The sequence below is a fragment of the uncultured Sphingomonas sp. genome (assembly GCF_913062585.1).
Classification (GTDB): Bacteria; Pseudomonadota; Alphaproteobacteria; order Sphingomonadales; family Sphingomonadaceae; genus Sphingomonas.
Window position 1 is genome coordinate 1 of record NZ_CAJXWX010000018.1, and the last position, 55,712, is coordinate 55,712.

Consider the following 55,712-nt stretch of genomic DNA (forward strand, 5'->3'; position numbering starts at 1 on the left):
TCGAACGGGTTCATCGACATCTTCACGTTCGCCAGATCGACGCCCGTCCCGTCCGCCTTCACCCGCGGCTTCACATTATAATCCAACACCCGCTTCACGGGCACGACGATCTTCATAACCACTCTCTCAATCAGAAGCTGAAGCGGCCGCCGATCGACGCCACGAATGCACGCGCATTCTGCACCTGGCCGTTGGTCAGGATCGGCGTCTGCACCGCGGTCCCCGCATAGGCGGCGGTGCGGCGGTCGATGCTGGCATTGGCGAAGTCGATATAGCTGCCCGCCGCATCCAGCGTGAAGCGCGGCGTCACCTTGTACGAGCCACCGATCGAGTAGTTCCAGCGATTGGCATCGGGAACACGCGCATCGCGATTGCCGTCCTGCGTCGGCGTGATGCCGCGCTGCACGCCCGCACGCACCGTCAGCCGGTCATTGGCCGCATAGTCGAAACCGCCGGCCAGCGACCAGCTGTTGCGGTAATTTTCGGGGATCGCGGTGTTGATCGGCGCGCCCAGCCGGATCGCGTCGAAATCCGCCCAGGTGAAGCGCACCACCTGCGCGTTCAGCGTCAGCTTGTCGGTGGTGCGGAAACGACCCGCGACGATGATCTGTGCCGGCGTGTAGAATTCCGCCGTCGCCCCGTCGATCGTCCGGTTCTGCCCGGCCAGCGGCCCGACCAGCCCGCCGACCTCCAACGTGCCCTTCAGCTTGTGCTTGATATTCGACTTATAGCTGATGCCGACGGTCGCCCAGTCATTGTGCAGCTGGACACCGGCGGTCCAGCCCAGATCCCAGCCATCGCCCTTCAGCCGCTGATAACCATCGGGCAGCGCCGAGGAGAGATTGGGCAGCGCATTGCCGAGTTCGGCCTTGGTATATTCCACGTTCAGCCCGCCGCCGACACGCAGCCAGTCGAGCACCGCGATACCGACCGAGGGCTGGATGTCGATGGTGCGCAGCTCGGTCTTCAGCGCGCTGTACCGCGCCCAGCTGCTCCCGCCATATTCGGTCGTGAAGCTGTAGGGCGAGGTGACGGCCAGGCCGACCGCGACCCGGTCGCCAAGTGGAATGGCGACCGCACCCGACGGCACGACGCCGCGATTGATCGGGTCGCTCGACACACGGTCCCCGCCGACCGGCTGGAAGGTCGTCTGGCCCGGGCGGCGGATCAGCGTGCCGTTGTCGACGACATCACCCTTCGGAATGATCGCCGAGGCGCCCAGCACCGCTTCGCCCCGCTCCATCCCCGCGATCGACGCCGGGTTCCACCAAAGCGAGGAAGCCCCGGTATCGGCGCCTTCACCCGAAAAGGCGCGGCCCTGACCACGGGTCGACTGTTCCTGAAGATAGAAAGCCTGGCCATAAGCCGCGCCCGCAAAGGCGAAGGAGGACGAGACGATGGCGGTGGCCAGCAGCGGCGCCTTGAAGGACTTTTTCATGAGCATACTCCCCAGGATTTTTTGTAATTGGCAAAAGGATCAGCGGATACGGGTCCAGGTCTGCGTCTTGCAGAGCGGCACGAAGACACAGCCGCGCACCTTCAGCGTGTCCGCCCCTTCGGGGGTCAGCTTGGCGCTATAGGTCTTGCCATCCTCGGCATTATAGATGGTGCCGCCGCTCCATGCCGCGCCATCCTGCGCAAAGCCCTGCAGGATCAGCAGGTTCTTGATCGGGCGGTTGCGCAGCTTGGGATCGCGGTTGTTCCCGTCGGTCAGGTTCGGATTGGCGCGCAACCCCTCGGACGACAGGATGCGGCCACAGACCGACGTGCCGCACTTCTGGATCTCGACCACACCGCCGCGCGTCTGGGTCTGCCAGCGACCGACGACCGAGTCCGCATTCGGACCGGCACCGGCGCCTGCAAGCGCTATCGTCATCAGGGTCAACAACATGCCTCAACTCCTCTCCATGCCCGCTGTCCGGGCCGAGACGCCGGTTGTGCCCGGTCGCCCCTGAATTTCCCTATACGTCCGTCACATGACGCATAGGATAACAATCCATCATGCCTACGATGCCGGTGACACGCAATCAAGCGCAACCGGCATCGCCATATATCAAAACGCTTCCAGCTCCAGCGCCATGGTCGAGCGCTTGCCCGACTTGATCGCCAGGAACGCCGCCGTCGCCTGTGGCAGGATGCGGTCGAAGAAGAACCCGGCGGTGGCGAGCTTGGCCTTGTAGAAGCTCGCCTCGTCGGTGCCCTCGGCCAGACGCTCGGTCGCGATCCGTGCCGACTTCAGGAAGCAATGCCCGATGCCCACCAGGCCCAGCAGGCGGAGGTAATCGGTCGCAGCAGCGCCCGCTTCCTCGGGGTCCTTCATGCCCTTTTGTGCGATCATGCCGGTGCTGAGCTGCAGCGCGCCGAAGGCCTGCTGCATCCCCGCCGCCCAGCCGGTGATGGCCTTATCATCGTGCTTTACCAGCGCCTCGACCTGCTCCGACACCGCGTGGAAGAAGGGGCGCATATAGCGGCCCATATGCGCGGGCATCTTGCGCCCGACGAGATCGAGCGCCTGGACGCCGTTGGTGCCCTCATAGATTTGCGCGATACGGGCGTCGCGGACGAACTGCTCGATGCCGTGATCGCGGATATAGCCGTGCCCACCATGGACTTGCACCGCCATGTTCGCCGCGTCGAAGGCGAGATCGGTGAACAGCGCCTTCACGACCGGGGTCATCAGCGCGACGAAGTCCGACGCGCGCGACTTGTCCGCCGGGTCCACCGCATTCGCTTCCGCATCCAGCCCCCGCGCCGCCCATTGCCCCAGCGCACGACACCCTTCCGCATAGGCGCGCATGGTCATCAGCATCCGACGCACGTCCGGGTGGACGATGACCGGATCGGCGGGCAGGTCGGGACACGCCGCTCCGCCCAGCGCGCGGCCCTGCAAGCGATCCTTCGCATAGGCCACGGCCGACTGGTACGCGACCTCATTGATGCCCAGGCCCTGAATGCCGACCGAGACGCGCTCGGTGTTCATCATGGTGAACATCGCGGCCAGGCCCTTGTTCAGCTCTCCCACGACCCAGCCCTTGGAATCGTTGAACTCCAGCTGGCAGGTGGCCGAGGCCTTCAGGCCCATCTTATGCTCGATCGCCGCCACGCTGACGCCGTTCGCGGGGCCGACCGAACCGTCATCCTTGGGCAGATATTTCGGCACCAGGAACAGGCTGATCCCCTTCACCCCCTTGGGCGCATCGGGCGTGCGCGCGAGAACGAGGTGAATGACATTGTCGGTCAGGTCATGGTCGCCCGCCGAGATGAAGATCTTGCCGCCGGTGAGGAGGTACGAACCATCCTCCTGCGGCTCGGCACGGGTGCGCAGCAGGCCGAGATCGGTACCGCAATGCGCCTCGGTCAGGCACATCGTCCCGGACCATTCGCCCGAAATCATCCTGGGCAGATAGAATTGCTTCAGGTCTTCCGAGCCATGGCCCATCAGCGCGGTGGTCGCGCCGTGGGTCAGGCCGGGATAGAGGCTGAACGACAAATTGGTCGCGCAGATCATCTCCTCGACCAGCTTGTTCACCGCCTCGGGCAGCCCCTGCCCGCCATATTCGACCGGCGAGGCGAGCGCGGCCCAGCCGCCCTCGCAGAACTGGCGATAGGCGTCCTTGAACCCGGCGGGCGTACGGACGACGCCATTCTCCAGCTTGCACCCTTCGATGTCGCCGGTGGCATTGAGCGGCAGCAGGACGTCCTGCGTGACACGTGCGGCCTCTTCGAGGATCGCGTCGTAGAGTTCGGGCCCGAATTCCTCCTGCCCCGCGACGGGGCCGAACTCGTCCTCCTTGAACAGCTCGTGGAGGACGAAACGCATGTCGCGCAGCGGCGCGTTATAGACTTGCATGGGATTATCCTCTCCCGATCAATTGCGCAGCGGCTTGCCGGTTTCGAGCATATGCTCGACCCGCGCCTGGGTCCGCGCATCCTTGACGCTTTCCATGAAGGCGGCGCGTTCCAGCTTCAACAGCTGATCCTCGCTCACCTCGTCGATGATGTCGGCTTCGCCACCGGTGACGATGTTCGCCAGACGGCCCGCGACCACCACGTCGTATGGCGTCGCGACGCCCTTCTTGGCGAAGTCGGCGACCGCGCCGTTGAAGGCGACGCGTCCGGCCGCGCCCGGCAGGCGGAAGACGGGCTTTTCAGGCGCCTGATAACCCTCGACCAGCGACAGCGCCTTCTGCTTGGCATCGGCCAGCAGACGGTCGCGGTTCATGGTGATGCCATCGTCCTTGCGGAGATAGCCCAGGTCCTTGGCCAGAGCCGCCGAACGCGACACCTGCGCGGTCGAGATGGTCTCGAACGCCTTCATCACGGCAGGCATCGGCCCCTTGGGCATCTTGGGCGACTTGGCGAGACGGTCGATCAGCTCGCCATTGCCACCCCAGCCGGGGACCAGACCGACGCCGGTCTCGACCAGCCCGATATAGCTCTCCGCATGGGCCTGGATCGCATCGGCGTGGAGCAGGATCTCGCACCCGCCGCCTAGCGCCATGCCGGCCGGAGCCGCGACCACCGGGAAAGGTGCGTATTTCAGCGCCTTGTACGCCTGCTGCCCCGCGACGACCAGCTTGTCGACCTCACCCCAGGCCGCGATATTCACCGCGAACATGGCGAGGCCGAGATTGGCCCCAGCCGAGAAGTTGCTGCCCTCATTATAGATGACCAGCGCCTTATACTGGCTCTTCACCAGCGCGATGGTCTTTTGCAGGAGTGACAGCACCTGCTCGTCGAGCGCGTTCATCTTGCCGGTGAACTCGAACGCGACGACGCCGTCGCCGACATCCCAGGCCGCCGCCGAGCCGTTCTTGAGAAGCGGCTCAGAGCGCAGCTTGATGTCCTCGAGCAGCAGCACGCCCTCGGCGCGGACGACATCTTCATAGTCGCCGCCCAGCGTCAGATATTGCCGCTTGCCATCGACCACACGGTAGAAGGGACGGTCGCCCGCCGTCTCCAGCAGCGCCGGGACCGGCTTGCCCTCGGCGCGCAGCCGCTCGGCCAGCTTGCCCGGGCCCATGCGGTCGATCAGCTCGAACGGGCCGAACTTCCAGTTATAGCCCAGCTTCATCGCGTCATCGATCGCGACCACGTCGTCCGCCGCTTCGCCGACCAGCCCGGCGGCATAGGACAGGACCGGTCCCAGGATCGCCCAGGCATAATCGCCGACCTTGCCTGGCGTCGCGACCAGCGCGGCCAGATCCTTTTCGGCCCGGCCCGGCAGACGTTCCGGCTTCTTCTCCGCGCGATACTCGCCGGTCTTCAGGTCGATCGCCTGCTTGGCCTTGCTGCCGTCGGGCTTGCGGTCGAGGCGGTAGAAGCCGCCCTTGCCCTTGCGGCCAGTAAAGCCCTCCGCAATCATCTTGTCGACCAGCGGCAGCGGACGGATGGTGTCGAAATAGGCGTCGCCTTCCGGCAGGGTCGAGGACAGCGACTTGGCGAGCAGCGGCATCAGGTCGATGCCGACCAAGTCGAGCAGCCCGAAAATGCCGGTCTTGGGCACGCCCATCGGACGACCGCCGATCTGGTCCGCTTCCTCGACGGTCAGCCCCTGGTCGAGCGCGGCGTTGAGCGCGATCGCCAGCCAATAGGTGCCGATGCGGTTGGCGATGAAGCCCGGCGTATCCTTGGCGCGGACGATCCGCTTGCCCATGCGGTGATCGACGAACTGCTCGACCTTGGCCGCGACACCGGCATCGGTGTGCTCGGAGGTGACGATCTCGATCAGCCGCATATAGCGCGGCGGATTGAAGAAATGGGTGATGAGGAAGTCGCGCCTGAACTGCTCCGACCGCCCCTCGACCAGATGACCGAGCGGGATGGTCGAGGTGTTGGACGACACCGCCGTGCCGGGGCGCTTCATCGTCTCCAGCTTGGCATAGAGCGATTGCTTGATGTCCAGCCGCTCGACCACCGCCTCCACGATCCAGTCGCACTCGGCGACCTTGTCGAGATGATCCTCGATATTGCCCGTTTCCACCAGCTTGGCGGCGGCAGGCGACATGAAGGGTGCGGGCTCGGTCTTGAGCATCTTTGCAACCGCGCCCTTGGCGACGGCGTCACGGTCGCTGCCATCCCTGGGCACGATGTCGAGCAGCAGGACGGGCACACCGGCATTGGCGACCTGCGCCGCGATGCCCGCGCCCATCACGCCTGCGCCAATCACGCAAACCTTATTGATCGTGTCAGCCATCATGCACGCTCCAGAACAGTCGCGATGCCCTGCCCGCCGCCGATGCACTGGGTGGCGAGCGCGTACTGGCCGCCGTCGCGCGCCAGCAGCGCCGCCGCCTTGCCGACGATACGCGCCCCGGTCGCGCCCAGCGGATGGCCGATCGCGATCGCGCCGCCGTCCTTGTTGATCGTGTCTTCCTTCAGGCCCAGATCGCGGATGCAGGCGATCGCCTGGCTGGCAAAGGCTTCGTTGATCTCGACCACGTCGAGGTCGCTCGACGCGATACCCGCCCGCGACAGTGCCTTCTTGGACGAGGCGATCGGACCCAGGCCCATCGTCTCGGGCTCGCAGCCCGAAATGGCGACCGACTTGATACGGGCGAGGATGGTCAGGCCATGCTTCTTGGCGAACTCTTCCGACGTGACCAGCACGGCGGCGGCGCCATCGGTCAGCGGCGAGGCGGTGCCCGCCGTCACCGTGCCGTCCTTGTCGAAGGCAGGCTTCAGGCCGGACAGCACCTCTTCGGTCGTGTCGGGACGGATCAGGCCGTCCTCGGTCACATCGCCCGCCTTGGTGTGGATCGGCACGATCTCATCGGCCAGACGCCCGGCCGAACGCGCCTCGGCAGCCTTTTTCTGGCTGACGACCGCGAACTTCTCCTGCTCGGCGCGGGTGATCTGGTACTTCTGCGCGACATTCTCGGCAGTCTGGCCCATGCCCATATAGGCGCCCGGTCGGGCGGCGGCGAGTTCGGGATTGGGGAGAGGATTGTAGCCCCCCATCGGCACGCGGCTCATCGACTCGATACCGGCGCAGATGAACGCCTCGCCCGCGCCGATCTGGATCTGGCCCATGGCGATGTGGATGGCCGACATGGACGACCCGCAAAAACGGTTCACCGTCATGCCGCCGACAGACAGCGGCAGGTCCGCCAGCAGCCCGATCAGCCGCGCGACGTTCATGCCCTGCTCGCCCTCGGGGAAGGCGCAGCCCAGGATGATGTCCTCGATCTCCGAGGCATCGACGCCGGTCCGTTCGATCAGGCCGCGAATCACCTGCGCGGTCAGGTCATCGGGACGAACCCGTGCGAGCGCGCCCTTGCCAGCCTGGGTGAAGGGAGAGCGGGCATAGCCTGCGATCACGATGTTGGTCATCCAATCCTCTCTTTATGGGCTTGCGGCCTAACGTTAAGGTGCGTTACCTACCCTATACGTCAACACAATAAGCAACTCGACCGCAATCGACAACCGGGTATGGTCGAAAAAAGATACAGGAGAGTGACGCGATGACGGCAGAAGCCATCGGAGGAGCCACTATAGCCGGGGTACCGGGCCAGGCGACGGGACGCCCGCTGGTCTTCGAGCCGCGATTGCTGACCGACATGTTCGAGACCACGGTACGGCGCCATGGTGCCCGCCCCGCCATCGACTTCATGGGCCGAATCACGCGCTATGACGATCTGGGCGCCATGGTCGACAAGGCCGCCGCCGGACTACAGGCATTGGGGGTGAAGCCCGGCACCCGCGTCGCGCTCTGCCTGCCCAACATCATCTATTACCCGGTCCTGTTCTTCGCCACGCTCAAGGCCGGGGGCATCGTCGTCAACGTCAACCCGCTCTATGTCGATCGCGAACTGTGCCACCTGCTGGAGGATTCGGGCGCGGAGATCATCGCGACCTGCGACATCCCCGACATCTATGCGCGCGTCAGCAAGGCCGCCGAAAAGCTGTCAGTGCGCCACGTCATTTCCTGCCCCGTTGCCGATGCGCTGCCCGTCGTGAAGAGCTTTGCCTATCGCCTGTTCAAGCGCGCGATGATCGCCGCGCCCGGCCCCTCGCCCCGGCACCTGACCTTCGCCCAGCTGACGAAGCGCGGGGGCACGCCGACCCCGGTATCGGCCAAGCCCGATGATGTGGCCGTGCTGCAATATACCGGCGGCACCACCGGGAGCCCCAAGGCGGCGATGCTCTCCCATGCCAATCTGATCGCCAATGCCGATGCGATGGTCATCCATACCGGCGGCGAGGCGATGGTCGGCGAGGAGCGCATACTGGGCGTCCTGCCCCTCTTCCACGTCTTTGCGCTGACGACCGTGCTCAGCTTCGCGATCCGGGTCGGGGCCGAGATGATCCTGCTCCCCCGGTTCGAGCTGGACCAGGTGCTCAAGACCATCGCGCGCAGCCAGCCGACCTATTTCCCCGCCGTCCCGACCATCTACAACGCGATCGCGGGCGTGGCCGAGGCGCGCAAGGTCGACCTGTCGGCGATCAAGGCGTGCATCTCCGGCGGCGCGCCCTTGCCCGCCGAAGTGCGCGTGGCGTTCGAAAACACGACCGGCGGCAAGCTGGTCGAGGGCTATGGCCTGTCGGAAGCATCGCCGATCATCACCTGCAATCCGATCATCGGCGAGAATAAGGGCGGGTCCGCAGGCCTGCCCTTCCCAGGCACGATCATCGAGATCCGCGACCGCGACAACCCCGACCGGCTGATGCCGCCGGGCGAGGTCGGCGAAATCTGCGCACGCGGGCCCCAGGTTATGTCCGGCTATTGGAATAAGCCGACCGAAACCGAACAGGTCTTCATCCATGGCGCGCTACGCACCGGCGATGTCGGCTATCTGGACGAGGACGGCTATCTGTTCATCGTCGACCGGATCAAGGACGTCATCCTGTGCGGCGGCTACAATGTCTATCCGCGCATGATCGAAGAGGCGCTGTACGAGCATCCGGCGGTCGCCGAGGCGGTCGTGATCGGCATTCCCGACGCCTATCGCGGCCAGTCGCCCAAGGCCTTCGTCAAGCTCGCGCCCGACCATCAGGCGACGCCGGAGGAACTCCGTGCCTTTTTACAGGACAAGGTCAGCAAGATCGAGCTTCCCCGCGAAGTCGAAATCCGCGAAAGCCTGCCCAAGACCTTGATCGGCAAATTGTCGAAAAAGGAGCTTGTCGAGGAAGAATTGGCGAAGGCGGCGGCGATGGCCTCGCCCGTGGGGGAATAGACGGTGGGCGAAAATGAGGAACTTCGCGGCATCCAGGATGTCGCGAACAGCCTGGGCGTGACGACGCGCACGCTGCGCTTCTATGAGGATCGCGGGCTGATCGAGCCGCGCCGGGTGGGCACCGCCCGCGTTTATTCCAAGCGGGAGACGGGGCGGATGCAGCTGATCCTGCGCGGCAAGCGGCTGGGCTTTTCGCTGCGCGAGATCGAGGAGTTCCTTCGGCTGTACGACGCGGATCCGCAACATGTCGAACAAATGCGCGTCCTGGCCGAACGCTGCCGCGAGCGGGTGGACGAACTCCGCCAGCAGATGACCGCGCTGGTCCAGACGGTCGAGGAGCTGGAGACGATCGAACGCGAAGCGCGCGAGCGGATCGCGAAGGCGGGCGTTTAACGCCTATTCCTCCCCAAGCTGTGCTTGGGGAGGGGGACCGCGCCCGCAGGGCGTGGTGGAGGGGCTTGGCCGGTTCGTCAAAAACCCCTCCACCATCGCTGGCGCGATGGTCCCCCTCCCCGAGCAAAGCTCAGGGAGGATTTAGGAAGAAGGGCGCCAGCCCAGGCCGAGCGCCTTTTGCAGCGCCACATAGTCATTGGTCAGCCCGGCGACCGCCTGCGACAGCGACTGTTCCGCGGCCACCCGCTGGCGCTCCGCATCCAGCGTGTCGATCAGGGTCGCCGCGCCTGCGCGATACCGCTGCTGCATCAACACCGCCGAGCGGTCCGCCGACGCCTTTGCCCTGGCCAGCGTTGCCACCGTATTGCGCCGCGCCCGGAAGCGCGACAGCGCATCCTCGGCATCGCGCAGCGCCGAGAGGACCGCGCCGCGATACCGCGCCTCCGCCTCGTCGCGCGCGCCCTCGGCCTGGCCGACGCGCGCATTGGCGCGGCCGAAGTTCAGCACATTCCACTGCAGCATCGGCGCGCCCAGCGTCACCAGATTGTCGAGATCGGTCAGCGCGTCGAGCGAGGTCCCGCCGATGCCGATGATCCCCATCAGGTTGAGCCGAGGGAACTTCGCCGCCTCCGCCACACCGATCTTCGCGGTCTGTGCCGCCAGGTTGCGCTCGGCGGCGCGGATGTCGGGGCGGCGCTGGAGCAGCGCGGTCGGATCGCCGACCGCCACCTGCGCCGGGGGCAGCGGCACCGGCGCCGCCGGGGTCAGCCGCTGGTCGAGCGTTCCGGGTGCCTCGCCGATCAGGATGGCCAGCGCATTGAGATAGGTCTCGACCGACGACGATAGCGGCAGGATCTGCGCATCGGTGCTCTCCACCTGGTTGCGCAACCGCTCGACCTCCAGCTGCGACGCGGTGCCGTTATTAAACCGCTGGAGCGTCAGGTTCAGCGTGTCCCGCTGCATCTTCGACGCCTGGCGCGCCAGGATCAGCCGCTGCTGCGCATCGCGAAGCCCGATATAGGCCTGGGCGACGTCGGCGCTGAGCGAGACCTGCGCATCGGCGACATTGGCCTCCGCCGCCTCGGCGCTGGCGCGGGCGGCCTCGACCGTGCGGCGGCGACCGCCGAACAGGTCGATCTCCCAGCTGGCGTCGAAGCCCAGGTTAAAGAAGTCGACATTCGTCCCTGCGCCCGACCCGCCGGATCCGCCACCATTGGCGCCGCCCTGTTCTTCGCCGCCGCCCAGGTTCAGCGCGGGCAGATCGGCATGGAGATAGGTCGCGCTGGCATTGGCGTTGGGCGCCTGGTTGGCGCGCTCCAGCCGCAGCGACGCGCGCGCCTGCTTCAACCGGGCCTGTGCCACCGCGACGTTGGGATTGGACGCCAGCGCCTGCTCTTCCAGCCAGCTCAGCATGGGATCGTTGAGCGTCGTCCACCAGTCGGCGACCGCAGGCGCGGTCGTCGCCAGCGTGGTGTCGGCGCGCACGAACCCGGCGGGCGGGGTCGCGGCCGAGCCGATGGCCTTGGGCGGTCCGGCATAGTTGGGGCCGACGGTGCAGGCCCCCAGCAGGAGGAGCGGGATGAGGGAAAGCTGCTTGCGCATCATGGTTCTCAATGCATCGCCACCGGGCCGCCCTTGGGCAGCGGGCGGAGGAACAGGACAAGCGGCATCACCATGATGATGCCGACGCACAGGATGAAGAACAGGTCGTTATAGGTCATGACCAGCGCCTGCTGCCGGATCGTGTTGCCGATCATGCGCAGCGCGGCGTCACTGTTGCCGAATTGCTGGGTCAGCGCGTCGATCCAGCCCTGGGTCGAACCCGAATTGGCCGACAGCGATTCCTCCAGACGACGTTCGTGCAGGAAGCTGCGCTGATCCTGCACGGTGGCGATACCCGCCAGCGCGAAGGAGCCGCCCAGGTTGCGCGCTGCGCTGAACAGCCCGGCCGCATCGCCCGCCTGCGACGGCGGCACAGAGGAGATGGCGGCCTGGTTCAGGAACAACATGCCCAAAATCGTGCCGACGCCGCGCAGCAGCTGCGAATCCGTGAACGAACTGCCGGTCGAATCCGCAGTCAGCACCGTGTCGATCCCCGCACTCAGCGCCATGATCCCCAGGCCCAGACCCACCGCGATACGGATGTCGACCCTTTTGATGAGGATCGGCGTGAACGGCATCATGATCAGGCTGGGGATACCGCTGAGCAGCACGACCTTGCCCGACTGGAACGCGTTATAGCCCGCGATCGAGGCCAGGAACTGCGGGATCACATAGGAGGTGCCATAGAGCACCATGCCCAGCACGATCCCCATGATGACCACGCTGCCGAACTGACGATCGAGCAGCAACTTCAGGCGGATGACCGGCTTGGACGCGACGAACTGTCCCGCGAACAACAGGCCGAAGCCGACGATCGACAGGACGGTCAGTTCGATGATCTCCCGCGATTCGAACCATTGCTCGCGCTGCCCCTCTTCCAGCACCACGGTCAGGCCGCCCAGCCCCAGCGCCAGCCCGGCAATGCCCAGCCAGTCGGCCTTGGCCAGCTCCGACAGATGCGCCTTCTGGTGTGGCAGACCGACGAGCAGGAGCGTGACGAGCACCGCGCCGACCGGAATGTTCAGGAAAAAGGCATAGTGCCAGCTGACATTCTCGGTCAGCCAGCCGCCGATCAGCGGCCCCATGACGGGGCCCAGAATGGCGGTGACGCCAAAGAACGCCGTGCCGATCGGCTGCTGCTCGCGCGGCAATCGGGTGGCGATGATGGTCAGCGCGGTCGGGATCAACGCGCCGCCGGTAATGCCCTGGCCTGCGCGCCCGATGATCATCATCGTCAGGTTGGTCGACAGACCGCATACGACCGAAAAGCCGGTGAACAGGATCGAGGCGATCAGCAGGAAGGTACGCAGGCCCAGCAGCCGCTCCAGCCAGGCGGACAGCGGGATGATGATGATCTCGGCGACCAGATAGGAGGTCGCGATCCACGTCCCCTCCGTCCCGCTCGCGCCGATCTCGCCCTGGATGGTCGGCAGCGCGGAATTGACGATCGAGATGTCGAGCGTCGCCATCAGCGCGCCGATGCTGCCCGCCGCGACGGCGAGCCAGGCGGTAAGGTCGGCCCTGGCCGGCGCGCCGCCCGCCGGGGCGGCGGCCGAACCGGCCTTCATGCCCTTGGACGGGGCGGCGGCCGCGCTCACCGGCCCTGCGCCCCCTGCCGCGCGTCGTTATGCTGCTCCTGCTGCTCGGCGATCCGCTTCAGCGCGCCCTTGGCGGACCGGGTGTCGACGATCACCTCGACCGACATGCCCGGCACCATCAGCGCACGGGTCTGCGCATCGGCGTCGACCGCGATACGGACGGGCACGCGCTGCACGATCTTGGTGAAATTGCCGGTCGCATTCTGCGGCGGCAGCAGCGAGAATTGCGCACCGGTGCCCGGCGCCACGCTCTCGACATGGCCATGGATTTCGACGCCCGGCAGTGCATCGACCTCGATCTTCACCGGCTGGCCCGGACGCATCAGGCCCAGCTGCGTCTCCTTGAAGTTCGCGTTTATATAGAGCTGGTTGACCGGCACGATCGACATGGTCCGGGTACCGGCCTGCAGGAACTGGCCGACGCGCACCGTCTTGTTGCCGACTCGGCCCGCGATCGAGGCGCGGATCAGGGTCGAGTTCAGATTGACGTCCGCGGCCTCCAGTTGCGCCTTCGCGGCCTGACCCTGCGAACGCGCCTGCTGGACCTGCGCCTCGAGCGTGCCGATACGGCGACGCGACGCGGACAACGCGGCATTGGCCGCCGCGACCTTGGCATTGGCCTGACGCGCCTGGTTCTGAAGCTGGGACAGGCGCTCGCGGCTCTCCGCCCCCGTCGCGGCGAGCGGGGTGTAGCGGGCGACCTCGGCCTGGGCGAAGACGGCGTCGCTCTGCGCGGCGCGAAGATCGGCCTCGGAGCGGTCGATCGCGGCCTGCTGTTCCTTGATCTGCGCCTGCACGCCCTCGACATTGGCGCGCGCCACACCGATCTGCGCCTGGATCTGCGCGGTCTGCGCACGATAGTCGCGGATGTCGATCTGCAGCAGCGGCTGGCCCGCCTGGACATTCTGGTTTTCGCCGACGAACACCTTGTCGACATAGCCTGACACCTTGGGCGCTACCGTCACTGCATCGGCCTGGATGAAGGCGTCGTTGGTCGACTGCATATATTGACCGACGCTGTTGTAGTTCGCGTACCAGAACACGCCGACGATGATGGCGACGGCGGCGACGACCAGCAGGATGATGCGGATACGCCGCTTCTTGCCGGGCGATACGGGGGTGGTGTTCTCCGACTCGGCCGTCTCGTTCTCGGCCGCGCCCTGCCCCTCATTCACTTGGTTTGCGTCGGCCATCCCGGCCTCCCTGTCGATGGAATCAATAGAACTGGATGGTGCATTTGCTCGCACTTGCACAATAAGGCAAGACCATTTATTGAGCTACCTCATATTATGTCCGATCATGAAACCCTGGCGGTCCGCTACAGCCGTATCTATCTGCGCTTCCACCGGCTGCTCGATCGACAGATGGCGGCGCAGGGCGCGTCGCTGGCGCGCACGAAGATGCTCCACTTCATCGCCAACAACGCGCCGGTCCGCGCCGCCGATGTCGCCGACTGGTTCGACCTCGCCCCCCGCACGGTGACGCAGGCGATCGACACGATGGAGCGTGATGGGCTGGTGGTGCGGGTGCCGGATCCCGTCGACCGGCGGGCCAAACGGCTGGACATCACCGAACATGGCCGACAGGTCCTGCAACAGACCGAACCGCTTCGCCGCGCGTTGATCGGCCAGGCCTTCGGACTGTTGAGTGACGAGGAAATTGCGCAATTCGCGCGCATTCTGGACAAGATGGAACAGGCGATCGACAATACGCCGGAGGCTTGAATGCCCTGTGTGTCGCCGCCAGCGTGCCATGGCTTACCCCTGAGTTTCGGTGCCTATCGCCCTTCGCCGTAAAGCTTCAGGGCGGCGGGTGGATCGCTCGGCAATTCGCCCCGCGCGACACGCAGCGCCGCCCGAACGGCGGCCCCCAGGCTGCCGGCCCGGAACGGCTTGGCGATGCAGCCGATAACCAGCGGATGGCCGCCGCGCTCGGGGCAATTTCCGCTGAGGAAAACACATGGGATGCCACGCTCGGCGAGCAGCTGCGCGGCGGTCAGGCCGCTATCGCCTTCGGCCAGCTTGACGTCGCACAGGGCCAGGTCGGGCCGCTCGGTTTCTGCCAGCGTAATCGCCGCCGCGACCGTGTCCGCGATACCGATCACGCGGTGCCCGTGAAGGGTCAGGGCGTCCTCGACCAGCATGGCGACCAGCGCTTCGTCCTCGATGATCAGCAGGTTCAGCGGATCGTCCGCGCTGAAATCGTCACTGGCGCGGCTGGCGATGCCCGTGTTCGCCACCGTCATGCGGCATGACCAAGATCAGGCACCCATCATCCTCGCTCGCCATGGTCGCACGCAGCTGGTGGCAAAGCCGTGCGACCAGCCGATCTCGTTCGACCAGATCCGCGATCCGCCCCCATCCAGCCGCGTCAAACGAGATACGCAGTATTTCGTTCCCCGCCTCTTCGCCGCCCGACTCTTCGGTAACAGTCAGGGCGATGTCGGGCACGCCTTCGGCCCGCGCCATCATTGCGTCGAGCAGCAGCGCGGCCGCCACAGCCCGTTCGATCGGCAGCGCGATCTGCCGGTCCGCGACGATCCGCGCCTCCGGCCCGTCGGCGCGCAGCTGCGCGATCACGTCGCCGAACAACGCCGACAGGTCGACCAGCCCCGGATCGGCGGTCGCGTAAAGCGGGCGATGGGCGCTGGCGAGCACCTGCAACCGCTCTGTCGCGCGGAGCAACGCCCGGCGCGTGTCGGGGTCGGCCGCCTGCCGTGCTTCGTGCGAAACCAGGCCGATCGCCACCTGAAGCGCGTTGCGGACCCGGTGGTTCAATTCCGCCAGCAATCGCGCTTGGGCCTCCAGCCCGTGGCGCATCGCCTCCTCGATCCGCAAGCGATGCTGGGCCAGCGAGGCATAATGGCAAAGCAGCGAAAGCAGCCGCCGCTCCTCCTCGGCAAAGGGCCGCGCGGCGCGGCGGCCGAACCCCAGCGTGCCGAGCAGGTCGTCACCATGCAGCATCGGCATACACAGATAGACCTCGATGCCCAGCGACCGGACGAAGCCGGTCCGGGCCTCGCCGCTCTGCTGGATACCGGTCAGATGCAGTGCACGCCGCTCGCACATCGCCTGTCCACAGGCCGATCCCTCGATCTTCAGCAGGGCCGCCGCCTGGCGCTCCTCACCGGTCAGGCCGCCCGAAGCCGCCAGTCGTGTCGCATCGCCGTCGCGCCGGAAGTGGAAAAAGACATCGAGGTCCAGTTCGTCGCGGATCAGCGCGAACAGCGATTCGAGCATTACGGCGGGATCGTCCGCCATCATCAACCGCTCGGTCGCCGCCGTGACCAGGGCCAGATGGCGCCAGGGATCGGCGGCGATCATATCGCCGGTCGGCGACCGGACGGGGCTCGGGGACGAAATGGGCGGCACCTTCACCGAATACCCCTACCGATCCGTCCATCCAAGGGGGCCCCGCCCGCGATGCGGCGAACCGCACATGATGCTGGGCGGGAGCCCCCTCACCTCGTCCGGTGGATCAGCGCGCGATCACCGCCGACTGGTCGAGCGGCACCACCGGCAACCATACCCGGCTGGCATTCGCGCCGCCGCGCTCCAGCGTGATCGTCGCCTTCTTGTAATCGCCGGGCTTGGCGGTGAAGATATTGGGGACGAAGGTCTGCGGGTTGCGGTCGTACAGCGGGAACAGGCTCGATTGGACCTGGACCATGATCCGGTGCCCCGGCTGGAACACATGGTTCACGGCGGGCAGGCGGAACTTATACTCCTGCACCTTGCCCGCCGGGATCGCGGTCGGGTTGGAGAAGCTGTTACGATAGCGACCGCGGAAGATGTCGAGGCTGATCGGCAGTTCATAGCCGCCCATCTTCGGATCCACCGCATTTTCAGGCGGCAGCACGTCGATGATCTTCACCACGAAATCGCCATCGGTGCCGGTCGTCCGCGCGAACAGATCGGCAAACGGCACGCCGGACACGCGCACCGCCTTGGTCAGGACCGGCGTCGTATAGGTCACGACGTCGCTGCGACCGTCCACATGGCGCTGATCGCTGACCAGCCAGTCGCCCCAGCGGCCATCGTCGAAACTGACCGGCCGCGACAGATGCGGCACCGGATTGGCGGGGTCGGAGACATAGGCATCCTGTCCCGCCCCCGGCTTGTCGAAGCTCAAACCCTTGCCGTCCGCCAGATAGAGCGGGGTCAGTGGCGTCGTACAGCCGCTCTGGCAAGCGAGCGGCCACTGGGTCAGCTTGTCCCAGTGATTCTCACCCGTGTTGTAGATGGCGGCGCTGGGCAGGTTGGCGGCGGGGCCGTCCTTCAGATACTGGTTGAACAGCGGCAGGACCATGTCTTCGCGGAACTGCTTGGCGGTGTCGCCATTCCACTGGAACGGGCCCAGGCTGGTGCCGGTCCGGTTGATCTGGCTGTGCCGCCACGGGCCCATCACCAGGAAGTTGTTGCCGAGCTTCCCCTTGGCCTTCAGCGCTTCCCAGCTATGGATGGCGCCGTACATGTCCTCCTGGTCCCACAGTCCCTGTTCCCAGAGGGTCGGCACGTTGGAGGGGTTCGCCGCCAGCAGCTTGTCGAGCGCCTGGCCCTGCCAGTAGAAATCATAGGACGGATGCTGGACGATACGCTGCCAGAAAGGCAGCTGGTCGTAACCCGACTTCTTCGCCCAGTCATTGGCCGAGCCGTAGCGGAAATTCTCGTAATCGTCGTATCCGCCGCTCGACGGGGCCTTGCCTTCGCCCTTGTAGCCGGTCTGCGCGCCGATCCAGCCGATATTGGCGAGGCGGAACGCGCCGTAATGGAACCAGTCGTCGCCCATCCAGCCGTCGATCATCGGGCTTTCGGGTGCGGCGACCTTCAGCGCGGGATGCGGGTTGAGCAGCGCCATGACGACCGTAAAGCCCTCATAGGACGAACCGATCATGCCGACCCGGCCGTTCGACTGGGGCAGGTTCGCCTTGTTCACCAGCCAGTCGATCGTGTCATAGGCATCGGTCGTGTGATCGACCTTCGTCGCATTGAGCGGGCCGATCACCGGGCGCGTGACGACATAGTCGCCCTCGGAGCCATATTTGCCGCGAATGTCCTGATAGACGCGGATATAGCCCGCCTTGACGAACTCCTCGTCGGCCAGCGGTAGCGCCTCGATCATCTTGGTGCTGTCCGACCGCTTGGCGCGGCCCGCCGCATTATAGGGGGTGCGGGTCAGCACGATGGGTGCGTTCACCGCATCCTTGGGGATGACGATGACGGTGTAGAGCTTCACCCCGTCGCGCATCGGGATCATCACCTCGCGCTTGATATAGTCGCGCTCGGCGACGTTGGTCGGCGGCGTGAAGTGGGGCGGGATGTCGCTGACCGTGGAGTCGGTGACGATCCGGACCGGCGCGGTCGGCGGGCTGGATTGCTGGGCGGCGGCGGGGCTCAGGATGGCGAGCGTGCTCGCGGCCAACAAAAGGTTACGCAACGTCATGACAGATCCCCCTCATGGATCGGTTGATGCCCCATCGTGCCGCGCCGCGCGGCGCAGGGCAACCGGTGGATGCCACCAATGATACATGGTATCATTCAGCAGGCAAGGCTATGCCCCTTGATCCCGTGCTTTTCTTTCTGCCGGACGGTCCATAGAAAGAAAGGTCTGACAACACGGCCATCTGACAGCATGGACGGGGCAATGCCCCGCCGAACCGGGGAGGAACCATCCGAGTGACGACAGTGAAGCGACGCGGACCCGCACACAGCGCGCTGGCGCGGGATATCGGTGTCGCCATCGTGACCGGCCGGATTCCCACCGGCTCCACCCTGCCCGGCGAGGTCGAGATCGCCGAACAGCGCGGCATGTCGCGCTCGGTCGTGCGCGAGGCGCTGCGCATGTTGTCGGCCAAGGGGCTGGTGGTCAGCAAGCCCAAGGCCGGGACGCGGGTGCGCGAGCGGCTGGAGTGGAACCTGCTCGACCCCGAACTGCTCGCCTGGATGTTCGAGGGCGAGCCGCCCGCCGGTTTCGTCACCAGCCTGTTCCAGCTCCGTCTGATCGTCGAGCCCGCCGCCGCCGAACTGGCCGCCGTGAAGCGCGACACCCGCCAGCTGTCGCGCATGGGCGCCGCGCTGGAGGCGATGGGCGAGCATGGCCTGCACACCGAACAGGGCCGTGCGGCCGACCAGCTGTTCCACAACATCATCCTGGAGGCGACGGGCAACGAGCTGCTGATCAGCCTGTCGGGCAGCATCGGCGCGGCGGTTCGCTGGACGACGCTCTACAAGCATCGCAGCGCCAAGCTGCCCCGCGATTCCATGCCCGAGCATCGCCACCTGTTCGCCGCCATCGCGGATTCGGACGCGGCGGCCGCCCGCGCGGCGACGATCGTGTTGGTCGAGCAGGCCCGCGAGGATACCGAGCGCGCGCTGGCGCGCTGATCGGCTGGCGCTCAGGCATCACTCCTCCGGCCGGGTGCTCATCCTTGCATGCCACGCCATGGCGGCGCGCCCGGCCAGGTTGCGCATGTCCTGCAACGCCGCCAGATCGGCCTCGCGCCGGATCAGCCGGTGCAGCCAGCCGCTCAGATCATGCGCGGCGATCTCCGCCTCGACGCTGGCACGCCCCGCGGCCCGACGCGCGGCCTCGATCGCCGCGATGGGACGATCGCTCTCCACCGCCTCGCCATAACGGCGATGGGCGTCGATCCCGGCCTCGATCCGCCGGGGCAGCGGCGGACCGAAATCGGGGCGAAAGGCAAAGACCGCCAGCAGTGCGGCCACGCTGCCCACCACATTGTCGACAACCCGCGCAGAGGCGATGCCGACGCCGGGATGGAGCATGTCCGTCACCAAGACGAAGAGCATCGTCAGGAACATCACGAAAATGGTGTAGTTGACCGAGCGCAGCGCCATGGTGATCGCGGTCAGCACCACCGCCGCCAGCGCGGGCACGACCGGCCCGCCGCCCAGCAGCGGCAGCGTCATGGCCAGGACACCGCCCAAAAGGCTCCCCAATATCCGCTCCAGGCACCGCGACCATGTCACCCGGACATCGCCCTGCAGCACGACGATCACCGCCATTGCCGCCCAATAGGGATAACCCAGCCCGAAGGTCGCGGCGGCATAATAGACCATGATGAGCCCCCCGGCCTGGCGCAGCCCCTGCCGGACCATCGCCGCCCGCCGGCCGGTTTCGGCCTCCGCCTCGCTTGCCGGCGCGGTCGGATGCGCCTCCGTTTCGGCATCGCCTTCGGTCAGCAGGGCGAACGCGTCTCCGAACGCCGCCGCACAGCCCCGGAACACGGGATCCGTCATGTCGGCCTGTATGCGCCGCATCGTCGTGCGAGCCTCTGCCAACATCGCCTCGGCCCGGTGCCGGCGACGCAGGTCCGCGCACCACAGCGCCACGGCACGGTGGCACGCCTCGGCGAGCGCGACCCGCTCCTCGACACGACCCCAGCGATCTATACAGGCCTGGTCCAGGGCCAGCAGCGCCCCGAATATCGTCTCCGCCGCCGCCAGCTCGCGCCGCGCCAGCGCCGCCGGGCCCGGTTCGCCCTCGAAGCGGACCAGCACATCGCGGAACCGCTCGATCGCCAGCCGCACCGCGCGCCGATGCTCGGCATGGTCGCTGCGCCACTGCGCGTCCCGGTGGGGACGCTCGCGTAGCCCGGCCAGATCATCAGCCATGTCCAGCAATCGCGCCCCCACCGCCCGGGTCGCGCGGCGCAGCGGATCGGCGGCGTCGATCCGCCAGAGCAGGTTGATGAGGACATAGCTCCAGGCCCCCCCGGCGAAGAACGCCGTCGCCAGCCGGGCCGCGGCGGCAAGGTCATGCGGAAAGCCGACCGCGACGACCGCCACCACGCCGCACAGCGTGCCGACCAGGCCGCCGAACGGCAGCCGCGCCGCCGCCATCGTCGCCAGGAAGACGAGGAGCGGGCCGACAATCATCGCCGCATGAGGCGCGATCGACGCCGCCCAGGATCCGGCCAGTGCGACCGCCATACCCCCGACTACGAACAGCCCGAGCAGACGTCGCCGCAACCGGTCCGGCCCCGGCACATCGCACAGACAGGTCCAGAAGGCGGCATAGACCGCCCATCCCCACTCGCTTCGCCCCGTCCCGATCGCCAGGGCCAACGGCAGGGCGACCGCCACCGCCCCGCGATATCCCTCGGCGCGGTTCAGATGCTCCGGCGCCAGGTTGAACGACCGCAGCTCCAGCCGTCGTCCCAGCATTCGCAGGGCACGGGTCACGCCATGTGCCATGCCCCGCCGCCCTTCGCCCCCGGCCCGTGTCGTCACGCGAATCTCCACCGTTCCGCACCGATACGCCGTGTAGCAGCGATGGGGAGAGACTGGCCCATCGGAAGCGCGCCCGGCCTATCGTTCGTCTTCGCCGCTTTTCCGGCCCGGCCCGAACTCGGTGCGCAGACCGAAACCACCGCCCCTTTGAAAGCCGAACGTGACGCCCGGCGCGATCTGTAGGCGAAGCGGGCGCGACAGGAGATTGTCGGCCGGGGGCGGCGCAGGCTCCGGGCCTAGGCGGAAGGACGACTGGTCCTTGCGTCCACAGACCACTACCTCGCCAGTGCCAGTATCGGCGGGACAGGAATGCCGGGTCAGCAGCACCGGACCGACCGGGCCGGCGGACGCCACGGCCCCCGCCGGTCCAGCTGCGGGCGGCGGCGCGGCCGCGACCTGGGCCGCGACGATCATTCGCCCGGTGATGCCACGCGCCGCCATCGCGGCAGGCGCCAGCCGCGCTTGCGGAAAATCCGGCGTAGCAGCAGGAGCAGCGGTACGCCGACGACCAGCCAGGGCAGCCCCGCCACGATCGCCGTCACCAGCGTGGCGATGCTGTGGCTGAGCGTATCCCCCGCCGAACGCAGGCTGGTACCGATCGCCGAGGACGATGCGAGGCCCTCGTCATAGATATAGTCGATCGTCACCGAGGACATGGCGACGCGCTGCGCCAGGCTGGCCCGTTCCTGACGCGCGGCGTCCAGTTCCTCCTGGGTGGTCGCATAGGCGCGCTCGGCCTGGACCAGTTCGCCGACATTGCCCTTGCCCGACCGGATGATGGCCAGCAACCGCTCGGCCAGTGCCTGTTTCGCGCGGACCTTGGCATCGGCGTCGATCACCTGCCGCGTGACGTCCTCGGCGGTCGACTGGCGCTCGGACAATCGTGCGTCGCCCTTGCTCGCCAAGGCGTCCAGCCGCCGGTTCACATCCGGGGCGATCCGCGCATCGACCAGCAGCACCGCATGGTCGGCGGAGAAACGCTCATTCGGACCGGGCGTGTGCAGGCTCGACCGAACCACCATGCACTTCGCACTGCCCAACTGGCGGCATAGCGCCAGTTGCTCGCCCTGGACCTCGGCGACGTTGGGCCGATCAAAGGCGTAGGACACGGTATAGCTATAGGCGATCTGCGGCTTGCTCGCCGAAGGTCCGGGCGATTCCGCCGGTGGCTCGGCTACGTCGAACGTGCTTAGCTTTTCGGCCGTCTTTTGGACCGTCGCCTGCCCGCACCCGGCCAGCAGCAGTGCTGCCAGTCCTATCGTCTTCCTGACCATCGACCCCACTCCCCTTGCGCGACGATGGTCGTCCGCCAAGTGGATGTTCGTCAAGTGTGGAGCGTCTCGGCTTTGACGACCTTCAGGGCTGTGCTTCCTTCCCTCTCCCCTGGACAGGGGAGAGGGTTAGCGGAGCTTGCCAGCTTTGCTGGCTAGCGCAGCTTGGGTGAGGGGTTGAGCGAGCCGGAAGGCTCGCACCCTCGCACCAGCGAGCGCACACCCCTGACCCAGCTCCGACTAAGCCTTTGCTTTCGCAAAGACCAAGTCTGCGCAACCCTCTCCCCTCAAAGAGGGGCGAGGGAAGAAAAGCATCCCTCAACGTCGATGTGGCCGAGCTTCATCCCCGCACCACTCAGTCCGCCACCTCGAAGACGAACGCCGTTCCAACATAATCGCCCTTCAGCGGCGCGCGCAAACCCCGGTTCATCCAATAGGCACCCGACGCCCTCGCCGGCACGCCCGCCGGTCGGGCCGAGCCATCAAGCATCCGCACGGCGTACATCCGCGCCGGGTCCAGCCCCCGCGCATGGATCGCCGCCGGATTGTCGCGCCACATCGACGAATGCAGCATCTGGAACAGCACCGCCTGGCGCTTGTCCTGCCCGACATACATGGTGGCCGAAGTCGCATTGTCGCCGGTCGGCGACTCCAGGCGGTAGAGCGCGCCGCGCTGCACCGTCTCGCGGATGGTCTTGTACGCCGCCACCCATTTGCGCGCGGTGGCGAAGTCCGCCTCCGCCCATTTGTCCAGATTGGCCCCGATGCCCAGCCCGCCCTGCATCGACGACAGGAACCGATAGTCAAGGCTGGTCACGCGCGTATTCGCCCAGTTCGGGCTGTCGGTGACCCAGGCCATCATGACCGCCACCGGATAGGCGCGGGTGAAGCCGTCCTGGATGGTCAGCCGGTCGGCCGGGTCGGTATTGTCCGACGGCCAAACCTCGTCGGTCAGCCCGATGATCCCCAGGTCGACGCGCCCGCCGCCGCCCGAACAGGCCTCGATCTCCAGCTTGGGGTGCCGCCGCCGCAGTTCGGAGAGGATGAAATACAGGTTGCGGACATAATCGACATAGACACGCTGCTGATCGGCCACCGGCTGTTCGGGCCAGCCGGCCTCCGTCCAGTTACGGTTATAATCCCATTTCAGAAACGCGATGTCATTCTCGCTGACCAGCTTGTCGAGCACGGCCAGCAGGTGATCGCGGACGTCGGTGCGCGCCAGGTTGAGGACGAGCTGGTTGCGCCCCTCGGTCCGCGGGCGGCCGGGGAAGTTCAGCACCCAGTCGGGATGCGCGCGGTACAGGTCGCTGTCGACATTGACCATCTCGGGCTCGACCCACAGGCCGAAATCCATGCCTAGCCCCTTCACCCGGTCGATCAGGGGTTTCAGGCCATTGGGGAATTTGGTCGGATTGACCGTCCAGTCGCCCAGCCCCGCCTTGTCGCTGTTGCGCGCGCCGAACCAGCCGTCATCGACCACGAAGCGCTCGACCCCGATCTTCGCCGCCTTCTCAGCCAGCGCCATCTGCCCCGCCTCGGTCACGTCGAAGGCGGTCGCCTCCCAGCTGTTGTAAAGGACCGGACGCAACCGCGCCTTGGTACCGTGCGGAAGGATGTGCGCGACCTCGAATTCATGGAATGTCCGCGACGCGCCGCCCAGCCCCGCGCCCGAATAGCCCGCATAGAAGACCGGCGTGTCCAGCGTCTCGCCCGGCTTCAGCGTCCAGGAAAAGTCGTAAGGGTTGTAACCGCCCGCGATCCGCACCCGGCCCAGATTGTCCGACGCCACGCTGATCCGGAACGATCCCGACCAGGCGAGCGCGCCATACCAGACGGGGCCATGCTCCTCGCTGGTCAGTCCTTCGCGGCCGATGGCAAACCAGGGATTGTTGCCATGGCCGGTCGAGCCGCGACGGCTCTCCAGCACGGTCTCGGCCGCTTCGACCGGCACGACCTTCTGCGTCCATTCGGCTGCGTGACGGCCGGTCAGATAATGGAGGCGGTAATCGTCACCGACCGGCAGCGAATAAACCGCCGCCGCCAGCTGATCGACCCGCACCGGCTTGGCGTCGCCGTTGCGGACCTTCGCCGATCGCGCGACGATGCCGGTCACAGGGTCGATCGTGTAGGTCAGCGTGACGAATAGCGGGCGGCGGATATCGGCCAGCTCGATGGTCAGCGTCTCGCCGCTCGCGCGGTGGCTGCGATATTTCAGGACAAGGTCGCGATTGCCGTCGGCGAACAGCGCCTTGACGCCGGGCTCGCTCACCAGTCCTTCGCCCTGCCCCGGAAACTCCTGAAGCGTGACCGAGCCGGCGGGGTCGAAGCCCGACAATTCGCCCGGCGCCTTCAACACGATCGGGTCGCCCGTCTTGACCGGATCGCCCGAGATCAGCGGATCGCCATCGGCCAGCGCGGCACCCCAGTAGAGCGGCTGGAGATACCCCTTCTCATCCACCCCCATGGCATAGGTCACGCCGCCGCCATCCAGGCGGAACACCTTGGCGTCCGTGGGTGCCGTCACCTTCGCCGCAATCGGAGTGGCGAGCGCGGCCATGGCCACCCCTGCCAGAATCGCATTCCGCCAGCGCATCAAACTCTCCTGCAAACCTTTGCATTAAGTCTGACATAGTGCGCTGGCGGAACGCAAGACCCTGTTTCAAAAGGCGAGGCGCGCCGAAACCCGGACCGTGCGCGGGGCGCCGGGATAGACCCAGACCGGGCTGTACGAACTCATCGCATAATGGACATCGAACAGATTGTCCGCCTCCGCGCGCACGGTCAGCGCGGGCGTCACGCCGATCTCTCCCGCGATCTTGGCCTTGGTATAGGCGGGCAGGCGCAGGCCGCTGCTGTCCACCGCGCCGGCCCGGTCGCCGACATAGGCCGCGCCCGCCGTCACCGACCAGTCGGTGCCCCAGGGGGTCGGATAGCGACCGACCACAAGAAGCGTTCCGGAATGTTTGGCGACGTTCAGCACGTCCGGCGTGGCGAAGGTCCGGTCGTCGGCGCGAGCGTCGATATAGGCGTAATTGGCGACCACTTGCCAATGCCCGGCGAGGTTCAGCGAGGCATCCAGCTCGACGCCCCGGCTCTTCAACGACCCGACCGGTGCCAGGAAATTGGGATCGACCGGATCGTTGGTCAGGATATTGCGCTTTTCGATATCGAAGAAGGTCGCCGCCACGTTGATCCCGCGCCACCGCCCCGCAACACCCAGTTCATAGCCCTTTGCCTCTTCGGGACCGAAAGCGGCGCCTTGCGGATTGGCCGTATCAGGGCGTCCGCTCCCGGAATTGAGCAGATAGGACTCGCCCCAATTGGCATGAACCGCGACCGTGTCCGTCAGGCGATACCGGGCGCCGACCCGGAACTTGACCGGATCGCCCGTCACCTCGGTCGTGAAGCCGGTCAGGTTGCGCCGCAGCTTCTGGCGATACGCATCATAGCGCACGCCACCGGTCAGGGTCAGCCGCGCGCTGACATCCCACATGTCCTGAAGGTAGATGGCCCCGGCGACCCGAGTCTCGCGCTGATCAGTGAAGGGCAGGACCGTCGGTGCCGGCTGGCCATAGACGGGGTCGAACACATTGACGGCATAGGGGTTGGCGGCGTTCGGGCTCCGGCGCCGCAGCAGTTCCAGATAGTCGAGCGTATAGCCTTTGACGCCCAGGCTGGGGTGATGCACGCCCCACGCCTCGAACCGCCCCGCCAGTTCCAGTCGGGCCGACAGGTCGGTGGACTCGTAACCGCGCTCGCGCCGCTGCCGCCACAGGGTCGTGTTGTTCACCAGCCGCGACTGGTCGCTGGATAGGCCGCGCAGCGTGGCATAGCGCCAGACCACGCCGCCGTTCAGCGACCATTCGCCCCCCAGCCCCTGCTCGCCGGTCAGTTGCAGCCGCGTGTTGCGCGCGCGCGTCAGGCCATCCTTCGGCTCGCCGAAATAACGGTTGGCGGGCACCGCCAATGCATCGCCCCGGATAGCAGCCACACCCCGGTCGAAGGCGGAGTCGAAGGTCGTATATTCGGCCAGCGCGGTCAGCTTGGTATCCGCCCCCGGCGCCCAGGTCAGCGACGGGGAGACGACACGGCGCGACGGGTTGGTGAAGTCGCGATAGCCGTCCGAATCCTCGCCTGCCACCACGATCCGGCCCGCCAGCGTGGCGGACAGCGGCCCGGTCACGTCCAGTTCGGCGCGCCGCGTGTCGAACGATCCATAAAGGACGGTCGCATTGACGGCGGAGGTGAAGCGCGGCGTCTTCGACACGATGTTGACGCGCCCGGCCGGGTCGATATCGCCGAACACCGCGCCCGAGGGGCCCTTCAGCACCTCGATCCGCTCGGTCGTCGCCGGGTCGCGCGGCGGTGCCAGGCCGCGATTGGCCAGGAAGCCGTCGATATAATATTCCGCCCCGCCATCGGGCGTGCCCAGAAAGCCCCGGATCGCAAAATTGTCGATGAAGCCGCCGCGGTTATTCTGCTGACTGATCCCGCTGAACAGCTCCAGTGCGTCCGACAGGCGGTATGTGCCATTGGCCACGAGCAGATCGCGCTCCAGCGAGCGGCTCGATTGCGACATGCGCCGCGTGAGCAGATCGGAGCCGAGCGTGGTGTCGCGATCCGAGCGCGTCCCCAGCACGACGATATCGCCGTGATCGTCCTCGTCCGACGTCGCCTGCGCCAACGCGGGCACGGCGCCCAGGATCAGGGCGAGCAAGGACAGCGGCGCAAGCCGCCGAGCAATGGATCGGTGGTAGATGGACATGCAATTCTCCCGTGACGGCGCGCATATCCGGGCAATTGCATTGTTACAACATATCATGACGGAAATTTTATTCGGAGGCGCCCCGTCCGCTCATCCGGCCAGTTTCGGCCACAGCGTCTTGAGCGGCTGCGTCGCATCGGCCAGCGCCTTGACCGACAGGACCGCACCGTCGGCGACCAGCGCCTTGCCCTGCACAAAGTCGCGCATCGCATTGACACAGTCTAGCGCGATCACCCGGCCACCGCGCAGATAGACGACCGAGAAGCTGCGCGTCGCGGGATCGCCGCGCAGTATCGCCTGGTCATGGCCGATCGACAGCCCGACCGTCTGCAGCTTCAGGTCATATTGGTTCGACCAGAACCACGGCACCGCATGATAGGCGACTTCGCGCCCCATGATCGTCCGCGCGACGACCATGGCCTGGTCATTGGCGTTCTGTACGGACTCCAGCCGGATCGTCGCGCCATCGGCAAAGGCATTGGCATGGGCGGCACAGTCCCCGATGGCGAAGACATGCGACAGGCTCGTCCGCCCCTGCGCATCGACCGTCACGCCATTGTCCCCCGCCGCCCCGGCCGCGATCAGCGGTTCCACGGCGGGCACGATGCCGATGCCGACGATCACCATCTGCGCCGGCAGGACGGACGCATCCGCAAGGCGGACGCCGCTGACATGCCCCTCCCCCTCGATGCCGTCGACCTGCTCGTTCAGCCGGATGGTGACCCCGTGCGCGCGGTGCTCCGCCTCGTAGAAGCGCGACAGCGCCTCGCCCGCGACACGCGCGAGCACGCGGTCCTGCGCCTCGACGATGGTCACATGCTTGCCGAACTTGGTCAGCACGGCTGCCGCCTCCAGGCCGATATAGCCGCCGCCGATCACGACGACCTCGCGAACCGAGGGCAGTTCCGCGACCAGCCGGTCGACATCGGCGCGGGTTCGCACCGAATGCACGCCGCGCAAGGCATGGCCCTCGCAGCTCAGCCGGCGCGCATGGCCACCCGCCGCCCAGATCAACGTGCCATAGGCGATCCTTTCGCCGGCCGCGCTGGTCAGGCACCGCGCCTCGCCATCGACCGCGACGATCCGCTTGCCCAGCCGCAGCGTGACATCGCGCTCGGCCCAGAAGCGTTCGGGCCGGATCAGGATACGCTCGAACGGCTTGTCGCCGGCCAGATATTCCTTCGACAGCGGCGGCCGCTCATAGGGCGGGACATCTTCTTCCCCGACGAGCGCGATCGTGCCGCCGAAACCCTCCTGCCGCAGCGCGATCGCGGCCTGTGCGCCCGCATGGCCGGTGCCGACGATAACGATGTCGTAAGAGGAACTATGCTGCTGGGTCATGGCGTCACCCTAGGATGGAAAGACCGCGCCTGCCAATGACTGACCGTTGCCAAGGGACCGTTACCCGGGGACCGTTACAAAGTGCTGCGCGTGCGAAAGAGCGTCTTCAATCGAAGAGCGCTTGCCGCTAGGGTCCAGCGTAAACCCTCAGGAGACACCATGAGCAAGCTGCACCTCGTGTTCGGCGGCCGCGTCAGCGACCCGCAGACCCTTGATTTCGCCGATCCCTCGAACCTCGAAGTGGTCGGTATCTTCCCCGACTATGCCAGTGCCGAAAAGGCATGGCGCGCCGCCGCGCAGCGGACCGTGGACGATGCGGAGATGAAGTTCGTCGTGGTGCATCTGCACCGGCTTCTGGAGCCGACGCTGGGCTGATTGGTTCGGAGCGAAGTCGGGGGCGTGGCCTTCGACTTCGCTCAGGCTGAACGGCGGTGGGATGGGAAACTGGTCCTATCAACCCCGAACGCCACACACCCCAGCCCTCCGTTCACACTGAGCGAAGTCGAAGTGCACGGAAAGACGGCTGGTGCCGGGCGGAGTTGAAGCATGGCCTTCGACCCCGCTTGGGCTGAACGAAGGGCGGGATAAGACCCGACCCACCTCAGGCGTTACGATAGCGCCACAACAGCAAGGGCTTGGCGAATAGCAGCCCTGCGATGAACCCACCGATATGCGCGGCCACCGCAATCGCGCCCATGCCCATTCCGGCATAGCCAAGCAGCAACTGGATCCCGATCCACCCCGCCGCCAGCCACAGCACATGGACGAACTCCGCCGACAGACCAGCAAAGCCACGGGTCGCGCGCCGCCGTCCGAACAGCAAGGCATAGGCGCCGACAATGGCCGAGATCGCGCCGCTCGCGCCGATCATCGGCATCGGTGAGCCGGGATCGGGGAAATATTGCGCCAGCGCCGCCGCGTAGGCGCCGACGACATACAGGATCGAAATCCCGCGCGGACCCAGCGCGCGTTCGGTCTGTGCGCCGCAATAGACCAGCATCACCAGATTGAAGGCGATATGCCCGAAGCCGCCATGGACCAATGTCGCCGTCAGCGGCGTCAGGATGGTCGGCACCGCAAAGCCGAAGTCCGAGGGCAGCGCCGCGCCTTCGAAGCGAAGGGGGATGAACCCCGCCGCGACGGCCGCATCCGGCACCATCCCGGTCAGGATGAGGATCAGCGACACGGCCGTCGTCACGACCGCGATGGCCATCGTCGCCCGCGCCGCTGTCCAGTTCATAAGATCAGATGAACTCGATCTTGTTGACGAGGTAATAGCGGTCGCCCGACGGCACCGTCACCTCGACCTCTTCCTCGACCTTGCGCCCGATCAGCGCACGGCCCAGCGGCGAGTTGTAGCTGATCCGGCCGGTCTTGGCGTCCGCCTCGGTCTGGCCGACGATCTGATATTTGACCGGTTTGTCGTCCTCGTCGAGCAGCGTGACGGTCGCCCCGAACACGATCTTGTCGCCCGACAGGTCCTTCGGGTCGATGATCTGCGCGCGGCTCAGCTTGTCCTCGATGTCGGCGATCGTCGCCTCCACCTGGCCCTGCCGTTCCTTGGCCGCATGATATTCGGCGTTTTCGGACAGGTCGCCATGAGCACGCGCTTCCTCGATCGCGTCGACGATCAGCGGCCGCTCTTCTTTCAGACGCCGCAGGTCCTGGGTGAGCTTGTCATAGCCCTCCTGGAGCATCGGCATCTTTTCGACGGTCGCCATATTCCTAGTCCCCAATTCCATACGCATTCCCGGTACGGACCGCCCCTCCGAATGGAAGAGCGGTCCGCCAGCACATCATGTTCTCATGTCGGGATCAGTTGTGCGAACGCGAATAGTAGGATTGCAGGGGGCGTACTTCAAGACCATGGCTGCCAGCAGCCGCAATAGCCTTGGCCGCCTCGACGCTGGCGGGTGCGGTGGTGAAGTACGGAATCTTCTGCCCCAGCGCCGCCTGGCGGATCGGCTTGGAGTCCTTCAGGCTCTGCCACCCTTCCGTCGTGTTGAAGATCAGGGTGATGCCGCCGTCCTTGATCCGATCGACGATATGCGGCCGGCCCTGCGCCACCTTGTTGATCTTCTCGACCGGGACACCGGCGCGATCGAGATAATCGGCGGTGCCGCCCGTCGCCACGATCGCGAACCCGGCCTCGGCCAGCAGCTTGGCGGCGGGGAGGATATGCGGCTTGTCGCTGTCCTTCACGCTGATGAACACCGCGCCTTCCGTCGGCAGGACGGTGCCCGCGCCCAGCTGCGACTTGGCGAAGGCGGTGGTGAAGTCGGGATCGATGCCCATGACCTCGCCCGTCGACTTCATTTCCGGCGACAGCACCGGATCGACGCCGGGGAAGCGCGCGAAGGGGAAGACCGCTTCCTTGACCGCATAATAATCGATGTGGCGATCGATCTGCGGCAGGTCGGCCAGCTTCTCGCCCGCCATGACGCGCGCGGCGATCTTGGCGATGGGCGTGCCAATCGCCTTGGCGACGAAGGGTACGGTGCGGCTGGCACGCGGGTTGACCTCGATGAGGTAGACCTGACCGTCCTTCACCGCGAACTGGATGTTCATCAGGCCGCGCACGTTCAGGCCACGCGCGAGCGCCTCGGCCTGCCGTTCGATCTCGGCGATGATCTCCGCCGACAGGCTGTAGGGCGGCAGCGAGCAGGCCGAGTCGCCCGAATGGACGCCCGCTTCCTCGATATGCTGGAGCACGCCCGCCACGACGACCTGGTCGCCGTCGCAGATCGCGTCCACATCGACCTCGATCGCATCGCGCAGATACTGGTCGATCAGCACCGGGGCATCGCCCGACACCTGCACCGCCGTCTGGATATAATCCTCCAGCTGCTGGGGCCCGTCGACGATCTCCATGGCGCGGCCGCCCAGCACGAAGCTGGGGCGCATCAGCACCGGATAGCCGACCCGCTCGGCGACGATCAGCGCTTCCTCGCGGCTGCGCGCGATGCCGTTCTTGGGCTGGAGCAGCTTGAGCTTGTCGACCAAAGCCGCGAACTGCTCGCGGTCCTCGGCCAGGTCGATCGCGTCGGGGCTGGTGCCCAGGATCGGGATACCCGCCGATTCCAGCGCGCGGGCGAGGTTCAGCGGGGTCTGGCCGCCGAACTGCACGATCACGCCGACCAGCTCTCCTCGCGACTTCTCGACGTCCAGAATGGCGAGAACGTCCTCGGCGGTCAGCGGCTCGAAATAGAGCCGGTCCGAGGTGTCATAGTCGGTGCTGACCGTTTCCGGGTTGCAGTTGACCATGATCGTCTCATAGCCCGCATCCGCCAGCGCGAAGCAGGCGTGGCAGCAGCAATAGTCGAACTCGATCCCCTGCCCGATCCGGTTCGGACCGCCGCCGAGAATGACGATCTTCTTGCGATCGCTGGGCACCGCCTCGTCCTCGGGCTCGCCGAAGGTCGGGGCCTCATAGGTCGAATACATATACGGCGTCTTGGCGTCGAACTCCGCCGCGCAGGTGTCGATCCGCTTGAAGACCGGACGCACGCCCAGCTTGTGGCGATGCTCGCGCACCTCCTGTTCGGTGACGCCGCCGGTCATCATCTTGACGACCTCGTGGATCAGCCCCGAGCCGCGCGCGATGCCGCGATCCATGCCGCGCAGGTTCGCCGATTGCAGCGCCAGATAGGCCAGCCGCTTGTCGGAGAAGCCCATCGCCTTCAGGCGGCGCATTCCGGCCGCATCCTGCGGCAGGCCGTTCTGCATCACCTCGGCCTCGGCCGCGACGATCTCGGCGATCCGCTCCAGGAACCAGGGATCATATTTGGCGATCGCATGGACCTCGGCGACGGTGAAGCCTTCGCGCAGCGCCTGCGCCGCGACCAGCAGCCGGTCCGGGGTCGCCTTGGCCAGCGCCGCCTCGATCTCGGCACGGGGCGCGCCGACCAGATGCTCGACATCGTTGAAGCCGCTGAGACCCGTCTCCAGGCCGCGCAGCGCCTTCTGCATGGACTCGTGGATGTTGCGGCCGATCGCCATGACCTCGCCGACCGACTTCATCGCGGTCGACAGATAGGGCTCGGAGCCCTTGAACTTCTCGAAGGCGAAGCGCGGGATCTTGGTGACGACATAGTCGATCGTCGGCTCGAACGAGGCCGGGGTCGCGCCGGTGATGTCATTCTCGATCTCGTCCAGCGTATAGCCGACCGCCAGCTTGGCCGCGACCTTGGCGATCGGGAAGCCGGTCGCCTTCGACGCCAGCGCCGAAGAGCGCGACACGCGCGGGTTCATCTCGATGACGATCAGGCGGCCGTCCTTGGGATTGACCGCGAACTGCACGTTCGAGCCGCCCGTCTCCACGCCGATCTCACGCAGCACCGCCAGGCTGGCGTTGCGCATGATCTGATATTCCTTGTCGGTCAGGGTCAGCGCAGGCGCGACGGTGATCGAGTCGCCGGTATGGACGCCCATCGGATCGATATTCTCGATCGAGCAGATGATGATAGAGTTGTCGTTGCGATCGCGCACGACCTCCATCTCATATTCCTTCCAACCGAGGAGCGATTCCTCGATCAGCACCTCGGTCGTCGGCGAGGCGTCGAGCCCGGCGCGGACGATCGCGATGAACTCCTCGCGATTATACGCGACGCCGCCGCCGGTGCCGCCCAGCGTGAAGCTGGGGCGGATGATGGCGGGCAGGCCGACCTTCTCCAAGCCTTCCAGCGCCTCCGCCTCGGTATGCGCGATCGCCGAGCGGGCCGATTCCAGCCCGATTTTGTCCATCGCCAGACGGAATTTCTGCCGGTCCTCGGCCTTGTCGATCGCCTCGGCATCGGCGCCAATCATCTGGACGCCGAACTTCTCCAGCGTGCCGTCATGGAACAGCGCCAGCGCGGTGTTCAGCGCGGTCTGGCCGCCCATGGTCGGCAGGACGGCGTCGGGACGCTCCTTCTCGATGATCTTGGCGACCACCGCGGGCGTGATCGGCTCGACATAGGTCGCGTCGGCCAGCTCGGGATCGGTCATGATCGTCGCCGGGTTGGAGTTGACCAGGACGATGCGATAGCCCTCTTCCTTCAGGGCCTTGATCGCCTGCGTGCCCGAATAGTCGAACTCGCACGCCTGACCGATGACGATGGGCCCCGCGCCGATGACGAGGATGGAGGAGATGTCGGTGCGTTTTGGCATTACTTTTCTTCCGAAGCTTGTGCGTTGCCGATGAAGCCGATCTTGTTCATCGGCACGACGGCGCTGACTTTCTTGAGCACGCACTCAATCTTGGCGAAATCGGCATTCGGGCTTCCCCGAAACACGACCTCACGGCCTCTCAGCACCAACCAGCTGCGCGGCGCGTGACACGCGTCAGCCATGGCGTTCAGGTCAGCCTGACTCACCTGACGCTGGGGCCGGGTCGGTTGCGCCGCGACCTGCAAGGCAAGTGCGAGCAGCACGCTCATTTCCGAAGCGACCCCACGAACCGCTCAAACAGATAGAAGCTGTCCTGCGGCCCCGGTGAGGCTTCGGGGTGGTACTGGACCGAGAAGGCCAGGCGGTCGGTCAGTTCCAGACCCGCATTCGACCCGTCGAACAGTGACACATGCGTCTCGCGCGCATTGGCGGGCAGCGTCTCGCGCTCGACCGCGAAGCCGTGGTTCATGCTGGTGATCTCGACAAGACCGTCGGACAGGCGCTTGACCGGGTGGTTCGCGCCGCGATGGCCCTGGTGCATCTTGGTGGTCTTGGCGCCGACCGCCAGACCCAGAAGCTGGTGGCCCAGGCAGATGCCGAATAGCGGCTTGCCCGTGTCGAGCAGCTGGCGGATCACCGGCACCGCATATTCGCCCGTCGCCGCCGGATCGCCGGGACCGTTGGACAGGAAGATGCCGTCCGGGTTCAGCGCCATCACATCCTCGAACGAGGCGGTGGCGGGGACCACCGACACCTTCGCTCCGGCCTGGACCAGGTTGCGGAAGATGTTGTGCTTGCTGCCATAATCGATCGCGACGACGTGCGGACGATCCGTACCCTCGGCCCCGGCATAGCCGAAGCCCAGCCGCCACAGGCCGCCTTCGCGCGTCTCGCCCCAGCCATAATGCAGCTCGGTCGACACGTCCTTGGCGAGGTCCATGCCCTCCAGGCCGGGCCAGGCGCGCGCCTTCTCCAGCAGCGCGGCGATATCGAACTCGCCCGACGCCGAATGCGCGATCACGCCGTTGGGCGCGCCGACGGCGCGGATACGGCGGGTCAGCGCGCGGGTGTCGATGCCCGCCAGGCCGATGCGGTTGTGCCGCGCCATCCATCCGGCGAGGTTTTCCATCGCGCGGAAGTTGGACGGGGCGGTCGGATCCTCGCGGACGATCATGCCCAGCGCGTGCGGCGCGTCCGCCTCGATATCGTCGGGGTTCGCGCCGACATTGCCGATATGCGGGAAGGTGAAGGTGATGATCTGGCCCGCAAAGGACGGATCGGTCATGATCTCCTGATAGCCGGTCATCGCGGTGTGGAAGCACACCTCTCCGACGGCATCACCCTCGACGCCGAAACCGCGTCCCCATAACACGTCTCCGTTCGCCAGAACGAGAACGCCCGTGGCGCCTTCAGGCTTTTCGGGCATGGCGAATGGCTTGGCGTCGGCCATGATCGGCGGGCACTCCTGCTAAAATGTCTGCAATGTCGCTAAGTGGCGTCCGCTAGGGCCATCGGGCGTTCGCGTCAACCGGTTCACGGAATTGGTTCCATCGGCTATCGTTCCCGCCTTTCAGACAAGACGGAAAAAACATGATTCGCGACGACATCAAGGCCGCGCAGGTGGCCGCCATGAAGGCTGGCGACAAGGAAAGCCGCGCCGCCATCAGCCTGATCCAGGCCGCCATCAAGAACCGCGACATCGAACTCCGCACCGGCGAAGCGCCCGCCGACGACGACATGGTCGTGATCGAAGTGCTGCAGAAGATGGTCAAGCAGCGCCGCGAATCGATCGCCATGTACGAACAGGGCGGCCGCCAGGAACTGGCCGATGCCGAAAAGGCCGAGGTCGCGGTGATCGAGCGCTTCCTGCCGCAGACGCTGACCGAGGACGAGACCAAGACCGCGATCGAGGCGATCAAGGCGGAGATCGGAGCGAGCGGGATGAAGGACATGGGGCGCGTCATGGCCGAGCTGAAGGCGCGCCATGCGGCGGTGCTGGATATGAGCAAGGCGAGCGGGCTGGTGAAGGCTTCGCTGGCGTGATTTAGGGCTCGCGGGGATGGACCGGCCTAATCGCAAGCGTGGTCCCCTCCCCCAGCCCCTCCCGCCTGCGGGAGGGGAGCCCGTTGCGCCTGGTGGAGAGGGTTGCCCGCCACCCAATGCGCATCCCCTCCCGCAGGCGGGAGGGGACCGAGGGGAGGGCCCCCCGGCCTTTCCGCGAGGACCGCCCTACGCAGAAAGCGCGGGAACTCCGCCTCAACCCGACCGACGCGGAACGGCGATTGTGGCGAGCACTGTCGAGGCGCCAAGTGGCCGGGGTCCGTTTCAACCGGCAGGTGCCGATCGGCCCCTATATCGCCGACTTCGCCGCGAGATCGGAAAAGCTGATCGTTGAAGTCGATGGCGGCCAGCATGACGAACGCGCTGCTTACGATGAAGCCCGGACCCGCTATCTCGAAACCCGGGGCTGGCGTGTCCTTCGCTTCTGGAACAACGACGTTATGGGCAATCTGGAAGGTGTCGTAGCGACCATCGAGCGCGCGCTCGCCGAGAGCCCCTCCCCTCGATCCCCTCCCGCCTGCGGGAGGGGAAGCGCCGGTGGCAACCGCAATCCCTGAACAACTCCCCTCCCGCGGGCGAGTTTCAGGTCGGTCATGCCCACGGCATGACCTAAACGATGTGGGACATCGTTTACCTGAAACCGGGCTGGGGGAGGGAAAAGCCCCACACGTTCGAGAGCCGGGAACCCACCCCCACCCCTTGCCAAAAACCCCCTCTTGCGCTACCCATTATAATCGCGAGGACGCCATGAGCCTGACCCCGCAATTCCTTGACGAGCTACGTGCTCGGACCAGTCTGTCGGCGCTGATCGGCAAAACGGTGAAGCTGCAAAAGGCGGGCCGGGAATATAAGGGCTGTTGCCCTTTTCATAACGAGAAGACGCCCAGCTTCTACGTCAATGACGACAAGGGCTTTTACCACTGCTTCGGCTGTTCGGCGCATGGCGATGCCATTCGCTGGATGACCGACCAGCGCGGCCTGCCCTTCATCGACGCGGTCAAGGAACTGGCGCAGGCGGCAGGCCTGGAAGTCCCCGCACAGGACCGCCGCGCTGCGCAAAAGGCGGAGCGCGCCAAGGGACTGCACGACGCGATGGCGGATGCCGCCGCATGGTTCTCCGAGCAGCTGGGCGGCTTGTCCGGCGGCGATGCGCGCGAATTGCTGACCCGCCGCCGGGTCACGCCGGAGACCGCGCGCACCTTCGGCCTGGGCTTCGCGCCCGACAGCCGGGGCAAGCTGAAGGCCGCACTCAAGGATTATGGCGACCCGGCGCTCATCGAGTGCGGGCTGCTCATCAAGGTCGACGGCAAGGACCCGTACGACCGGTTCCGCGGCCGGTTGATGATCCCGATCCGCGACGCGCGCGGGCGGGTGATCGCGTTCGGCGGCCGGATCATCGGCGACGGCGAGCCCAAATATCTCAACTCGCCCGACACCCCGCTCTTCGACAAGGGGCGCACGCTCTACAATCTCGACCGCGCCGCGCCTGCGGTGCGCAAATCCGGCCGCGTGCTGGTGGTCGAGGGTTATATGGACGTGATCGCGCTGGCCCAGGCGGGGATCGCGGAAGCCGTCGCGCCGCTCGGCACCGCGCTGACCGAGAACCAGTTGGAGCGGCTATGGCGCATGGTCGACGTGCCGACGCTCTGCTTCGACGGCGATGCGGCGGGGCAGAAGGCCGCGATCCGCGCCGCGCATCGCGCGCTGCCCCTGCTCCAGCCGGGCAAGAGCCTGTCCTTCGTCACCCTGCCCCAGGGACAGGACCCCGACGACTTGGTCCAGGAAAAAGGCGCGGCGGGGTTCGAGGCGGTGCTGACCCGCGCCATGCCGCTCAGCGACCTGCTCTGGCAGTCGGAGATCGCGCAGGCCCAGACCGATACGCCCGAGGGGCGCGCCGCGCTGAAGCAACGGCTCGAGGAACTGGCGCAGCAGATCCCGCACAAGGATCTGGCCTACGAATATAAGCGCGCGATGATGTCGCGCTATTTCGACATCTTCGGCATCCGGCGGGTCAATGCGGCGGCGGTGCATCAGGCGGTGGCCGAGGCCAATCGCCATGTCGGGCGCGGCGTCGAATACAGCCTGAAGCGCGCGGTGCTGCTCGGCCTGATGCGCTATCCGCATGTGCTATGCCGCTATATGGACGAGATCAGCCGGTTGGACATGGGCGACCGCTATCTCAACGACTGGCGGCACCACCTGCTCGACGCGGCGGTCAACGACCCGCATCTGTCGCGCAAGGACGCGGCCGAGGCTGAGAGCCTGATCGAGCAGATCATGGCGACCACCGATGTCCACCCGATCGACGCGCGCGACTATACCCGCGACCTGGCGTTCAGCTTCTTCAGCAAGATGTCCGATCCCGCCATCGCCGTGCGCGATCTGGAAAAGATCATCGAGGTCATGCTGGAGGAAAGCGAGACGCGCGCGAACCGCGAACGCGCGGTGCAGGCGTTCCAGGCCGACATGACCGAGGATCGCTTCGCCGAGCAGACGCGGTGCCACGCCGCGCACGCGCAGTCGCTCGACCAGCTCTATAGCTGGCTGGAGGCGGCGCGCGACCTGGCGGATAAGCAAGCCGGGGAGGCCGCTTGATACAGCATCCCCCGAACCCCATATCCGGGGCATATCGGGCGCGCGGCGTCCACACTGGAAAATTACGCATGGCCCCCTCACCCGCTTGCATGAATGGCGAGCGGTGTGACAGAGGCCGGGCTCGGAACCCTGAGGGCATTTGATGGCGAAGGCGAATATGGCGGCGGATACGACCGACACGACGGAAACGGGCGATGCGCCGCTGATCGACCTGAACGAGGCATCGATCAAGAAGCTGATCGCGCGCGCCAAGAAGCGCGGCTACATCACCTACGATCAGTTGAACGAAGCGCTGCCGCAGGACCAGATGTCCTCCGACCAACTCGAGGATATCATGGCGGCCCTCAACGAGATGGGCGTCAATATTGTCGAGAATGAGGAGCAGGGCGAGGACGGCGAGACCGAGGAAGAGGCCGACGACGCCGATACCACGGATGGCGACGCCGATTCCGGTCCTCAGCCCGAGGCGAAGAAGAAGGAAACCGTCGATCGCACCGACGATCCGGTCCGCATGTACCTGCGCGAGATGGGCGCAGTGGAACTGCTGTCGCGTGAGGGCGAGATCGCCATCGCCAAGCGGATCGAGGCGGGTCGCGACACAATGATCCTGGGGCTGTGCGAAAGCCCGATCACCTTCAACGCGATCATCGACTGGTCGACCGCGCTGAACGAAGGCACGATGCAGCTGCGCGAGATCCTGGATCTCGACGCCATGCTGTCCAAGGACGCCGGCCCGGAAAATCTGGGCGAGGAGGACGAGGACGATAATGGCGAGATCAGCGCCAAGAACGCCGGTCCGCAGTTCAAGGAAGAAGAAGAGCCGGAAGAGCCCTCGATCGACGAGGAAGACGGCGAGGGCGGCGAGCGCCGTGGCCCGCGCGCCGAGGACGAGGAAGAGGACAACACCCTCAGCCTCGCCCAGATGGAGGAGACGCTGAAGCCTCAGGCTTTGGAGAAGTTCGCCAACATCACCGCGATCTACAAGAAATTCTCGAAGATCCAGCAGCAGCGTCTGGAGTCGATGGCGCTGGGCGGCGAGCTGTCGTCGGCGGACGAGCGCAAATATCACAAGCTGCGCGAAGAACTGACCGCCGAGGTCGAGAGCGTCCAGTTCCACAACGCCAAGATCGAATTCCTGGTCGACCAGCTCTATGCCTATAACCGTCGCCTGACCGCGCTGGGCGGCCAGATGCTGCGACTGGCCGAGCGGCACAAGGTCAACCGCAAGGACTTCCTGGACCGCTATCTGGGTCACGAGCTGGACGAGAACTGGCTCGATACGGTCCGGGGCGTCGACAAGAAGTGGGGCAACTTCGCCACCAACGAAGCCGCCACGGTCGACCGCATCCGCAGCGAGATCGCCGAGATTTCGCAGCAGACCGGCATGGCGCTGACCGAATTCCGCCGCATCGTGAACATGGTGCAGAAGGGCGAGCGCGAGGCGCGTATCGCCAAGAAGGAGATGGTCGAGGCGAACCTGCGCCTCGTCATCTCCATCGCCAAGAAATACACCAATCGCGGGCTTCAGTTCCTGGATCTCATTCAGGAGGGCAATATCGGCCTGATGAAGGCGGTCGATAAGTTTGAATATCGCCGCGGTTACAAATTCTCGACCTATGCCACCTGGTGGATCCGGCAGGCGATCACCCGCTCGATCGCCGACCAGGCCCGGACCATCCGCATCCCCGTCCACATGATCGAGACGATCAACAAGCTGGTCCGCACCAGCCGCCAGTTCCTGCACGAGCAGGGCCGCGAGCCGACCCCGGAAGAGATGGCCGAACGCCTCTCCATGCCGCTGGAGAAGGTGCGCAAGGTGATGAAGATCGCCAAGGAGCCGATCTCCCTCGAAACGCCGATCGGCGACGAGGAGGATTCGCACCTGGGCGACTTCATCGAGGACAAGAACGCGGTCATCCCGGTGGACGCGGCGATCCAGGCGAACCTGAAGGAAACGGTCACCCGCGTCCTCGCTTCGCTGACGCCGCGCGAGGAGCGCGTGCTGCGGATGCGCTTCGGCATCGGCATGAACACCGACCACACGCTGGAAGAGGTCGGCCAGCAATTCTCGGTCACGCGCGAGCGTATCCGCCAGATCGAGGCGAAGGCGCTCCGTAAGCTGAAGCACCCCAGCCGCAGCCGCAAGATGCGCAGCTTCCTCGACCAATAAGGTCGTTTCGATACGAACGAAAAAGCCGTCGACCCCAGGGTCGGCGGCTTTTTTGTTTGCCTCATGATGTCGTACCCGTCCGAACCACGATAGACAGGGTCGACCCGGGCCGTGGCGCGCCGGACAAGGAGTGACATGGACATTCGCCTGGACGATCCGACCGCCCCGCATGTCGCCGATCTGCTGGCCTATCACCTCCACGATCTGCGCAGCGTCATGAGCGAATTCGCCTTCGCGCTCGACGCCTCCGCGCTGGCCGCTCCCGGCATCGCGTTCTGGACGATCTGGGACGGCCCGACGCTGGCCGGTTTCGCCGCGCTGAAGCAACTCGACCCCACACATGGCGAAGTGAAATCCATGCGGGTCGCCCCGGCATTTCTGGGCAAGGGCGTCGGTCGCAAGTTGCTGAACCACATCATCGCCGAGGCGCGGCACCGGCATTATCACCGGATCAGCCTGGAGACGGGCACCGCACCGCTGCATCAGCCCGCGGTCGCTTTGTATCGCAGCGCAGGGTTCCTTCCCTGCGATGCCTTCGCCGATTACCAGCCAAGCCCGCACAATCAGTTCTTCGCGCGCGATCTGACCGGCTGATCGGGGCCGCCACTCGGCGCATCCCATGGGTTTGGGCTCCACAATCGCGGCCGGGGGCGATAATCCCCGCTGGATGAAACGCCTGCTCCCGCTGATCGCCCTGCTGACCGCCGCCGCGCCCGCGAACCAGAATGTGCCCCGCCCCGGCTATGTGCGGGTGCAGATCAACACCTCCGAAGGGCCGATCGTCGTCGCGCTCGATGCGCGCCGCGCGCCCGCAACGACCAAGAATTTCCTAGCCTATGTCGACGATGGGCGTTTCGACGGAACGCTGTTCTACCGCACCGCACGGGACAAGCGGGATCCGAAAAAGGGCTTCGTCCAAGGCGGCATCCGCACCGACGCGCGCCGCATCCTGCCCCCCTTCCCGTTGGAGACCACGGCGAAGACCGGGATCAAGCATCTGGACGGCACCATCTCGATGGCGCGGGGCGCGACGCCGCAATCGGCGGGCGGCAATTTCGTCATCACCGTCGGCCCCGCCCCCGGCCTGGATGCACGGCCGGGTTATGACGGCTATGCCGCGTTCGGCCATGTCGTGGCGGGCATGGACGCGGTGAAGAAGATCCTCGCCAAGCCATCGGGCGGCGGCATGGACGCGATGAAGGGGCAGATGATCCTGCAACCAGTCAAGGTCTTCAACGTCAAGCGACTGGACGGCAAACCGCAGCCGACCGGCGAGCCGAAAATGTGGCTTTATAATTTCGGGGGGTAACCAGCCCCTTCCTCCGTTCAGCCTGAGCGTAGTCGAAGGCCACGCTCCGACATCCGCCAAGGGCTGGCCTGCCGCCCGTTGGATAGGACATCCCTTGGCCTTCGACTTCGCTCAGGCTGAACGGGGGGCGGTATTTTCTCCGGACCAAACACGCCTTGGGACAAAGAAAAAGGGCGGCGGCACCGCTGGGTGCCACCGCCCTTTCCTGTCGAACCGCTGGGGTCCGCCGCACCGATTACTCGGCGGCGGCAGTGCCCTTGGCCGGACGCGTATCGCGACGCTCGGCGATACGCGCCGACTTGCCGGTGCGACCACGCAGATAGTACAGCTTGGCACGACGCACGGCGCCCTTGCGGACGACCTCGATCGAGTCGACGTTCGGCGAGTAGAGCGGGAAGACGCGCTCCACGCCCTCACCGAAGGAGATCTTGCGGACGGTGAACGACGAGCCCATGCCCTTGTTCGCGCGGGCGATGCAGACGCCCTCATAGAACTGGACGCGGGTACGCTCGCCTTCGACGACCTTCACACCGACCTTCAGCGTGTCGCCGGGGCGGAATTCGGGGATCTTCTTCGTTTCGTTGAACTTGGCGATCTGCTCAGCTTCGATCTGCTGGATCACGTTCATAACCAATTCCTCAATCGTCGCCGCGCGCCAGAGGGCGACCGACCCGAACGCCCTCATGACGTTCCCAAAGGTCCGGCCGCCTTGACCGTGTATCCTCGCAAGCCCGGGCATGACGCCAGGCCGCGATTTTCGCATGATCCCCCGATCGCAGCACTTCAGGGATCGTGCGCCCTTCCCACTCGGCAGGACGGGTATATTGCGGATATTCGAGGAGGCCGCTTTCGAAGCTTTCCTCGACTCCACTGGAAGCCGCGCCCATTACGCCGGGAAGCAGCCGAACGCAAGCGTCGAGCAGCACCAGCGCCCCCATCTCACCGCCCGACAGGATATAGTCGCCGATCGACACCTGCTCGATGCCGCGCGCCTCGAACAGGCGTTCGTCGAAGCCTTCGAACCGGCCGCATAGCACGGTGATGCCCGGCCCCGCCGCCAGCTCGCGCACGCGCGGCTGGGTCAGCGGGCGCCCGCGCGGCGTCATCGCCAGCACGGGCCGGTCGTCGGCCACCGAGTCCACCGCCGCTGCCAGCACATCGGCGCGCAACACCATGCCCGCACCGCCCCCTGCCGGGGTATCGTCGACCGAGCGATGCTTGTCGGTCGCAAAGTCGCGGATCTGCACCATCTCCAGCGCCCAGCGATCCTCGCGCAGCGCCCGGCCCGCCAGCGAGTGTCCCAGCGGTCCAGGAAACATCTCCGGATACAGCGTCAATATCGTTGCGCGAAAGGTCACAGCGTCCAGTTCTCGATGGTCAGGCCGGGGATGTCGGCGAAGTCGGCTTCGTTGTTCGTCACCAGTGTCAGCCCGGTCGCGAGGGCATGGGCACCGATCAAGCGATCGAACCGCCCTCGCCGGAACGGTATCGTCGCATAGGCCGAAGCCGCCTGTCGGTCGAACGGCAATATCGGCACACGATCGAAAAAGCGATCAAATGCCGCGATCGCTTCCGTACCGTGCCGCTCCAGCCCGCGCATGATCTCGGCATAGGTAATGGCGGATGCCACTGCATCACCCGGTTCGCAGGTGGCCAGTCGTTGCGCCACCCGCCCGTCTGCGTCGCGCAGGACATAGATGCAGATATTGGAGTCGAGCAGATAGCGCGGCTCAATCACGGCCGAGGAGCTTCCCATCCCAATCCAGCGGGCGCGGCTCCATTTCAAAATCCTCGCGCTCGATCGGCTTCAGCCACGGCATGGAGCCTGCGATCCCCGTCAGGTCGATCGTCTTGCGCGGTGCCTGGGCGGGCTCGAACACATACCGTCCCTGTTCCTCGCGCAGGGTCATTTCCGTTCCCTCGGTCAGACCCAGCGCGGCGGGGAGACGCAGCGCCAGCGAGTTGCCCGAGCGGAAGACCTTCGCCTGGTAATCCTTGCCCATATCACCTCCGTATATACGTTGCGTATATACATCACCCAGCGCGAAACGCCAAGGAACGTTGCGCCGCCTGACGCTTTGCCCTCGCCATGGACGATTGCATCATCATCGGCGCCGGACCCGCCGGACTGACCGCTGCCATCTATCTCGCGCGCTATCACCTGCGCATCCGCCTGTTCGACAGCGGATCGAGCCGCGCCGCGATGATCCCGTGCACCCATAATCATGCGGGCTATCCCGAGGGGATCAGCGGCAAGGCGCTGCTCGCCCGGATGCACGAACAGGCGCGCCGCTATGGCGCGAATTGCATCCCGCACCGCGTGACCGGCATCCACCCCGAGGATGGCGCTTTTCGCGTCACCACCGATGAGGCGGACTATAGCGCGCGCAGCGTCCTGCTGGCGACCGGGGTGGTCAATCATCGCCCCCGCCACCTGCTGCCCGACGTGCACGACCCGGCACTGGAGCGTGGCCTGATCCGCTATTGCCCGGTCTGTGACGGCTATGAGGTAACGGACAAGCGGGTGGGCGTGATCGGCACCAGCGACCATGGGATGCGCGAGGCACTGTTCCTGCGTGGCTTTACCCGCGACGTGACGCTGATCGCGCCGGAGGCCGCGCATGAACTCGACCCCGAATGCGCTCGCGCGCTGGACGAGGCGGGGATCGCGCGGATCGACGGGCCCTGCGCCGGCTGGGCGATCGAGGGGGACCAGATGGCGCTCGACACCGCGCAGGGACGGATGCGCTTCGACAGCGTCTATCCCGCCCTGGGCTCACGCATCCGGTCGGAACTGGCGATCTCAGCGGGCGCGAAGGCGGACCCGAGCGGATGCCTGGAGGTCGACGATCATCAGCGGACCTCGGTCCCCGGGCTGTTCGCGGCGGGGGATGTGGTGAAGGGGCTGGATCAGATCAGCCACGCCATGGGCGAGGCCGGGGTCGCGGCCACGACGATCCGCAACATGCTCAACGCACAAACGCCGATCAGGCGATAAAGGCGCGGTCCACGATCAAACGATTCTGATCCCATTCGGGCACCGCTTGCGCATTCATCGGCACCATGAAGCGGCGGCCATCGGGGCGTTCGATCTCGAGCACGTCGCCCGCGCCGAAATTCTCGATGAGCGCGACATGGCCCAGCTCCTCGCCATCGCTGGCGATGGCAGACAGGCCGATGATGTCGGCATGATAATATTCGCCTTCCTCCAGCGGAGGCAGGGCAGAGCGCGGCACCGTCAGTTCCGTACCGCGCAGCGCTTCGGCGGCGTTGCGGTCGGCGACTTCGGCAAAGCGCGCGATGACACCGTTCGAACCGTCACGCGCCGACTTCAGCGTCAGCGCGCCGCCATTGAACGCGCGATAGTCCGACAGGTCGTCGGCAAAGACCTTCAACCGAACCTCGCCCGTAATGCCGTGCGCGCCGATGATGACGGCCAGCGTCACGTGCGGCTCACCCGTCGGGCGAGTCGTCGTCCCCGTTGGGGGCGTCGTTTCCGCCTTCGGCGGGGTCGGGCGCGGAGACGCCTTGGTTGGTCGCGTCGTCATGATCGTCGGGTGCGGTCCGGGGATCGGGTTCGGTCGGCGGGGTCATGCGCATCTCTCCTGAAGCCATTGGCCTTGGGAAACGCATGACCCCGTATCCGGTGCCTTGCCCCACCCCGATCGCGATCGACCGGGGCAGCGCAAGGCCGAAAGCGACTTACGCTTCGGCGGTTTCGGCCGGCGCGTTCGCGGCTTCCTCGGCGGCCTTCAGCTTCTCGGCACGCTCTTCGGCGCGCTCGGTGGCCTTTTCGCCGGGCTTGCCCTTGTTCGGGTTGTTGCGAGCGGCGCGCTCACGGACACCGGCGGCGTCCAGGAAGCGGGCGACGCGGTCGGTCGGCTGCGCGCCATTGGCCAGCCAGTGCTTCGCGCGCTCGGCGTCGAGCTGCACGCGCTGGTCATTGTCCTTGGCGAGGAGCGGGTTGTAGTTGCCGATCTTCTCAATGAACTTGCCGTCGCGCGGCGCACGGGCGTCGGCCACCACGATGCGGTAGTAAGGGCGCTTCTTCGAGCCACCACGCGACAGACGAATGCTGAGAGCCATATTTCAGTCCTTGGAGTAAAAAGTTCAAATTACCGGCAATTCCGTCCGGCGCGGGGGTTATTTCTTCTTCAGGAGATTTTCGAAGCCAGGGGGCAGCTTCGGCATGCCCTCGGGCAGCTTGCCGCCACCCGCGCCCATGCCGCCCATGCCCGGCAGGCCGCCACCGCCGCCCGCCTTGTTGAGCATGTCGCCCATCTGCGGACCGCCCAGTGCGTTGCCCAGGCCGCCGAGACCGCCCTTGCCGAGCATGGCCATCATGCCCTTGATGCCGCCCATCTTCTTGATCTTCTTCATCGCCGTGGACATTTCCTGATGCATCTTCAGGAGCTTGTTCACGTCCTGCACCGTGGTGCCGGATCCCTTGGCGATGCGGATCTTGCGCTTGGCGTTGACCAGCTCGGGCTTGGAGCGCTCCTTGGGCGTCATCGAGGTGATGATCGCATCCATGCGGAGCAGGATCTTGTCGCCACCGGCATCGTTCAGCGCGTTCTGCGCCTTCTTCATGCCCGGCATCATGCCCGCCAGCGCGCCCAGCCCGCCCATGCGGCGCATCTGGGCCAGTTGGCCGCGCAGGTCGTTCAGGTCGAACTGCCCCTTGGCCATTTTCATGGCCATGCGCTCGGCATCTTCCTGCTGGATCGTCTCGGCGGCGCGTTCGACCAGCGACACGACGTCGCCCATGCCGAGGATTCGGCCCGCGACACGCTCCGGATGGAAGGCTTCCAGCGCGTCCATCTTTTCGCCGACACCAGCGAACTTGATGGGTTTGCCGGTGACCGCACGCATCGACAGCGCCGCACCGCCGCGCGCATCGCCGTCCATACGGGTCAGCACCACGCCGGTCAGCGGCACCTGCTCCGAGAAGCTGGACGCCACGTTCACCGCGTCCTGGCCAGTCAACGAGTCGACGACGAGCAGGATTTCCTGAGGCTGGGCGATCTCCGCCACCGCCTTCATCTCGTCCATCAGCGCCTGGTCGACGTGCAGACGACCGGCGGTGTCGAGCATCAGGACATCATAGCCCTGCAGCTTGGCGGCCTGCATCGCACGACGCGCGATCTCGACCGGCTGCTGCCCTGCGATGATCGGCAGGGTCGCGACCTCGACCTGGATGCCCAGCGTCGCCAGCTGCTCCTGCGCGGCGGGGCGATTGACGTCGAGCGACGCCATCAGCACCTTCTTGCGCTCGCGGCCCATCGCACCGCTCGATAGACGGCGGGCGATCTTGGCGGTGGTCGTGGTCTTGCCCGAGCCCTGAAGTCCGACCATCATCACGACCGCAGGCGGCGTGACGTCGAGCAGCAGCTCGCTGGCATCGGCGCCCAGCATCGCGACCAGCGCGTCATGGACGATCTTGACGACCTGCTGACCCGGGGTGATCGAGCGCAGGACGTTCTGGCCGATCGCCTGTTCGGTGACCTTGTCGACGAAGTCGCGCGCGACGGGCAGCGCGACGTCGGCTTCCAGCAACGCCACGCGCACTTCGCGCATCGCGGTGCGGACATCCGCCTCGGTCAGCGCGCCACGGCCGCGAAGGCGGTCGAATACGCCGCCAAGCCGATCGCTCAAGCTGTCGAACATCGCCTCACCTCGTCAAACCCGGCCCGGAGCGTCCGGCCCAAAAACCCGTGTCGTACCGCCAAACACAAAAGCGCCGGCGGGCGAAACCTCGCCGGCCAGCGTGCACCCTTGGGCGCTTCACTTTCACATCCCGAAACGGAACTTGGGGCGGCTCTTATGGGAAAATACCGCCGGACGCAAGCGGGAGGCAGGCGGACGCGGCGTTAACGAGTTGTATACTCCTGACATGCGAGCAAATCCTTCATGCCCGGCTCGCCCCAGACTGCCGCCAACACGTCTGCTTCCGCTCGCTTTTTTGCGGCGGGCGTGGCGGGCGGCACGCTGTTGCTGGCGGTGGCGATCCTGTTGATCGAACTGGGTTTCGATCTGCCCGCCAAGATCCTGCTCTTCGTCACTGCCACCGCCCTGACCCTGTTATATCGGCGGCTCCCCACCCTGCGGCTGTCGCGTTCGCCCGACCTCGACCAGCAGGACCCGCTGACGGGCCTGTCGATCCGCCGCCATTTCCAGATCGCCGGACAAGCGATGATCGAGGCCGGTTCGCGGCGCCAGCGCGGCTTTGCGCTGTTGCTGGTCGATATCGACCGGTTCCGCGCCATTGCCGGATCATTCGGCCATGAGGCAGGCGACACGCTGCTCCAACATGTCGCCAAGACCATTCGCGGCGAGGCCCCGTCCGAGGCGATCGTCGCGCGGTTCGAGGGGGATTGTTTCGGCTGCCTCATTCCCTTCGACCTTCGAGGCCGCGACCGTATCGAGCGACTGGCCGACCGGCTGGCGATCCGGCTGGCCCAGCCCATCCGGCTGGCCGATCAGGAGTTTTCGCCGCGCGCCACCATCGCGCTGACCCGGGTGGACCCTCGGGTCGAGCCCCGGATCGACCAGGCTGCGCCAACCATCGACCAGCTGGCCCGCCAGGCCGATCTGGCGCTGATCGCCGCCAAGGCGCGCGGCGACGGCCGCCCGCTTCGCTTCACCCCCGCGCTCGAGGAGGCGATGGCCGAGCGCAATGCGATCATCACCGATCTTCGCGCGGCGCTGGCCCAAGGCGACATCCACCTGCGGTTCGAGGCGCAGATCGATCTGGGCACCGCGCGGCTGACCGGGTTCGAGATATCGGGGCATTGGGATCACCCGACGCTAGGCCGGATCGGCGCCGACCGCTTCATGCCGATCGCCGAGGCGTGCGGCCAGTCGGGCGAGGTCTCGCTCTCGCTGATGCGCCAGGCGATGGCCGCCGCGCGCGACTGGGATCCGTCGATCACCCTGTCGATCCCGCTAGCCGCCTCGCAGTTTCAGGACGCATGGCTGGCGCAGAAGATCATCAAGACGCTGACCGAATGCGGCTTTCCGGCGCACCGGCTGGAAATCGAGATCACCGAAAGCGCGCTGTTCGCCAATCTGGCCCTCGCCCAGTCGATCGTCGTCAGCTTGAAGAATCAGGGAATTGCGCTGGCGCTCAACGATTTCGGCAGCGGCTATTCCAGCCTTTCGCATCTCCGCGCCCTGCCCTTCGACCGGGTGCGGGTCGATCCGAACTTCATCGGCGATATGGCCGCCGATCCCGATTGCCGCGCGATCGTCTCCGCCATCGTCCAGCTGGGCGACAGCCTGCACCTGCCGATCGCCGCCAAGGGCGTGCACGATGCCGAGATCGAGGCACGGTTGCGCGAGATCGGCTGCTCGCATGGCCAGGGTTCGCTCTATGGCCCGCCGCTCGACCTGGCGCAGGTGCGCCAGCTTTTGGCGGAGAAGCGCCTGCTGGTCGGCGCCTCCGCGGCGCCGCTCGCCAGCCCGCGCCTGGCCGGGTAAGACAGGCCCGGCGACCCCGGTCACGCCCCTGCTTTGCGTCTCCGCGTGGACACGTCGTTCATCCATCCCTAGATCGGCGGTCATGTCGTCCCTCCCTGGACCCGAGATCATCAGTTTGGGCTGCCGCCTGAACATCGCCGAGAGCGAGACGATCCGTGCGCTCGCCGCCGGGCGGGAGGCGTTGGTCGTCGTCAACAGCTGTGCCGTGACCAACGAAGCGGTCAAGCAGACCCGTGCCGCCATCCGCCGCGCGGCCAAGGCGCAGCCCGATGCGCAGATCGTGGTGACGGGGTGCGCGGCGCAGATCGACCCGGACAGTTTCGCCGCCATGCCGGAGGTCGCGCGCGTGCTGGGCAATGCCGACAAGCTGCGCCCCGAAAGCTGGGCCTCGGCCGAGCCGATGCTGGTCGCCGACCTGTCGCGCGTGGTCGAGACCGCGCCGCACCTCGCCGCCGCCTTTGCGGGCCATGCGCGCGCCTTTGTCGAGGTGCAGAATGGCTGCGACCACGCCTGCACCTTCTGCATCATCCCGACCGGGCGCGGCCCGAGCCGCTCGGTGCCTGCCGGGCTCGTCATCGAACGGATCGCGCGGGCGGTCGAGCTTGGCCACCGGGAGGTCGTGCTGACCGGCGTCGACCTGACCAGCTATGGCCACGACCTGCCCGGCCAGCCCAGCCTGGGCCTGCTGGTCGAGCGGATCCTGACCCATGTCCCCGCCCTGCCCCGGCTCCGCCTGTCCTCGCTCGACTCGATCGAGATCGACGACCGTCTGTTCGAGCTGGTGACGGGCGAGGCGCGGGTGATGCCGCATCTTCACCTCTCGCTCCAGGCGGGCAGTGACATGATCCTGAAGCGGATGAAGCGCCGCCACAGCCGCGCGCAATCGGTCGCCATCGTCGAGCGGCTGCTGACCGCGCGGCCCGACATCGCGATCGGCGCGGACCTGATTGCGGGCTTCCCGACCGAGGATGACGCGATGGCGGCGGATACGCTGGCGCTCATCGACGATTGCCAGATCGTCCATGCGCATATCTTTCCCTATTCGGCGCGCGACGGCACGCCCGCCGCACGGATGCCGCAAGTGCCTCACCCGCTTCGCCGCGAGCGCGCCGCCAAGCTTCGCGAAGCCGCCGCGCGTCGCCGCCGCGACTGGCTGGCCGCTCAGGTCGGCGCCACCCGCGACGTGCTGGTCGAGCGGCCGGGCACGCGCGGCCATGCGCCGGACTTTGCCGACATTCATTTTTCCCCCGCCGCCGAACCGGGCAGCATCGCCCGGGTTCGGGTCATGGCGGCGACCGAAACCCATCTGATCGGACAATTGGCATGAGTTCTTCCTCCTCCTGGCACGAAAAGCTGCTCGGCGGTTTCCGTCGCACCTCGGACCGGCTGGTCGGCAATCTGGCGGGCCTGGGCACCGCCCGGCTCGACGAGGACACGCTCGACGAGATCGAGGAAGCGCTGATCGCCTCTGATTTGGGCCCCGAAACGGCGGGCCATATCCGCATGCGTCTGGCCGAGGGCAGTTTCGAGCGGAACATGGAGGACCTGGGCATCCGCTTGGTCGTCGCCGAGGAGGTAGAGAAGGCGCTCGCCAAGGTCGCCACTCCCCTGGAGATCGACGCCTTTCCCCGGCCGCAGGTGATCCTGGTCATCGGCGTCAACGGATCGGGCAAGACGACGACCATCGCGAAGCTGGCGCACTTGTTCATGGAGCAGGATTACGGCGTGATGCTGGCGGCGGGCGACACCTTCCGCGCCGCCGCCATCGGCCAGCTCGCCACCTGGGCCGAGCGGGTCGGCGTGCCGATCGTGTCGGGCAAGGAAGGCGGCGACGCGGCGGGCATCGTCTATGAAGCGGTGAAACAGGCAACCGCAACCGGCATCGACGTGCTGATCGTCGACACCGCCGGGCGCCTCCAGAACAAGCGCGAGTTGATGGACGAGCTGTCCAAGATCCGCCGCGTGCTCGGCCGCCTGAACCCCGAGGCGCCGCATGACATCCTGCTGGTGCTCGACGCGACCACCGGCCAGAACGCGCTCAACCAGATCGAGGTGTTCAAGGACGTGGCGGGCGTCACCGGCCTGGTCATGACCAAGCTGGACGGCACCGCGCGCGGCGGTGTGCTAGTCGCGGCGGCGGAGAAATACGGCCTCCCCATCCACGCGATCGGCGTCGGCGAGGGCATGACCGATCTGCGCCCCTTCGACGCCAACGAAGTCAGCCGGATCATTGCCGGGATCGAGGGAGGCCGCAAATGAGCGCGCCCGCAAAGGAAGCCGGCGCCGGCCTGAAGGCGGGGATCGAGTACGGCCCGCTGGTCCTGTTCTTCGCGGTCAACTTCCTTGCGCCGCTGGGTCCGTTGACCCGCGTGCTGGTCGCGACCGGCGTCTTCATGGCGGCGACCGTGATTGCGATGATCGTCAGCAAGGTGAAGCTAGGCCGCATCTCGCCGATGCTCTGGCTGTCGGGCATCCTGGTCGTCGTGTTCGGCGGTTTGACCCTGTATTTCCACGACGAGCGCTTCATCAAGATGAAGCCGACCATCGTCTATGCCATGTTCTCGGCCCTGCTGTTCTTCGGCCTCGCGACCGGGCGGCCGCTGATCCAGATGGCGCTGGGCAATGTCTATCCCGGGCTGACCGAACTCGGCTGGCGCAAGCTGACGCGCAACTGGGCGTTTTTCTTCGCCTTCATGGCGGTGCTGAACGAGGCGGTGTGGCGCAATTCCAGCTGGAATTTCTGGGTCGGGTTCAAACTGTGGGGCGCGATGCCGCTGACCATCGGCTTTGCTATCGCGAATATCCCGATGCTGTTGAAGCACGGGTTGAATGCGGACGCCGCGAAGGTCGACGAACCGCCGGTGGAGTGAACCCCAAAATTCCTCCCCTGCAAGGGGAGGTGGCAGGGCGAAGCCCTGACGGAGGGGTGTCGCCCTCTCGATAGCGGGACACCCCTCCACCAGCTTCGCTGGTCCCCCTCCCCTTGCAGGGGAGGAATAAAAAAAGGGCGGCCCCAGCGGAGCCGCCCTTCCCTTATCCGAACCGGAAAGCCGCGAAGTTACGCGACCGCCGCCTCATACCGGCGACCGGCCTCGTCCCAGTTCACGACGTCCCACCAGGCCTTCAGATAGCCCGGACGGTCGTTCATGTACGTCAGGTAATAGGCGTGCTCCCACACGTCGTTACCCAGGATCGGCGTGCCCTTGTCGGCGACGACGTCCATCAGGGGGTTGTCCTGGTTCGGGGTCGAGGTGACCTTCAGCTTGCCCTCGGCATCCGCGATCACCCAGGCCCAGCCCGAACCGAACTGGCCCGCGCCCTTGGTGTTGAACTCGTCCTTCAGCTTGTCGAGACCGCCGAACGCCTCGATCGCCTCGGCCAGCTTGCCCGAGGGCTGGGTGGTGCCGGGCTTGGTCATGATCTTCCAGAAGAAGTCATGGTTCCAGAAACCGCCGCCATTGTTGCGGACGACCGCCGGGGCCGACGAGATGCTCGCCAGGATGTCCTCGATCGACTTGCCCTGAAGCGACGAGTCCGCCGCAATGGCCTCGTTCAGCTTGTTCGTGTAGGCGGCATGGTGCTTGTCGTGGTGGAAGGTCATCGTCTCCTTGGAGATGACCGGCTCCAGCGCGTCATAGTCGTACGGAAGGGGCGGCAGTTCGAAAGCCATCGTGAATGCTCCTTTGGGGTTTGCCTGTGGCAACGCCGGACGCCCCAAATGGCTCCCCGCGCGCGGTTACGCAACCGTTCCGATCAGATCATGGCGACGAAGCGCATGGCGAAGCTGATCGTAGCTCAGGCCCAGCGCTTCGGCGGTGGTGCGCTGGTTGAAGCGGTTGTCGGCCAGCGCCTTGGTCAGCAGCTCGCGCTCGAACCGGGCGACCCGCGACTTGAAGTCGGACGGCCCGACATCGCAGGCCGCCACCTCGTCGCCGTCGCTCATGGGCGCAGACGCGCCGAGCTGTTCACTTTTCGCGGCAGCGGGCGACTGGCCCTGCGGGCGATAGGGCGAGCGGAAGGGGTCGATCTCGATCGCGTCGACCGGCCCTTCCCTGTCCCAGCGATAGACGGCGCGCTCGACCACATTGCGCAGCTCGCGGACATTGCCGGGCCAGCGATGCTCCATCAGCGCATCGGTCGCCGCCGCTCCGAAGCCGGGCCAGTCGTTCCAGCCGATCTCGGCCGCCATGCGCCGCCCGAAATGATTGGCCAGCACCATGATGTCGCTCTTGCGCGCGCGAAGCGGCGGCAGCGTCACCACCTCGAAACACAGCCGATCGAGCAGGTCGGCGCGAAACTGATGCGCGGCGACCTTGTCGGGCAGATGCTCGTTGGTCGCCGCCACGATACGGACATCGACGCGCAGAGGCCGCGACGAGCCGATCCGCGTCACCTCGCCATATTCGACCGCGCGCAGCAGCCGGTCCTGCGCCGCCATCGACAGCGTGCCGAGTTCGTCCAGGAACAGCGTGCCACCATTGGCTTCCTCGAACCGCCCCGCCCGCGCCTTGGTCGCGCCGGTAAAGGCGCCCGCCTCATGGCCGAACAGTTCGGCCTCGATCAGTGTTTCGGGAAGCGCCGCACAGTTCATGATGACCAACGGCTGATCCCAGCGCCCGCTCAGGCGGTGGAGGCGTTCAGCGACCAGTTCCTTGCCAGTCCCGCGCTCGCCGATGACCAGCACCGGGCGGTCGAGCGCGGCCGCGCGGCTGGCGCGTTCCAGCGCATCCAGAAAGGCCCCCGACTGGCCGATGACCTGACTCGTTCGCTCCATTCCCAACAGGTGGCGGAATTTCCCAAGCCTTGGCAAGGGCGCAATCGTTGTCGCAACGCAACTATTTCACAAAACATTGATTTTACGTCTTTTTTGAAATTGGCACGCCCCCTGCAATGCTATCGACATCCCGCCACCGAGCGGACCGAAACAAAGATATCAGGGAGTTTCCACCATGTTCGCCACCGACATCACCCGCCAGATCGCCGCCATCGCCTGCACCGTCGTGATGAGCGCCACCTGCCTGCTGGGCGCCCTCGCCCCCGCGCATGTCGCCACCACCACGGCCCCGGTTGCAGCGATCGAGGCGCCGATCGCATAATCACGCATTCCGCCATCAAGGAGTATCCGATGGGCATTTTCTCCCGCACCCGCGACATCGTCGCCGCCAACTTCGCCGACCTTCTGGACAAGGCGGAAGACCCCGCGAAGATGATCCGCATGATCATCCTCGAAATGGAGGAAACGCTTGTCGAGGTGCGCGCCTCCGCCGCCCGCACGATCGCCGACCAGAAGGAAATCCGCCGCCACATCGCCAAGCTGGACCAGTTGCAGGACAGCTGGACCGAAAAGGCCGAGCTCGCGCTGTCGAAGGACCGCGAGGACCTGGCCAAGGCCGCGCTGATCGAGCGTCAGAAAGCCGCCGACATGGCCGACCAGTTGAAGGCGGAAGTCCAGGTGCTCGACGATGCGCTTCGTGCCTCGGAAGAGGACATCGCCAAGCTGCAGAACAAGCTGCGCGAGGCGCGGACCAAGCAGAATGCGGTCCAGACCCGTCTGGAAAGCGCCAACAACCGCTATCGCCTGCGCGAGATGTGGAACGGTCCCAAAACGCATGACGCGTTCAGCCGCTTCGACATGCTGGAGCGCAAGGTGGACGAGGCCGAGGGTCGCGCCGAGGCGCTGGGCCTGGGCGCCAGCCCGAAGACGCTCGAAGAAGAGATCGCCGAACTGCGCGCCTCGGACCGGGTCGATGCCGAACTCGCCGCGCTCAAGGCGCGCCTGAACAAGGGGGAATGAGATGGAAGGTGTTGCTGTCCCCTTCGTCCTCTTCGTATCGCTCTTCATCGCGCTGCCTTGGCTGATCCTGCACTATGTCACCAAGTGGAAGCAGGCGCCGAAGATCACCCATGAGGACGAGCAGCTGCTGGACGAACTTCATATGCTCGCCCGGCGACTTGAAGATCGGCTTCACACCGTCGAGCGGATCGTCGCCGCCGACAATCCCAACTTCAAACCCGGCCTGTCGCAGTCCGAATGGCGCTCCGAAAGCCGCCTCGGCCAGCACGACTACAGCCTTGATCGGAGGAATTGAGATGACCGCCAGCCGCACCAATTTCTACCTCGACAAGCAGAATGCCAAGTTCAAGGGCGTCTGTTCGGGCATCGCCGACTATACCGGCGTGGACGTGATGTGGATCCGTGTCGCCGCGGTCCTGCTGACCATCTCCGGCGTGGGCATGCCCTGGGTTCCCCTCGCCTATATGCTGATCGCCTGGATGGCGACGGCCAGGCCGATCGGGCTGTACCAGTCGGATGAGGACGCCAAATTCTGGCAGGGCGTGCGCAGCAATCCGCGCCGCTCGACCGCCGAGGTCCGCTCGAAGTTCCGCGATCTCGACCGTCGCCTCGCCGATATCGAGCTGCATTATACCAGCCGCAACCGCCAGCTGGCCGACGAGATCGACAGCCTGCGCTGATCGCCCGGCCGCATCACAATCTGAAGGGGAGTAAGGATCATGGCATGGGGAGGACCGGGTTTCGTCCTGGCGATC

The 55,712-nt window shown here is 66.1% G+C and carries 53 protein-coding genes and 1 pseudogene (1 of these 54 running past the window's edge); 21 read left to right on the plus strand and 33 right to left on the minus strand.

Going from position 1 to position 55,712, the window contains the following annotated elements; all coding sequences use genetic code 11:
• From QZ546_RS12350 to QZ546_RS12375, 6 genes and pseudogenes are all read right to left on the minus strand, one after another.
• Window positions 1-116: pseudogene (locus tag QZ546_RS12350) on the minus strand (electron transfer flavoprotein subunit beta/FixA family protein); the annotation flags it as partial.
• 14 nt (window positions 117-130) lie between these two features.
• On the minus strand, window positions 131-1,444 hold the full coding sequence (locus tag QZ546_RS12355; RefSeq protein ID WP_294237898.1) for an OmpP1/FadL family transporter: 1,314 nt from the start codon (window positions 1,442-1,444) through the stop codon (window positions 131-133).
• 33 nt (window positions 1,445-1,477) lie between these two features.
• Window positions 1,478-1,891: a DUF2147 domain-containing protein gene (locus QZ546_RS12360; RefSeq protein WP_294237901.1), complete on the minus strand. Its 414-nt coding sequence runs from the start codon at window positions 1,889-1,891 to the stop codon at window positions 1,478-1,480.
• A gap of 162 nt (window positions 1,892-2,053) precedes the next feature.
• Window positions 2,054-3,850 carry an acyl-CoA dehydrogenase C-terminal domain-containing protein gene (locus QZ546_RS12365; protein ID WP_294237904.1) on the minus strand — a complete coding sequence of 599 codons (1,797 nt, stop codon included), beginning with the start codon at window positions 3,848-3,850 and terminating at the stop codon, window positions 2,054-2,056.
• Between the two features lie 18 nt (window positions 3,851-3,868).
• Complete coding sequence (locus QZ546_RS12370) at window positions 3,869-6,196, minus strand: 3-hydroxyacyl-CoA dehydrogenase/enoyl-CoA hydratase family protein (protein WP_294238085.1); 2,328 nt, start codon at window positions 6,194-6,196, stop codon at window positions 3,869-3,871.
• Window positions 6,196-7,332 (minus strand): thiolase family protein, encoded by a 1,137-nt coding sequence (locus QZ546_RS12375; protein ID WP_294237908.1) that lies wholly within the window; start codon window positions 7,330-7,332, stop codon window positions 6,196-6,198. The genes QZ546_RS12370 and QZ546_RS12375 overlap by 1 nt, the downstream gene beginning before the upstream one ends.
• A 227-nt stretch (window positions 7,333-7,559) precedes the next feature.
• On the opposite strand from QZ546_RS12375, the gene QZ546_RS12380 reads away from it, so the two are divergent.
• Together QZ546_RS12380 and QZ546_RS12385 are read left to right on the plus strand one after the other, a co-directional pair.
• Complete coding sequence (locus QZ546_RS12380) at window positions 7,560-9,176, plus strand: long-chain fatty acid--CoA ligase (RefSeq protein ID WP_294238088.1); 1,617 nt, start codon at window positions 7,560-7,562, stop codon at window positions 9,174-9,176.
• A gap of 3 nt (window positions 9,177-9,179) precedes the next feature.
• Window positions 9,180-9,569 (plus strand): MerR family DNA-binding transcriptional regulator, encoded by a 390-nt coding sequence (locus tag QZ546_RS12385; protein ID WP_294237911.1) that lies wholly within the window; start codon window positions 9,180-9,182, stop codon window positions 9,567-9,569.
• 141 nt (window positions 9,570-9,710) lie between these two features.
• Here QZ546_RS12385 and QZ546_RS12390 read toward each other — a convergent pair whose 3' ends face one another.
• Genes QZ546_RS12390 through QZ546_RS12400 form a run of 3 tightly spaced genes read right to left on the minus strand, consistent with a single transcriptional unit; the run spans window position 9,711 to window position 13,962 of the window.
• On the minus strand, window positions 9,711-11,171 hold the full coding sequence (locus QZ546_RS12390; RefSeq protein ID WP_294238091.1) for an efflux transporter outer membrane subunit: 1,461 nt from the start codon (window positions 11,169-11,171) through the stop codon (window positions 9,711-9,713).
• A gap of 8 nt (window positions 11,172-11,179) precedes the next feature.
• Entirely contained in the window at window positions 11,180-12,739 is a 1,560-nt protein-coding gene (locus tag QZ546_RS12395) for an MDR family MFS transporter (protein WP_294238094.1), read from the minus strand.
• 26 nt (window positions 12,740-12,765) lie between these two features.
• The gene (locus QZ546_RS12400; protein WP_294237913.1) at window positions 12,766-13,962 is read right to left on the minus strand and encodes an HlyD family secretion protein; all 1,197 of its coding nucleotides are present in this window, start codon (window positions 13,960-13,962) and stop codon (window positions 12,766-12,768) included.
• A 96-nt stretch (window positions 13,963-14,058) separates the two neighbouring features.
• On the opposite strand from QZ546_RS12400, the gene QZ546_RS12405 reads away from it, so the two are divergent.
• Complete coding sequence (locus tag QZ546_RS12405) at window positions 14,059-14,493, plus strand: MarR family winged helix-turn-helix transcriptional regulator (protein ID WP_294237916.1); 435 nt, start codon at window positions 14,059-14,061, stop codon at window positions 14,491-14,493.
• A 53-nt stretch (window positions 14,494-14,546) separates the two neighbouring features.
• Here the strand turns inward: QZ546_RS12405 and QZ546_RS12410 are convergent, their stop codons facing one another.
• The 3 genes from QZ546_RS12410 to QZ546_RS12420 all read right to left on the minus strand — a co-directional run bounded on the left by QZ546_RS12410 (window position 14,547) and on the right by QZ546_RS12420 (window position 18,211).
• Window positions 14,547-15,014, minus strand: a complete 468-nt coding sequence (locus QZ546_RS12410) for a response regulator (RefSeq protein WP_294237919.1) — start codon at window positions 15,012-15,014, stop codon at window positions 14,547-14,549.
• Complete coding sequence (locus QZ546_RS12415) at window positions 14,974-16,146, minus strand: histidine kinase dimerization/phosphoacceptor domain -containing protein (RefSeq protein WP_294237921.1); 1,173 nt, start codon at window positions 16,144-16,146, stop codon at window positions 14,974-14,976. Before QZ546_RS12415 ends, QZ546_RS12410 begins: the two co-directional genes overlap by 41 nt.
• 100 nt (window positions 16,147-16,246) lie before the next feature.
• Window positions 16,247-18,211 (minus strand): CocE/NonD family hydrolase, encoded by a 1,965-nt coding sequence (locus QZ546_RS12420; RefSeq protein WP_294237926.1) that lies wholly within the window; start codon window positions 18,209-18,211, stop codon window positions 16,247-16,249.
• A 233-nt stretch (window positions 18,212-18,444) separates the two neighbouring features.
• Here QZ546_RS12420 and QZ546_RS12425 point away from each other — a divergent pair, with 233 nt between their 5' ends.
• Entirely contained in the window at window positions 18,445-19,152 is a 708-nt protein-coding gene (locus QZ546_RS12425) for a FadR/GntR family transcriptional regulator (RefSeq protein ID WP_294237928.1), read from the plus strand.
• 18 nt (window positions 19,153-19,170) lie between these two features.
• Here the strand turns inward: QZ546_RS12425 and QZ546_RS12430 are convergent, their stop codons facing one another.
• From QZ546_RS12430 to QZ546_RS12455, 6 genes are all read right to left on the minus strand, one after another.
• Entirely contained in the window at window positions 19,171-21,021 is a 1,851-nt protein-coding gene (locus tag QZ546_RS12430) for an FUSC family protein (protein ID WP_294237930.1), read from the minus strand.
• 78 nt (window positions 21,022-21,099) lie between these two features.
• Window positions 21,100-21,435, minus strand: a complete 336-nt coding sequence (locus QZ546_RS12435; protein ID WP_294237932.1) for a hypothetical protein — start codon at window positions 21,433-21,435, stop codon at window positions 21,100-21,102.
• On the minus strand, window positions 21,432-22,295 hold the full coding sequence (locus tag QZ546_RS12440) for a DUF4349 domain-containing protein (protein ID WP_294237936.1): 864 nt from the start codon (window positions 22,293-22,295) through the stop codon (window positions 21,432-21,434). The genes QZ546_RS12435 and QZ546_RS12440 overlap by 4 nt, the downstream gene beginning before the upstream one ends.
• A gap of 352 nt (window positions 22,296-22,647) precedes the next feature.
• Window positions 22,648-24,888: an alpha-galactosidase gene (locus tag QZ546_RS12445; protein ID WP_294237938.1), complete on the minus strand. Its 2,241-nt coding sequence runs from the start codon at window positions 24,886-24,888 to the stop codon at window positions 22,648-22,650.
• A 66-nt stretch (window positions 24,889-24,954) separates the two neighbouring features.
• A complete protein-coding gene (locus QZ546_RS12450) occupies window positions 24,955-27,060 on the minus strand; it encodes a TonB-dependent siderophore receptor (RefSeq protein WP_294237941.1) in 2,106 nt (701 codons plus the stop codon).
• Between the two features lie 90 nt (window positions 27,061-27,150).
• Window positions 27,151-28,401 (minus strand): FAD-dependent oxidoreductase, encoded by a 1,251-nt coding sequence (locus QZ546_RS12455; protein WP_294237944.1) that lies wholly within the window; start codon window positions 28,399-28,401, stop codon window positions 27,151-27,153.
• 159 nt (window positions 28,402-28,560) lie between these two features.
• Here QZ546_RS12455 and QZ546_RS12460 point away from each other — a divergent pair, with 159 nt between their 5' ends.
• Window positions 28,561-28,776 (plus strand): DUF4170 domain-containing protein, encoded by a 216-nt coding sequence (locus QZ546_RS12460; protein WP_294237946.1) that lies wholly within the window; start codon window positions 28,561-28,563, stop codon window positions 28,774-28,776.
• A 226-nt stretch (window positions 28,777-29,002) separates the two neighbouring features.
• Here QZ546_RS12460 and QZ546_RS12465 read toward each other — a convergent pair whose 3' ends face one another.
• From QZ546_RS12465 to carA, 5 genes are all read right to left on the minus strand, one after another.
• Window positions 29,003-29,641, minus strand: coding sequence for a rhomboid family intramembrane serine protease (locus tag QZ546_RS12465; RefSeq protein ID WP_294237949.1), 639 nt, complete (start codon window positions 29,639-29,641; stop codon window positions 29,003-29,005).
• A gap of 4 nt (window positions 29,642-29,645) precedes the next feature.
• Window positions 29,646-30,122 (minus strand): transcription elongation factor GreA, encoded by a 477-nt coding sequence (gene greA, locus QZ546_RS12470; protein WP_294237952.1) that lies wholly within the window; start codon window positions 30,120-30,122, stop codon window positions 29,646-29,648.
• Window positions 30,123-30,216: 94 nt separating this feature from the next.
• On the minus strand, window positions 30,217-33,549 hold the full coding sequence (carB, locus tag QZ546_RS12475) for a carbamoyl-phosphate synthase large subunit (RefSeq protein WP_294237955.1): 3,333 nt from the start codon (window positions 33,547-33,549) through the stop codon (window positions 30,217-30,219).
• The gene (locus QZ546_RS12480; RefSeq protein ID WP_294237957.1) at window positions 33,549-33,818 is read right to left on the minus strand and encodes a hypothetical protein; all 270 of its coding nucleotides are present in this window, start codon (window positions 33,816-33,818) and stop codon (window positions 33,549-33,551) included. Before QZ546_RS12480 ends, carB begins: the two co-directional genes overlap by 1 nt.
• Window positions 33,815-34,999, minus strand: a complete 1,185-nt coding sequence (carA, locus tag QZ546_RS12485; RefSeq protein WP_294237961.1) for a glutamine-hydrolyzing carbamoyl-phosphate synthase small subunit — start codon at window positions 34,997-34,999, stop codon at window positions 33,815-33,817. Before carA ends, QZ546_RS12480 begins: the two co-directional genes overlap by 4 nt.
• A 140-nt stretch (window positions 35,000-35,139) precedes the next feature.
• Between carA and QZ546_RS12490 the strand changes: the two genes are divergently transcribed.
• The 6 genes from QZ546_RS12490 to QZ546_RS12515 all read left to right on the plus strand — a co-directional run bounded on the left by QZ546_RS12490 (window position 35,140) and on the right by QZ546_RS12515 (window position 41,684).
• Window positions 35,140-35,592, plus strand: a complete 453-nt coding sequence (locus tag QZ546_RS12490; protein WP_294237965.1) for a GatB/YqeY domain-containing protein — start codon at window positions 35,140-35,142, stop codon at window positions 35,590-35,592.
• Window positions 35,593-35,831: 239 nt separating this feature from the next.
• Complete coding sequence (locus QZ546_RS12495) at window positions 35,832-36,167, plus strand: endonuclease domain-containing protein (RefSeq protein ID WP_367113531.1); 336 nt, start codon at window positions 35,832-35,834, stop codon at window positions 36,165-36,167.
• A 190-nt stretch (window positions 36,168-36,357) separates the two neighbouring features.
• The gene (gene dnaG / locus QZ546_RS12500; RefSeq protein WP_294237970.1) at window positions 36,358-38,205 is read left to right on the plus strand and encodes a DNA primase; all 1,848 of its coding nucleotides are present in this window, start codon (window positions 36,358-36,360) and stop codon (window positions 38,203-38,205) included.
• A gap of 142 nt (window positions 38,206-38,347) precedes the next feature.
• Window positions 38,348-40,375, plus strand: coding sequence for an RNA polymerase sigma factor RpoD (rpoD, locus tag QZ546_RS12505; protein ID WP_294237973.1), 2,028 nt, complete (start codon window positions 38,348-38,350; stop codon window positions 40,373-40,375).
• Between the two features lie 135 nt (window positions 40,376-40,510).
• Window positions 40,511-40,969 carry a GNAT family N-acetyltransferase gene (locus QZ546_RS12510; RefSeq protein WP_294237977.1) on the plus strand — a complete coding sequence of 153 codons (459 nt, stop codon included), beginning with the start codon at window positions 40,511-40,513 and terminating at the stop codon, window positions 40,967-40,969.
• A gap of 73 nt (window positions 40,970-41,042) precedes the next feature.
• Window positions 41,043-41,684 (plus strand): peptidylprolyl isomerase, encoded by a 642-nt coding sequence (locus QZ546_RS12515; protein WP_294237979.1) that lies wholly within the window; start codon window positions 41,043-41,045, stop codon window positions 41,682-41,684.
• A gap of 235 nt (window positions 41,685-41,919) precedes the next feature.
• On the opposite strand, the gene rplS is transcribed toward QZ546_RS12515, so the two are convergent.
• Genes rplS through QZ546_RS12535 form a run of 4 tightly spaced genes read right to left on the minus strand, consistent with a single transcriptional unit; the run spans window position 41,920 to window position 43,687 of the window.
• A complete protein-coding gene (gene rplS, locus QZ546_RS12520) occupies window positions 41,920-42,312 on the minus strand; it encodes a 50S ribosomal protein L19 (protein ID WP_230481476.1) in 393 nt (130 codons plus the stop codon).
• A 10-nt stretch (window positions 42,313-42,322) separates the two neighbouring features.
• A complete protein-coding gene (gene trmD / locus QZ546_RS12525; protein WP_367113529.1) occupies window positions 42,323-43,042 on the minus strand; it encodes a tRNA (guanosine(37)-N1)-methyltransferase TrmD in 720 nt (239 codons plus the stop codon).
• Window positions 43,039-43,422, minus strand: coding sequence for a type II toxin-antitoxin system VapC family toxin (locus QZ546_RS12530; protein WP_294237989.1), 384 nt, complete (start codon window positions 43,420-43,422; stop codon window positions 43,039-43,041). Before QZ546_RS12530 ends, trmD begins: the two co-directional genes overlap by 4 nt.
• Window positions 43,415-43,687, minus strand: coding sequence for an AbrB/MazE/SpoVT family DNA-binding domain-containing protein (locus QZ546_RS12535; protein ID WP_294237990.1), 273 nt, complete (start codon window positions 43,685-43,687; stop codon window positions 43,415-43,417). Before QZ546_RS12535 ends, QZ546_RS12530 begins: the two co-directional genes overlap by 8 nt.
• Window positions 43,688-43,773: 86 nt before the next feature.
• Between QZ546_RS12535 and QZ546_RS12540 the strand changes: the two genes are divergently transcribed.
• On the plus strand, window positions 43,774-44,682 hold the full coding sequence (locus tag QZ546_RS12540; RefSeq protein WP_294237992.1) for an NAD(P)/FAD-dependent oxidoreductase: 909 nt from the start codon (window positions 43,774-43,776) through the stop codon (window positions 44,680-44,682).
• Here the strand turns inward: QZ546_RS12540 and rimM are convergent.
• The 4 genes from rimM to ffh form a co-directional block, all read right to left on the minus strand.
• Window positions 44,672-45,130 carry a ribosome maturation factor RimM gene (gene rimM, locus QZ546_RS12545; RefSeq protein ID WP_294237995.1) on the minus strand — a complete coding sequence of 153 codons (459 nt, stop codon included), beginning with the start codon at window positions 45,128-45,130 and terminating at the stop codon, window positions 44,672-44,674. The genes QZ546_RS12540 and rimM overlap by 11 nt on opposite strands.
• A 7-nt stretch (window positions 45,131-45,137) precedes the next feature.
• Entirely contained in the window at window positions 45,138-45,278 is a 141-nt protein-coding gene (locus QZ546_RS12550) for a hypothetical protein (protein WP_294237996.1), read from the minus strand.
• A gap of 108 nt (window positions 45,279-45,386) precedes the next feature.
• Entirely contained in the window at window positions 45,387-45,770 is a 384-nt protein-coding gene (gene rpsP, locus QZ546_RS12555; RefSeq protein WP_294237998.1) for a 30S ribosomal protein S16, read from the minus strand.
• 57 nt (window positions 45,771-45,827) lie between these two features.
• Complete coding sequence (gene ffh / locus QZ546_RS12560) at window positions 45,828-47,351, minus strand: signal recognition particle protein (RefSeq protein WP_294238000.1); 1,524 nt, start codon at window positions 47,349-47,351, stop codon at window positions 45,828-45,830.
• Between the two features lie 243 nt (window positions 47,352-47,594).
• Between ffh and QZ546_RS12565 the strand changes: the two genes are divergently transcribed.
• The 4 genes from QZ546_RS12565 (at window position 47,595) to QZ546_RS12580 (ending at window position 52,033) form a co-directional block, all read left to right on the plus strand.
• Window positions 47,595-49,163 carry an EAL domain-containing protein gene (locus tag QZ546_RS12565; protein WP_294238002.1) on the plus strand — a complete coding sequence of 523 codons (1,569 nt, stop codon included), beginning with the start codon at window positions 47,595-47,597 and terminating at the stop codon, window positions 49,161-49,163.
• 82 nt (window positions 49,164-49,245) lie between these two features.
• Window positions 49,246-50,490 (plus strand): tRNA (N(6)-L-threonylcarbamoyladenosine(37)-C(2))-methylthiotransferase MtaB, encoded by a 1,245-nt coding sequence (gene mtaB, locus QZ546_RS12570; protein WP_294238008.1) that lies wholly within the window; start codon window positions 49,246-49,248, stop codon window positions 50,488-50,490.
• Window positions 50,487-51,422: a signal recognition particle-docking protein FtsY gene (gene ftsY, locus QZ546_RS12575; protein WP_294238010.1), complete on the plus strand. Its 936-nt coding sequence runs from the start codon at window positions 50,487-50,489 to the stop codon at window positions 51,420-51,422. The genes mtaB and ftsY overlap by 4 nt, the downstream gene beginning before the upstream one ends.
• A complete protein-coding gene (locus QZ546_RS12580; protein ID WP_294238012.1) occupies window positions 51,419-52,033 on the plus strand; it encodes a septation protein A in 615 nt (204 codons plus the stop codon). The genes ftsY and QZ546_RS12580 overlap by 4 nt, the downstream gene beginning before the upstream one ends.
• 188 nt (window positions 52,034-52,221) lie before the next feature.
• Here the strand turns inward: QZ546_RS12580 and QZ546_RS12585 are convergent, their stop codons facing one another.
• Together QZ546_RS12585 and pspF are read right to left on the minus strand one after the other, a co-directional pair.
• Window positions 52,222-52,833 (minus strand): superoxide dismutase, encoded by a 612-nt coding sequence (locus tag QZ546_RS12585; RefSeq protein ID WP_294238015.1) that lies wholly within the window; start codon window positions 52,831-52,833, stop codon window positions 52,222-52,224.
• 66 nt (window positions 52,834-52,899) lie between these two features.
• Window positions 52,900-53,937 carry a phage shock protein operon transcriptional activator gene (gene pspF, locus QZ546_RS12590; protein ID WP_294238017.1) on the minus strand — a complete coding sequence of 346 codons (1,038 nt, stop codon included), beginning with the start codon at window positions 53,935-53,937 and terminating at the stop codon, window positions 52,900-52,902.
• A gap of 175 nt (window positions 53,938-54,112) precedes the next feature.
• On the opposite strand from pspF, the gene QZ546_RS12595 reads away from it, so the two are divergent.
• The 5 genes in view from QZ546_RS12595 to QZ546_RS12615 are tightly spaced (at most 39 nt apart) and all read left to right on the plus strand, a layout consistent with a single transcriptional unit that may run on beyond the window.
• Window positions 54,113-54,259, plus strand: a complete 147-nt coding sequence (locus QZ546_RS12595) for a hypothetical protein (protein WP_294238018.1) — start codon at window positions 54,113-54,115, stop codon at window positions 54,257-54,259.
• A 29-nt stretch (window positions 54,260-54,288) separates the two neighbouring features.
• Window positions 54,289-54,957: a phage shock protein PspA gene (gene pspA, locus QZ546_RS12600; RefSeq protein WP_294238019.1), complete on the plus strand. Its 669-nt coding sequence runs from the start codon at window positions 54,289-54,291 to the stop codon at window positions 54,955-54,957.
• Window position 54,958: 1 nt separating this feature from the next.
• Entirely contained in the window at window positions 54,959-55,252 is a 294-nt protein-coding gene (pspB, locus tag QZ546_RS12605; protein ID WP_294238020.1) for an envelope stress response membrane protein PspB, read from the plus strand.
• Between the two features lies 1 nt (window position 55,253).
• Window positions 55,254-55,637 carry an envelope stress response membrane protein PspC gene (gene pspC / locus QZ546_RS12610; RefSeq protein ID WP_294238022.1) on the plus strand — a complete coding sequence of 128 codons (384 nt, stop codon included), beginning with the start codon at window positions 55,254-55,256 and terminating at the stop codon, window positions 55,635-55,637.
• A 39-nt stretch (window positions 55,638-55,676) separates the two neighbouring features.
• Window positions 55,677-55,712, plus strand: partial view of a hypothetical protein gene (locus QZ546_RS12615; protein ID WP_294238023.1) — the beginning only. It continues 261 nt past the right edge of the window; the window shows 36 of its 297 coding nt (coding positions 1-36); the start codon lies at window positions 55,677-55,679; the stop codon falls past the right edge of the window.

What these genes read in the sequence shown, in the direction of transcription:
- dnaG (WP_294237970.1), top strand. Translation starts at nt 36,358, where the DNA reads ATGAGCCTGACCCCGCAATTCCTTGACGAGCTACGTGCTCGGACCAGT.
- rpoD (WP_294237973.1), top strand. Translation starts at nt 38,348, where the DNA reads ATGGCGAAGGCGAATATGGCGGCGGATACGACCGACACGACGGAAACG.
- ffh (WP_294238000.1), bottom strand. Translation starts at nt 47,351, where the DNA reads ATGTTCGACAGCTTGAGCGATCGGCTTGGCGGCGTATTCGACCGCCTT.
- QZ546_RS12360 (WP_294237901.1), bottom strand. Translation starts at nt 1,891, where the DNA reads ATGTTGTTGACCCTGATGACGATAGCGCTTGCAGGCGCCGGTGCCGGT.
- QZ546_RS12405 (WP_294237916.1), top strand. Translation starts at nt 14,059, where the DNA reads ATGTCCGATCATGAAACCCTGGCGGTCCGCTACAGCCGTATCTATCTG.
- QZ546_RS12375 (WP_294237908.1), bottom strand. Translation starts at nt 7,332, where the DNA reads ATGACCAACATCGTGATCGCAGGCTATGCCCGCTCTCCCTTCACCCAG.
- QZ546_RS12420 (WP_294237926.1), bottom strand. Translation starts at nt 18,211, where the DNA reads ATGACGTTGCGTAACCTTTTGTTGGCCGCGAGCACGCTCGCCATCCTG.
- QZ546_RS12465 (WP_294237949.1), bottom strand. Translation starts at nt 29,641, where the DNA reads ATGAACTGGACAGCGGCGCGGGCGACGATGGCCATCGCGGTCGTGACG.
- ftsY (WP_294238010.1), top strand. Translation starts at nt 50,487, where the DNA reads ATGAGTTCTTCCTCCTCCTGGCACGAAAAGCTGCTCGGCGGTTTCCGT.
- QZ546_RS12435 (WP_294237932.1), bottom strand. Translation starts at nt 21,435, where the DNA reads ATGATCGTCGCGGCCCAGGTCGCGGCCGCGCCGCCGCCCGCAGCTGGA.
- QZ546_RS12410 (WP_294237919.1), bottom strand. Translation starts at nt 15,014, where the DNA reads ATGACGGTGGCGAACACGGGCATCGCCAGCCGCGCCAGTGACGATTTC.
- QZ546_RS12370 (WP_294238085.1), bottom strand. Translation starts at nt 6,196, where the DNA reads ATGGCTGACACGATCAATAAGGTTTGCGTGATTGGCGCAGGCGTGATG.
- QZ546_RS12480 (WP_294237957.1), bottom strand. Translation starts at nt 33,818, where the DNA reads ATGAGCGTGCTGCTCGCACTTGCCTTGCAGGTCGCGGCGCAACCGACC.
- QZ546_RS12490 (WP_294237965.1), top strand. Translation starts at nt 35,140, where the DNA reads ATGATTCGCGACGACATCAAGGCCGCGCAGGTGGCCGCCATGAAGGCT.
- QZ546_RS12565 (WP_294238002.1), top strand. Translation starts at nt 47,595, where the DNA reads ATGCCCGGCTCGCCCCAGACTGCCGCCAACACGTCTGCTTCCGCTCGC.
- QZ546_RS12595 (WP_294238018.1), top strand. Translation starts at nt 54,113, where the DNA reads ATGTTCGCCACCGACATCACCCGCCAGATCGCCGCCATCGCCTGCACC.
- carA (WP_294237961.1), bottom strand. Translation starts at nt 34,999, where the DNA reads ATGGCCGACGCCAAGCCATTCGCCATGCCCGAAAAGCCTGAAGGCGCC.
- QZ546_RS12460 (WP_294237946.1), top strand. Translation starts at nt 28,561, where the DNA reads ATGAGCAAGCTGCACCTCGTGTTCGGCGGCCGCGTCAGCGACCCGCAG.
- QZ546_RS12515 (WP_294237979.1), top strand. Translation starts at nt 41,043, where the DNA reads ATGAAACGCCTGCTCCCGCTGATCGCCCTGCTGACCGCCGCCGCGCCC.
- QZ546_RS12445 (WP_294237938.1), bottom strand. Translation starts at nt 24,888, where the DNA reads ATGCGCTGGCGGAATGCGATTCTGGCAGGGGTGGCCATGGCCGCGCTC.
- QZ546_RS12400 (WP_294237913.1), bottom strand. Translation starts at nt 13,962, where the DNA reads ATGGCCGACGCAAACCAAGTGAATGAGGGGCAGGGCGCGGCCGAGAAC.
- rplS (WP_230481476.1), bottom strand. Translation starts at nt 42,312, where the DNA reads ATGAACGTGATCCAGCAGATCGAAGCTGAGCAGATCGCCAAGTTCAAC.
- QZ546_RS12395 (WP_294238094.1), bottom strand. Translation starts at nt 12,739, where the DNA reads ATGAAGGCCGGTTCGGCCGCCGCCCCGGCGGGCGGCGCGCCGGCCAGG.
- QZ546_RS12450 (WP_294237941.1), bottom strand. Translation starts at nt 27,060, where the DNA reads ATGTCCATCTACCACCGATCCATTGCTCGGCGGCTTGCGCCGCTGTCC.
- QZ546_RS12390 (WP_294238091.1), bottom strand. Translation starts at nt 11,171, where the DNA reads ATGCGCAAGCAGCTTTCCCTCATCCCGCTCCTCCTGCTGGGGGCCTGC.
- QZ546_RS12585 (WP_294238015.1), bottom strand. Translation starts at nt 52,833, where the DNA reads ATGGCTTTCGAACTGCCGCCCCTTCCGTACGACTATGACGCGCTGGAG.
- greA (WP_294237952.1), bottom strand. Translation starts at nt 30,122, where the DNA reads ATGGCGACCGTCGAAAAGATGCCGATGCTCCAGGAGGGCTATGACAAG.
- QZ546_RS12540 (WP_294237992.1), top strand. Translation starts at nt 43,774, where the DNA reads ATGGACGATTGCATCATCATCGGCGCCGGACCCGCCGGACTGACCGCT.
- QZ546_RS12355 (WP_294237898.1), bottom strand. Translation starts at nt 1,444, where the DNA reads ATGCTCATGAAAAAGTCCTTCAAGGCGCCGCTGCTGGCCACCGCCATC.
- QZ546_RS12455 (WP_294237944.1), bottom strand. Translation starts at nt 28,401, where the DNA reads ATGACCCAGCAGCATAGTTCCTCTTACGACATCGTTATCGTCGGCACC.
- pspC (WP_294238022.1), top strand. Translation starts at nt 55,254, where the DNA reads ATGACCGCCAGCCGCACCAATTTCTACCTCGACAAGCAGAATGCCAAG.
- QZ546_RS12440 (WP_294237936.1), bottom strand. Translation starts at nt 22,295, where the DNA reads ATGGTCAGGAAGACGATAGGACTGGCAGCACTGCTGCTGGCCGGGTGC.
- QZ546_RS12580 (WP_294238012.1), top strand. Translation starts at nt 51,419, where the DNA reads ATGAGCGCGCCCGCAAAGGAAGCCGGCGCCGGCCTGAAGGCGGGGATC.
- pspF (WP_294238017.1), bottom strand. Translation starts at nt 53,937, where the DNA reads ATGGAGCGAACGAGTCAGGTCATCGGCCAGTCGGGGGCCTTTCTGGAT.
- pspB (WP_294238020.1), top strand. Translation starts at nt 54,959, where the DNA reads ATGGAAGGTGTTGCTGTCCCCTTCGTCCTCTTCGTATCGCTCTTCATC.
- QZ546_RS12380 (WP_294238088.1), top strand. Translation starts at nt 7,560, where the DNA reads ATGTTCGAGACCACGGTACGGCGCCATGGTGCCCGCCCCGCCATCGAC.
- rpsP (WP_294237998.1), bottom strand. Translation starts at nt 45,770, where the DNA reads ATGGCTCTCAGCATTCGTCTGTCGCGTGGTGGCTCGAAGAAGCGCCCT.
- mtaB (WP_294238008.1), top strand. Translation starts at nt 49,246, where the DNA reads ATGTCGTCCCTCCCTGGACCCGAGATCATCAGTTTGGGCTGCCGCCTG.
- QZ546_RS12535 (WP_294237990.1), bottom strand. Translation starts at nt 43,687, where the DNA reads ATGGGCAAGGATTACCAGGCGAAGGTCTTCCGCTCGGGCAACTCGCTG.
- QZ546_RS12510 (WP_294237977.1), top strand. Translation starts at nt 40,511, where the DNA reads ATGGACATTCGCCTGGACGATCCGACCGCCCCGCATGTCGCCGATCTG.
- QZ546_RS12550 (WP_294237996.1), bottom strand. Translation starts at nt 45,278, where the DNA reads ATGACCCCGCCGACCGAACCCGATCCCCGGACCGCACCCGACGATCAT.
- QZ546_RS12365 (WP_294237904.1), bottom strand. Translation starts at nt 3,850, where the DNA reads ATGCAAGTCTATAACGCGCCGCTGCGCGACATGCGTTTCGTCCTCCAC.
- pspA (WP_294238019.1), top strand. Translation starts at nt 54,289, where the DNA reads ATGGGCATTTTCTCCCGCACCCGCGACATCGTCGCCGCCAACTTCGCC.
- carB (WP_294237955.1), bottom strand. Translation starts at nt 33,549, where the DNA reads ATGCCAAAACGCACCGACATCTCCTCCATCCTCGTCATCGGCGCGGGG.